Raw genomic sequence first — 57,671 nt, forward strand, 5'->3', positions numbered from 1 at the left:
CGTGGCCGCCCCATCGCCGTGAAACTTCTCGTCCTCCTGTTCGTCCCGCTGCTGTCCCTCGTGGGCCTGTGGGCGTTCGCCGCGGGCCTGACCGGCGGCGATGGCATGCGCCTGCTGTCGATCAAGGACTTGGCGACCAACCTGGCCGACCCGTCCGAGCGCGTCAACATCGAGTTGCAGGACGAGCGGCTGGTCTCCGTGGAGTTCCTGGTCAGCGGGCAGGGCGCCGCCAAGATGGCCAAGCAGCGCGGCGAGACGGACCAGGCCGTGACCTCGTTCCGTACGCTCGCCAAGAACCAGCGTGACCTGTCACCGGAGATGACCGCGCAGCTCGTCACGCTCAACACCAAGCTCGACCAGCTCGCGGAGGTCCGCCGCGAGGTGGACGGCACGACCGTGGCGCCGCTCGACGTGATCGACGGCTACAGCCAGATCGTGGACGCGTCCTTCCGCATGTACGACGCCATGGTGCTGGTGCCCGACATGGCCCTCTACAAGCAGGCCAGGGCGGTGACCATGCTGGGCGAGGCCAAGGACGTGCTGTCCAGGGAGCGGGCCATGGTCGCGATCGTGCTGGCCAGGGGCCGGGTCGAGCCCGCGGAGCACGAGGCGTTCACGGGGATGGTGGCCACCAGGCGGCTGCTGTTCTCGCAGGCGCTCTCGCACCTCGACCGCGACCTGCGCGGCCCGTACGCGCGGCTGGCCGAGTCACCGGTCTACAAGGAGTTCCTGGACGCCGAGGACGCCATCCGGGGCCAGGCGGCCACGAACGGCCTGCCCGTCACGGCCGCCACCTGGCCCGTCGACGGCCAGAACCTGTGGGCGGCGGTCGAGCGCAACCAGGCCCAGGCCGTCAAGAGCCTCGTGAGCCGGGTGACCCCGGCGGCCATCGGCATGCTGATCAAGATCGGGGTCGCGGGCGGCCTCGGCCTGATCGCCGTCATCGCGTCGATCATGCTCTCGCTGCGCTTCCGCAAGCGGCTGGTGCGCGAGCTGGCCGGGCTCCGCGACGCCGCCACGGAGCTGGCCGAGGTGCGGCTGTCCGGCCTGGTCAAGCGGCTGCGCACGAACACCGCCCCGCCCACCGCCGACGAGGTCGCCCCGATCGAGGTCAAGTCCCGCACCTCCGAGGTACGCGACATCGTCCAGGCGTTCAACGACGTGCAGTCCACGGCCGTCGCGGCCGCGATGAGCCAGGCCCGGCTCCGGCACGGCGTCAGCCAGGTCTTCGTGAACCTGGCCAGGCGCAACCAGTCGCTGCTGCACCGGCAGCTGCTCCAGCTCGACAGCATGGAGCGGGCGACGGAGGAGCCCGAGGCCCTGGCGGACCTGTTCAAGCTCGACCACCTCACCACGCGCATGCGCAGGCACGCCGAGAGCCTCATCATCCTGTCGGACCAGGCCCCCGGGCGCGGCTGGCGCAACCCGGTGCCGATCCTCGACGTGCTGCGCGCGGCCGTCGCGGAGGTCGAGGAGTACGAGCGGGTCGAGATCCTCCAGCCGCCGCCGGTCGCGCTGCACGGCGCGGTGGTCACGGACGTGGCCCACCTGATGGCCGAGCTGATCGAGAACGCCACCCTCTTCTCGCCGCCCCAGACCAGGGTGGACCTGCGGACCTCGACCACCCCGCACGGTCTGATGATCGAGGTCGAGGACCGCGGTCTCGGCCTGGTCAGGGCCGAGCTGGACGAGCTCAACGAGCGGCTGGCGAAGATGCCGGAGTTCGACCTGGCGCAGAGTGACCGGCTCGGCCTGTTCGTGGTGAGCAGGCTCGCGGCCAGACACGGCATCAAGGTCACTCTCGCGCCCTCCCCGTACGGCGGCCTGACCGCGATGGCCTCCCTGCCCTCGTCGCTCCTGGCCGATCAGCCGGTCATGAGCGGGCGGTAGCCCCTACGACACGACCTGGAGCAGCGCCTGGTTCTTGGCCTTGGCCGGCTCGGCCAGCCGCTGGATCTCGTTGCCCGCGCTGTCGAACACGACCAGCGTGTTGTGGGCGTGGCCGGCCGCGTGGCCGGCCGCGTGGCCGGCCGCGTGGCCGGCCGCGTGGCCGGCCGCGTGGGCGGCCGTGTGGCCGCCCGCGTGCCCCGGCTGCGCGGGCGCGGCGGCCATCCGCATCACGAGACGGCCGTCCGGCAGGTAGTACGCGCCGATCGCGTTGCCCTTGGCCGGCAGCTTCAGCCTCTTGCCCGTCGGGACCTCGACGATGACCGGCTTGAACGTGGTGGGCCAGGTCCTGGTGCCGGACGCCTGCGCGCCCTCCGGGAACGCCACGACCGCCTTGCTGCCGTCGGGCGACAGGCTCTGCACGTGGTTGATGGACTTGACGTTCTTGACCATGGCGGTCTTGCCCGTCTTGGTGTCGAGCCGGTAGAGGGCGTCGCCGGTGCTGGTGTAGCCGGCGAGATAGCGCCCGTTCCCCGCCCAGGCGAGGTGGCAGACGCCCTTGGACACGCCCAGCTTGTGCGGGGCGTTGCTGCCGTCGGCCCGGACGGCGTTGATCGTGCCGTTCGCGCTCGGGTAGGCCACCTTGGTCGAGTCGGCGGACCAGACCGGGGTGAGGCACGGCGTACTGCCCTGGAGACCGCTGACGATCGTGCTGGTCTTGCCGCGCTGCCTGATGTTGAGGTTGCCGCTCTCAGTGATCCAGGCGGCCTTCGTGCCGTCGGGCGACGCGGCGAACTGCGTTGCTCCGAAGCTGGCGAGCTGGTGCCACTCGCCGGCGGCCGTGTATCGGCTGAGCTGGTTGCCTGCCGCCGCGTAGACGGCGGCCCCGGACAGATCAGGCGTGGGCGCCGCCCATGCCGCCGACGGGACGACCAGAGCGGCGCCGAGTGCGGCACCAGTCACAATGCGTATCTTCATGATTACACATCGTGCCTGGAAAACGTCACAAACGCAGGAACGGCTCGCCGAAGTGAGCGGTCGCGAGAATCGCGCGCTCGGCCCTGAGCGCCGCGAGCACCTCCGTCCGCGTGCGCGCGGCCGTCTCCTGATCGTCGTCGTAGGCGTACCGGACGGCCGGGTCGTCGAGCTGCACCGGGTGGAGCACGAGGTCGCCGGTCATGGCCACGTCGCCGACCCTGGCGATCTGGTGGCCCGGCGTGTGCCCGGGCGCGTGATGCACGTGGACGCCCGGTGAGACCTCGGCGTGGCCCTCTACGACGTGCAACTGCCCCTTGATCGGGGTGAGGAGCCGGTCGAGCACGAGGCCCTGCGCGGCGTCCACCTCGGCCTGCTGGAGGACATACCGGGCATTCTCGAACGCGGGCCTGCCGTCGGTCACCACGCCGCTGGCGTGGTCGCTGTGCAGGTGCGTCAGGACGACGGTGCCGATCTCGGCGGGCGAGACGCCCGCGGCGGCCAGCTCGCCGGCCAGGGTACCGGGAACGGGGGCCCAGCTCGCGGCCGGTGAGTCTTCGTCACCGATGCCGGTGTCGACGAGGGTCAGCCGACCGGCCGCGTCGCGGATCAGATAGCAGTGGAAGTGCAGGACCCAAGGCTCGTCCTGGAGCCCGGAATCGGGGAACATCTCGGCGAGCGGGCGGCGGATCGCCGCTCCCATGGGACCTACGGCGTCGCAGAGCGGCGTCACCTCGACGCCGGACACTGTTATAGATGTATGCGGCACTCGCCCAGATTAGGCGGCTACGGCTACCTGCTGCTGACGCGGAACGAACTCGTTCTCGATGTCGGCCGCGTAGACGGCGCGGCAGCAGTGCGCGCACCTGTACACGATCGGGCCCTCGTCGAGCTCGTGGTGGCACCGCGGGCAGTGGTTGACGGTCTTCATGGTGCTCCCCCAAGGAGTTTTCTGTTGGTCCTATGGAACCCTCACCGAGTTGCAGGGGTCCTGCATGTCACTTGACACGATGGCGCTGCTTCGACGGGGGCCCTATGCCCTCCGGCACACCGGGTGCGGTAATTTTCCTCGCAGTACGGTGCCGAGAAGAACATTGTCATGCCCCCCTGCCCGCGTCCGTGGGAGAAACTCCGAGAACGGTCCGGGAATAGCCCAAGAGGGCTAGGCGTTGACTGGACCAGATGGTGTGGTATCTTGCCACCAGGCGTCGAGCTTCGGCTCCGCTGATCTTCATCTGAGTCTCGCCCCGGTTCTCTCGAGGGGCCCGGCTTCCTTTCTTTTCGCACCGCGCCCGACCGCTTTCGGGCTGGTCCGGCGCATTCCCCCAAAGGGGTTTCACCATGTCTGTACACATTCCTGAGCAGCGTGCGGACGTGCCCGTCCGCCAGGTCGAGGGCCTCCTGGACGTACGCGAGAAATCCGCGTTCCTCCGGGCCGGGCACCTCCCCGGACCCGGCGACGTGCGCCTCACGCCCGACAAGGTACGGCAGTTCGAACTGCGGCCCGGCGACCACGTCGTCGCGTCGTTCGCCGGCAACAAACTCGTCGGCGTCACCTCGGTCAACGGCGCCGCGCAGTGGCGCGACCGGCCCGGGTTCGCCGAGCTGACACCCGTACATCCGACCGAGCGGCTCCGCATCGAGACCGAGTCGCTCAGCACGCGCGTCATCGACCTCTTCGCGCCCATCGGCAAGGGGCAGCGCGGCCTCATCGTCGCCCCGCCCAAGGCCGGCAAGACCATGGTCCTGCAGGCGCTGGCCGCCGCGATCACCCGCAACCACCCCGAGGTGCACCTCATGGTCCTCCTCGTGGGCGAGCGGCCCGAGGAGGTCACCGAGATGCGCGCCACGATCTCCGGCGAGATCTTCTACTCCACCTTCGACCACCCCGACCGCGACCACACCGCCGTCGCCGAGCTGGCCATCGAACGCGCCAAGCGGCTCGTCGAGTCCGGCCGGGACGTCGTGCTGCTGCTCGACTCGCTGACGCGGCTGGGGCGGGCGTACAACAACCTGGCGCCCGGCGGCGGACGGGTCCTCACCGGCGGCATCGACGCCGGGGCCCTGTACCCGCCCAAGCGCTTCTTCGGCGCCGCCCGCAACGTCGAGGGCGGCGGCTCCCTCACCATCCTCGCCACCGCCCTGGTGGACACGGGGTCGCGGATGGACAACAACCTGTACGAGGAGTTCAAGGGGACGGGGAACATGGAGCTGCACCTCGTCCGCGAGCTCGCGGAGCGGCGGCTCTTCCCGGCCGTGGACCTGGACGCCTCGGGGACCCGGCGGGAGGAGATCCTGCTGCACACGGAGGAGCGGCAGGTGGTGTGGCGGCTGCGGCGCATGCTCACCTCCCTGGAGAAGCGGCAGGGGCTCGAGATCCTCGTCGACAAGCTCCGCGCCACCCCCTCCAACGCCGCCTTCCTCCTCGAAGCCACCACCGCCGCCTGACCCCCACCCCGGCGCGCTCCGCTCGGCGGCGCTATGTCCCGCCCTACGCCTCAAAAGACGCACGCCACCGCTCAACGCCCCCTCCACGCGCCGCGTCGGCGAGCAGGGGGACGGCGGAGACCGGCGCAACGCGCACGGCGCCCGGCCACCCGCACGCGCGAGCGCAACCCCTTGGCGCGCCACCCCAAAGAACGCACACCCCCACCCAACGCGCGCTCCGATCGGCGGCGTGGTGAGGCGCACATCAGGAGCCAGGCCCCGCCCCGTGGGGAGGGTCCCGGGGTGGTGGACGAGAATGGGCGGCATGCTGGCCGATATCGTCGAATACCTAGCGTGCCCCGTCTGCCGAGCCACCCTCCGGCTCGACGCCGGCGCGCTGCGGTGCGCCCAAGGGCACGCCTTCGACATCGCCAAGCAGGGCTACGTAAGCCTCCTGGTCGGCAACAAACCCCCGGGAACGGCCGACAGCTCCGAGATGGTGGCCGCGCGGGCGCAATTTCTCGACGCGGGCCACTACGCACCGCTGCACGACGCAGTAGCAGAAACTGTACGAAAGTACGCGTGCAGCAAGAACGTTCCAGCAAAACGTGAGTACTCCACCGAAACGAATGACGGCACGGGGCTGAGGGCGTACCGTGGGGCGGGAGTGGAGGCCGGTTACGGCGCTGGATCAACGGATCCCGCGTACGAGCCGGAAATCGACGGTGAGCGTCGCGCGGAGGGCAGGGCCGCGCCGTTGATCGTCGACGCAGGCGCGGGCACCGGGCACTACCTGGCGGCCGTGTTGGACGCGGTGAACGATGGCATCGGGATGGCGTTCGATGTGTCGAAGCACGCTGTACGCCGGGCGGCGCGGGTGCATCCCAGGGCAGGGGCATTCGTGGCCGACGTGTGGCGTCCGCTCCCCATCAGGGATGGGGTGGCCGATGTGGTGATGGACGTGTTCGCGCCCAGGAACGGGCCCGAGTTCGGCAGGATCCTGAGGCCCGGCGGCGTCGCGGTGGTCGTGACCCCGGCGGCGCGGCATCTGAGCCCGCTGGTCGAGGAGCTCGGGCTGCTCTCCGTGGACGACGAGAAGGACCGCAGGCTGGCGCGGAGCCTGGAGGGCTTCACCGAGGTGGAGCGACGTTCGGTCGAGTTCGAGATGGAGCTGGGGCATGACGGCATCGCCCAGGTGGTCGGGATGGGCCCGAGTGCGTGGCATACCGACCCGGCCGAGCTCGACAGGCGAATAGCGGGATTTATCTCCCGAAATGCCATGAACAGACAGCAAAAAGTAGTAACGCACGCAGCGTTTCACCTGTCTATCTTCGAGCCCGTACCCCGATCAAGACCCGTTCCTTGACGGGCATGTGGGACTGGTGTTACTGATGGGGCATTTAGTCCGAAATTCCCCCACATTCCCTGAGTTTTTCCCCGGAACACGCGCAATACTGGACGGCATCCCGCGCCCGGAGGCACGGGACATCAATGGGAGGGGGCGCACCGGATGAAGGCGGAGGAACGCTGGCAGGCCAGGTTCCGCGCGTCGCGCATGACGCTGCCGTCCTGGGCACGCCAGGCCCCCAACCGCTCCATCTACCGCTCCAACGCCACCGGCACCTGGGAGGTCTACGCCTGGGACCGCGTGAGCGGCGCCGTCCGCCAGGTCACCGACCGCCCGAAGGGCACCGCGTACGCCGCCATCGACCCCACCGGCCAGTGGATCTACTGGTTCGCCGACACCGCCGGCGACGAGTTCGGCGTGTGGTGGCGCCAGCCGTTCGCGGGCGGCCCCAACGAGCCGGTCGCCCCCGACCTGCCGCCGGGCCAGCCCGGCGGCCTCGCCCTGTCCACGACGGGCGTCGCGGCGATCAGCATGGCCAGCGAGGGCACGTTCAGGATCCATGTCGTACGCGTCGGCGGCCCGGCGAGTCTCCTGTACGAGCACAGCGAGGCCGCCTGGGTGGCCGACATGTCCCTCGACGGCTCGCTCATCGCGATCAACCACGGCGAGTACGGCGACTTCCGCCACCCCGCGCTCCGCGTCGTCCGCCCGAGCGGCGAGACGGTGGCCGAGCTGTACGACGGGCCTACCAAGGGCGTCACCGGCCTGCACTTCGCCCCCGTCGTCGGCGACCGCCGCCTGCTGGCCCTGCACGAGCGCCGCCAGCGCCACGAGCCCCTGGTCTGGGACCCGGTGAGCGGCGAGCAGCGCGAGATCTGGCTGAGGGACCCCGGCGACCTGAACGCCGAGTGGTACGACGACGGCCGCGGCCTGCTCATCCTGCGCGACCACCGCGCCCGCACGTACCTGCACCGCTACGACCTCGCGGGCGGCGGCCTGACGCTCATCGACACGCCGCACGGCGTGATCGAGGAGGCGTCTCCCCGGCCCGGCGGCCACGTCGAGTACTCCTGGTCCAGCGCCTCGCGCCCGCCGGTCATCCGCTCCAGCAGCGGCCAGGTCGTGGTCAATCCCGGCGGCCCGCCCGCCCCGCCGAGCGTCCCCGTCGAGGACATCGACGTCGACGGCGAGGGCGGCCGCATCCACGCGCTGGTCTCCAAGCCCGAGACGGGCGTCGCCCCGTACCCGGCCGTCTTCCTGCTGCACGGCGGCCCGACGGCGCACGACCGCGACGCGTTCTCGCCGGAGGTCGCGGCCTGGGTGGACGCGGGGTTCGCGGTGGTGCGGGTCAACTACCGGGGCTCGACCGGGTACGGCTCCGCCTGGCGCGACGCGCTGCACGGCGACGTCGGGCACATCGAGCTGGCCGACGTGGCCGCCGTACGCCAGGTCGTGGTCGATCGCGGCATCGCCGACCCGAACCGCATCGTGCTGGCCGGCGCGGCCTGGGGCGGCTATCTCACGCTGCTCGGCCTCGGCACCCAGCCGGAGCTGTGGGCGGCCGGCATCGCGGCGGTGCCGATCGCCTGCCACCAGACCTCGTACGAGGACGAGGCGGAGAGCCTGCGCGCCTACCACCGCGCGCTGCTCGGCGGCTCACCCGACGAGCAGCCGGAGCAGTACGCGGCCAGCTCCCCCATCACCTACGTCGACCAGGTCAAGAGCCCGCTGCTGATCCTCGCGGGCGAGAACGACACGCGCTGCCCGCTGCGCCAGATCGAGAAGTACGTGGCCAAGCTGGCCGAGCACGGGCGCGAGCACGAGGTCTACATGTACGACGCCATCGGCGGCTCGCTCGTGGTGGCGGAGCGGATCGCGCAGACCGCCCTCCAGCTCGAATTCGCCAGGAAGCACCTGGATCACAGTGACATTTGACACACTGTAAGAAGTTTTCCGACTGATCGACTTGACCGTCAGACTCTCCCGGTGACAGCATGTGCCGACGCTGTCACAGGGAGGCGTTATTGAGCGTGTTAGCGGGCGCGCAGCACCACGATGGCCAGGTCGTCATGGCTCGGCTCGGAGGCGAACTCGGCCGCGCCCCTGCGGATGCGCTCGGCCACCGCCCTGGCCGACAGCCCGGCGCATTCGGCCAGCAGCTTGGCCAGCCCGCCGTCGTCGTCGAGCAGCCGTCCGCCCGAGCGCCGCTCCGTCACCCCGTCGGTCACCGCCAGCAGCACGTCGCCGTGCTCAAGATGCACGGTGTCGGCCTCGAACATGACCTCGTGGAAGACCCCCAGCAGCGACTGCGGCGTGGTCACGGCCTCCACCTTGCCGCTCGGCTTGAGCCGCAGCGCCTCGGGGTGCCCGGCCGACACCAGGCGCACCTCCAGCCCGGTCGCCACGGGCGTGATGTCGCCGTGCAGCAGCGTGAGAAACCTGGCGCGCTCGCCCTCCTCCAGGATCGCCTGGTTGAGCCGCCCGAGCACCGCTGCCACGCCGTACCCCTCGCGGGCCAGCAGCCGCAGCGTGTGTCGGGCGAGCCCGGTCACGGCGGCGGCCTCGGGGCCCGTGCCGCACACGTCGCCGATCGCGAACCGCCACGAGTCGTCGCCCGCCTTGAACAGGTCGTAGAAGTCGCCGCCCACCTCGTTGGTCTCGCCGGCGGGCTCGTAGATGACGCCGTAGTCGAGCCCGGGGACCTCGGGCTCGTTGGGCGGCAGCAGGCTGCGCTGGAGCGCCCGGTTGGCGGCGGCCTGCTGTGCGTAGAGCCGGGCGTTGTCCATGGCCAGCGCGGCACGCCTGCCGATGTCCTCGGCGAACTGGATGACGTCGTCGGGGAAGCGGTCGGGGCGGCCCAGGCACATCATGCCGAGCCCCCGCCCGCGCGCCGTGAGCGGCACCGCGAGCACCTGCGAGTCGGCCAGGTGGACGGTCGAGGTGACCCTGGTGTCGGCGGCGGCCACGTCTATATCGGCGAGCTGCTCGCGCAGCCCGTCGATCCTGGCCTCGTCGGCGTGCCAGAGGTAGACCAGCCGCATCGGCCCGACGGAGTTGTCGGAGGTGTAGACGGCGCACCAGCTGGACAATCGCGGGACTACGACCTGAGCGACGAGGGCAGGTACCATGTCTGGGTCGAGCGTGCCCGCGAGCAGGTCACTCGCATCAGCGAGAAACCCGAGCCAGTGCGGACCTCGGGCGCTCTCCTCCAGCCATTCGGCGGCAACCCTGTCCGGGGAGCCAGGTAGCGTGAGCCTAGCCCAATGGACACGGGAATCGCCCGTGAAGGTGACGCCCCACTCTTCGACGTTCGCGGAAGGAGCTTTCGGATCACCCTGTGAGAGGCTTCGCTGCCTCAGTTCGACCTGTACGGCATCCCCGAGATGCTTCCAGATCACCTCAAACGGCTCGTCAGCGACCTGTTCGGCCAAATCTCCCGCGACTTGTTCGGCGGTATGGAGCACGCCGCCGGTGGCCCACGCGGTCATCACCTCGCGCGTGAACCTCATCGCAGCCGTCACAGCGGTCTCGCCCGGCGCGAAGGTCGCAGCGAGCACGGCGTGGGGAGAAGCAGTCATCCCACCGTGCCTACCACACTTCCAGCTGACTTGGGGTAAATCCAAGGGCAGGACTCAGAGCTACTCATCGTGACAGACTTGTATCACTCGCCGGAGCCCGCCGCGAGTGAAGGAGGCCCCATGACCACGGCCAAGGCCGCGCCAACCCCGGAGGAGAGGACCTACACCGAGTCGGATCTCATTCCCATCCTTGAGACCCTTTTCTCTTGGCGTGATGGTGATTTCCGGCGTCGTGTCCCCCACGCGCCTCCCGGGATCCTCAGCGAGGTCCGGCTGCTGCTCAACGAAGTGGCCGACCGCCGCGAACACCTGGCGAACGAGCTGGTGCGCGTTCGCAAAGAGGTCGTCAAGGAAGGACGGTTCGGCGAGCGGCTGACGCCCGGGCCGGGCGTCGGCGCGTGGGCGGAGAGCGTCGAGTCGGTCAACCAGCTGATCGACGCCCTGGTGAGCCCCGTGAGCGGCGCGGCCGACGTGATCGACGCGGTCGCCAAGGGCGACCTGTCGCGCCGGATCGACCTCGACCGGTCCGCCAGGGGCGAGGTGCGGCGACTCGGCAAGGCCATCAACGGCATGGTCGACCAGCTCGCGCTGTTCAACAGCGAGGTGACCAGGGTGGCGCGCGAGGCCGGCACCGAGGGCCGGCTGGGCGGCAGCGCCAACCTGCGTGGCATGTCGGGAAGCTGGCGCGACCTCACCGAAGCCGTCAACACGATGTCGTCCCGCGTGGCCGCGCAGGTGCGCGACATCGCGGTCGTGACCACCGCGGTGGCCAAGGGCGACCTGAGCCGCAAGGTGACGGTCGACGCCGTGGGCGAGATGTTCGAGCTGAAGAACACCGTCAACACGATGGTCGACCAGCTCTCCGGCTTCGCCGAGGAGGTCACCCGAGTCGCCCGCGAGGTGGGCACCGAGGGCCAGCTCGGCGGCCAGGCCCAGGTGACCGGCGTCTCGGGCGTCTGGAAGGACCTCACCGACAACGTCAACTTCATGGCCAACAACCTGACCTCCCAGGTGCGCAGCATCGCGACCGTGGCGACGGCGGTGGCCCAGGGCAACCTGTCGAAGAAGATCACCGTCGATGCGCAGGGCGAGATCCTGCAGCTCAAGGACACCCTCAACACGATGGTGGACCAGCTGTCCTCCTTCGCCGACGAGGTCACCCGAGTCGCCCGCGAGGTGGGCACCGAGGGCAAGCTGGGCGGCCGGGCCGAGGTGAAGGGCGTGTCCGGGGTCTGGAAGGACCTGACGGACAACGTCAACTCGATGGCCAACAACCTGACGTACCAGGTGCGCAACATCGCCCAGGTGACCACGGCCGTGGCCAACGGCGACCTCACCCGCAAGATCGACGTGGACGCCCAGGGCGAGATCCTCGAGCTCAAGTCGACCATGAACACGATGGTCGAGCAGCTGTCGTCGTTCGCCTCCGAGGTGACCCGAGTCGCCCGGGAGGTGGGCACGGAGGGCCAGCTGGGCGGCCAGGCGCAGGTGCGCGGCGTGTCCGGGGTCTGGAAGGACCTCACCGACAACGTCAACTTCATGGCCAACAACCTGACCTCCCAGGTGCGCCAGATCGCGGCCGTGTCGTCGGCGGTGGCCCAGGGTGACCTGTCGAAGAAGATCACCGTTGACGCGCAGGGCGAGATCCTGCAGCTCAAGGACACCCTCAACACGATGGTGGACCAGCTGTCGTCGTTCGCCGACGAGGTCACCCGAGTGGCGCGCGAGGTGGGCACGCAGGGCCAGCTGGGCGGCCAGGCCCGGGTAACCGGCGTCTCGGGCGTCTGGAAGGACCTCACCGACAACGTCAACTTCATGGCCAACAACCTGACCTCGCAGGTGCGTAACATCGCCGAGGTCACCACGGCCGTGGCCAACGGCGACCTCACCCGCAAGATCGACGTGGATGCCCAGGGCGAGATCCTGGCCCTGAAGACCACCATCAACCGCATGGTGGACCAGCTGTCGTCGTTCTCCTCCGAGGTGACCCGAGTCGCCCGGGAGGTGGGCTCCGAGGGGCAGCTGGGCGGCCAGGCCCGGGTCGAGGGCGTCGAGGGCACGTGGAAGCGGCTCACCGAGAGCACCAATGTGCTGGCCGGCAACCTCACCACGCAGGTGCGCGCCATCGCCACCGTCACCAGCGCCGTGGCTCGCGGCGACCTGACCCGCTCGATCGCCGTCGATGCGCAGGGCGAGCTGGCGGAGCTGAAGGACAACATCAACTCGATGGTGGCCAACCTCCGCGAGACCACGCAGGCCAACCAGGAGCAGGACTGGCTCAAGTCCAACCTGGCCCGCATCTCCAGGCTCATGCAGGGCCACCGCGACCTGCTCGAGGTGGCCAAGCTGACGATGAGCGAGCTGACGCCGCTGGTCTCGGCCCGCTACGGCGCCTTCTACGGCATCGACCCCGAGGGCGCCCACGAGCTGATACTGATCGGCGGGTACGGCGTGCGTCCCGACCGGGGGCCGCGCCAGCGGTTCGCGATCGGCGAGGGCATCGTCGGCCAGGCGGCCGCCGAAGGCCGGCACATCATGCTCGACGACGTGCCGCCGCAGTTCATCACCATCGACAGCGGGCTCAGCCAGTCCACGCCCGCGCAGATCGTGGTGCTGCCGATCCTGTTCGAGAGCCGGGTGCTCGGCGTGCTCGAGCTGGCCTCGTTCACGCCGTTCGGCGAGGTGCACCTCGACTTCCTGCGCCAGCTCGTCGAGACCATCGGTGTCACGATGAACACGATCATCGCCAACTCCCGCACCGAAGACCTGCTCACCGAGTCGCAGCGGCTCACCAGGGAGCTCCAGGAGCGCTCCGACGAGCTGCAGCGCCAGCAGGAGGAGCTGCGCAGATCCAACGCCGAGCTGGAGGACAAGGCGGCGCTGCTGGCCAAGCAGAACCGCGCGATCGAGATCCAGAACTTCCAGATCGAGCAGGCCCGCCGCACGCTGGAGGAGCGCGCCGAGCAGCTGGCGGTCTCCTCGCGCTACAAGTCCGAGTTCCTCGCGAACATGTCCCACGAGCTGCGCACGCCGCTCAACAGCCTGCTGGTGCTGGCCAAGCTGCTGACCGAGAACGCCGAGGGCAACCTGACCTCGCAGCAGGTGGAGTTCGCCCGCACGATCCACAGCGCGGGCTCGTCGCTGCTCCAGCTCATCAACGACATGCTCGACCTTTCCAAGGTCGAGGCGGGCCGGATGGACATCCACCCGATCCAGGTGTCGCTGCCGAAGATGGTGGACCTGCTGGAGGCGGCGTTCACGCCGCTGGCGCAGGACAAGGGGCTGTCGTTCAGCGTCGACGTCGAGAACGACGTGCCGAAGGAGCTGCGCGCCGACGAGCAGCGCCTGCAGCAGGTGCTGCGCAACCTGCTCTCCAACGCGGTGAAGTTCACGCCGCGGGGCGAGGTGAAGCTGCGCGTCTCGATGGCGCCGCCCGGGGTCGACTTCGACGACGACACCCTGCACGGCGCCGACGATCTGCTCGCCTTCCAGGTGATCGACACCGGCATCGGCATCGCGCCCGACAAGCGGGACGTCATCTTCGAGGCGTTCAGACAGGCCGACGGCACGACGAGCCGCAAGTACGGCGGCACGGGCCTGGGTCTCGCGATCTGCCGGGACATCGCCAGGCTGCTCGGCGGCGAGATCCACGTGGACAGCGAGCTGGGCAAGGGCAGCTCGTTCACGCTCTACCTGCCGGCCTCCTACACCGGCCCGCTGGCCGCCACCGACGGCGGCGTGGCCCGCCGCCAGCTGATGACGGCGCCGGCGGAGGAGTCGGCCGCCGCGGTCGCGCCCGAGCCGCCGCTGCCGCTCGACCTGCCGATGCACGAACTGGTCGAGCCGGTGGAGACCCCGGCCCAGTGGCAGGGCGACGACCCGCTCAGCGGCGCCAAGATCCTCATCGTGGACGACGACATCCGTAACGTGTTCGCGCTGACCAGCGTCCTGGAACGACACGGTTCCACGGTCGTCTACGCTGAAAACGGTCGGGAGGGGATCGAGCAGCTCGAACGAAACGAGGACGTCGCGCTCGTGCTGATGGACATCATGATGCCGGAGATGGACGGCTGGGCCACCACCTCCGCCATCCGGCGCATGCCTCAGTTCGCCGACCTGCCGATCATCGCGCTGACCGCCAAGGTCATGCGGGGCGATCGCGAGAAGAGCATCGCCTCCGGCGCGTCCGACTACGTCCCCAAGCCGGTGGACGTGGACCGCCTGCTCGAACGCCTGCGCGGCTGGCTGAGCCGCGGGCGCGGGTCCATGTCCGACTCGTCAGCCTCAGCAGCCGAAGGGTCGTGATCGATGCCAGATCGCGCCAAGATTCTCCTCGTCGACGATCGCGAGGAGAACCTGATCGCCCTCGAAGCCATCCTCAGCTCCCTCGACCTGGTGCCGGTGCGCGCCAGGTCGGGCGAGGAGGCTCTCAAGGCGCTGCTCAACACCGAGTTCGCCTTGATCCTGCTGGACGTGCGCATGCCCGGCATGGACGGCTTCGAGACGGCCGCCCACATCAAGCGGCGGGAGCGGACCAGGAACATCCCGATCATCTTCCTGACCGTGGTGGACAGCGCGCCCGACTACGCCTTCCGCGGCTACGCGGCCGGGGCGGTCGACTACCTGACCAAGCCGTTCGACCCCTGGGTCCTGCGGGCGAAGGTGTCGGTGTTCACGGAGCTGTACAACATGAACAAGCGGCTGGCCGAGCAGGCGTCCCTGCTCCGCGACCGCGTGAGCGGCGAACTCCCGCCGGGGGCCGGCGACCAAGCCTCGGTGCTGCCCGAGCTGTCGCGACGGCTGACGGCGGTGGAGGACGAGCTGGCCCGGGTTCGGGAGCTGGCCCGCAAGGCCCAGGACCCGGCCCTCACCGTCCCCCTGTCCGACCTCACGGACCGCCTCAACCACCTCCGCGCCGGCTTCGACGCCCTCTCCTGACCCCGCCCCCGCCGGGCATGACGGCGGGGCAGGCACCACCACGCAACCGCCGCCTCCCAAGCGCCGCGCCGGCGAGGCGTCGGTGGGTGGGAGCGGCCGCGAAAGGGCTCGGCCAGGAGTCCGGCGGGGGCGCGTAACGGGAAGCGCCGTAATCGGGATTCCTGTAGTGAGGGCTGGGGTGGCCGGGGAGCTCCTGGCCGGTGAGTCCCGTGGGGAACGAGGCGACAAGGCTGGAGCGACGGGGCCGGCCGACGAGGTGGGGAAGTGACCGGCGGGACGGGATCGGCTGGGGGGTGAGTCAGTGACGGGCGCGTTCCAAGGCGTCCCAGAAGCCGCGTCTCAGCGCGTGCCGTACCTCGTCGTGCAGCAGGAAGTCGATCGGCAGGGAAGACCCCTGCAGCAACCGCGCCTCCAGGTCCGAAGGCATTCGCGGCTTGCGCGCCAGCACCGCCTCCAGCCACAGCGCGGGCGCGTCGCGCGCCACGGACTCGCCGAAGTCGTGCCCCTCCCGGTGGGCGGACTTGACCGCGTCCGCCAGCGTGGTGGCGCCGGCGGTGGCCGCGGACGGCGGGGTGACGGGCGCGGGCTGCGGCCCCGTGTACGGCCCCAGCTGGGCCGGCTGGTAGGTGCCGCTGGACGACGGGCTGGCGAACTGTCCGGTGCTGGGCGACTGCGACTGGATGGGCCCGGTCGCCGGAGCGGCCGGCGGGGGTGTGACCGGCGGCTGCTCGGGCTGGTAGCTGGCGTACGTCGGCAGCACGGGCGGCGTGGACGACTGCCCGCGCCCGGAGGAGGACCCGTTGGACGAGGACGGCGTCGAGGAGCCGGCGGCGTGGCTGCCGCTGGACGGCGGCAGCGGGGGCAGCGACGGGGGCAGGGCCGGCTGGGCGGGCGGCAGCGAATGGGCGGCCTGCCCGTTGCTGATCGGCTGGTGCCCGTTGGACGACTCCGCGATGCCCGCGACGAGGCTGACGTAAGGGCGCAGGTGGACGGCGCCCAGCTCGACCAGGTCGTCGCATTCCTGGCGCAGCGACCGCGACACGGCCCAGCCGCCGTCGGCTGCGATGTGGATCACGCTGACCCTGATGCCGAGGTCCTGCGCGTCGCACACGACCTGGGCCAGGTCCTCGTCCCCGCTCACGACCACCGCGTCGCAGATGGCGTTGTTGCGGGCGAGCGTCATGAGGTCGCGGTGGACCTGGGCGTCGACGCCTTCGCGCCGGCCCGGCCGGATGCGCGACAGCCTGAGCTTGAGGCCCGGTATGTCGGCCAGCGCGTCGTGCTCCGGCGTGCGACGGCCTTCGACCGTCGCCTCGTACCAGTAGCACCTCAGCAGCGGCAGGCCGGTGCGCTCGCGCGACAGGCTGGTCATCAGCTGGAGCAGCCCCGGGTAGTCCCAGGCAACCGCTTCACGATGACGCGTGCCGTGCACGGCCATCGCGCCATCGGCCAGCAGATAGCCGGCGTCCACGAACAGCGCACAGCGATCCACTTAGCACCGCCCCTTTCCTGGTGGTCCGTCCTGGCTGGCTCTGCACCGTCAGAGACCGGACTCGGCGGCCCTCTCTCAGGGTAATGAAAGCTGGTGATCGCGCGAGGGTTAATCCCGACGATTCGGCATCGACCCGCTGCCACCCCGGAGCATTCAGGCAGACCGTACCAGTTTGTCCCGTTCACAGTCATGATCGCGCTCGGACGCTCAACGCGGCCACCCCGAACAGCACGACATCCTTGTCCGTCGCGATCGTCAGCCCCGGATCCACCCCGAGTTCGGCCCCGACCGTGTCGACGTCGACGCCGAACGTCATCTCCGCCGCGCCGGTCGAGGACTCGTCGAAGACGTTCGACGCGTCCCGATCGCCGCCCTCGGGGGCGAGCGCGCCGGACCCGAGCGAGACCTTGTCACCCTTGAGATCGGCGTCGCCCTCCCACGTCACCAGCTCGACCCTGGCGGGCGAGGCGGCCGGGCTCAGCCCGCCGAGCGGTATGCGCACCCGTCCCGCCGACCCGCCGACCACGGTGGCCGCGTCGAGCACCATGGCCTGGCTGTACGGCTCCGCGGGATCCGTGACGATCAGCACCAGGCTCCATCCGGCATGCCGGGACACCCCTTCTTCCATGGGCATGTCGGCCGCCCACCACGTGCCGTTGCGGTCGGAGGCGGAGACCAGCTCGCTGACGTCGGCGTACGCCTGGTAGACGGCCCCTGACGGCAGCTCGCGGAGCGCCACGTCGTCGGGTTTGACCAGCGTGTACTGGCGCCGCCCCGGCGGTCTGACCTTGATGGGCCCGGCCGTCGTCGCGCTCGCGGACCAGTAGAGGCCGGCCCACACGACCTTGCTCCCCTTGGGCAGGCTCAGCGCGGCCCCGCTGGACGCGCCGGTGCCGGAGCTGCCGTCCTGGTCGAGCGCGGTCATCGGCCAGAGGTCGTTGTCGCGCTGGCCGCGCCGGCGCTTCCGGGCCTCCGCGCAGCCGTCCGCCGTCTCGGGGCAGGTCAGCAGCGAGTTGCCGATCGCCCTGACGGCCACCTTCCCGTCGGTGGCGAACCTGGCGGGCGCCCCGGTCGTCCGTACGCCGTCCTCCGCCTGCGCCGTGACGTGCAGCGGGCCCGAGTCGATCCGGACGGCCGGGCCCGCACCCTCCGGCGCCTCCGCCGCCACCCGTACCCGCAGGAACAGCGCCGTGCCCTGCCCCGCCGCCAGCGGCGCCCTGGCGCACCGCGCGTCGTGCCCGGAGGGGCGGCACGCCCACCCGTCCACGGTGCCCACGGTGTCGCGGTCGTCGCGCCGCGCGGGCGGGACGAGCGTCACGCCGGAGGGCAGGTCCACGAACGCCGTCAACTCCTCGCTGGGCGCCTCGCCATAGTTGCGCAGGCGCAGGCCGACGATGCCGGGCCGGGCGCGTACGAGCGAGCCCAGCGCCTCGACGGTGGCACGCAGCCGCGCCTTGCCCGGCTCCCCGCTCGTGACAGGGCTCTTGACCGGACTCCTGGCCGGCGGCCGCACCCGCGTGGGCTCCTCGCTCTGCAACGGCACGGGCACCGGCATGGGCTCGCCGGCGAACGGCGGCGGCCCCGCGACCGGCACGGCGGCGGTGGGCCTCGCGATCGGCTTCTCGTCGGTGACCAGCAGCAGCCCGGCCGCCACGGCCACGGTGACGGCCATGCTGCCGGCCATCGCGGCCAGCTGCTGCCTGGGCCCCCGCCACAGCCGGGGGAACGCCCGCAGCAGCCCGCCCGCGCCGCCGCCCGCGGCCGACTTCGCCAGCGTCGTCGCGTACCCGCCGAAGATCGGCCCCGCGACCAGCGGGCCGACCATGACGCGAAGCCCGCGGTTGACGTCGGTCAGCTCCAGCAGGACCCCGTTGCACTCCTCGCAGGCGGCCACATGCTCGTCGACCACCTTGGCGTCGCGCCTGGTCAACCCGTCGCGGACGTACGCGCCCATCTTGCCCAGGACGGGCCGGCAGTCGTGCTTCGGCGGCGAGCCCAGGTGCATCTGCAGGTACGCCTGCCGCAGCCCCTCCCTCGCCCGGTACGCGAGCGCCGCCACGCCGTTGGGCGACAGGCCCAGCAGCGGCGCCACCTGGGCCGGTTTGCACCGTTCGACCTCGATGTGCCAGAGCACCGCCCGCCACCGCTCGGGCAGCGACAGGAACGCCTTGGCGATCAGCGACTTCTCCAGCTCCACGAGCGCCGGATCGACGAACGGCACCCCCGGGTCGTACTCCTCGATCTCGCCCGTGGCCACCTGACGGCTCTCGATCCTGGAGCGGTCGTAGACCGTGCGCCGCACCACCGTCAGCAGATAGGTGCGGAAGCCGGACTCGGGCCCGCCGCCCCTGCCGACCAGGTCGAGGATCTTCGTGAACGACTCCGCGACCACGTCCTCGACCTCAGAGCGCCGGACGAGCTGCCTGGCCAGCGCGCGGGCGGCGGCAGCGTGGCGCTCGTAGAGCTGCCCGTAGGCGGCGGCGTTGCCCTCTCTGACCGCCTGGAGAAGCTCTGCGTCGCTTTGCGGAGTTACGCCACCCATAGTGACCTCACGATTACACGGGGTTGCCTCGCGCATTCATTCCGCACTCCCCGCCGGGACTAAACCGCACCCGCGCCTTTACCTTCGAGAGGTTTCGAGGGCGCCGCGACGGGCCCTCCGGCCGGAGCCATAAGCTTGGGCGCATGACGGATCGCGACAACCTGCTGGCCGAGATCAAGAGCAAGGCCGTCGTCCACGGCAAGGTCATCCTCTCCTCCGGCATGGAGGCCGACTTCTACCTCGACCTGCGCCGCATCACCCTCGACGGGGTGGCCGCGCCGCTCGTCGGCCGGGTGATGCTCGACCTGACGGCCGACCTGGAGTTCGACGCGGTGGGCGGGCTCACGCTGGGGGCCGACCCGGTCGCGGGCGCGATGCTGCACGCGGCGGCGGCGCGCGGGCGCACGCTCGACGCGTTCGTGGTGCGCAAGGCGCAGAAGCAGCACGGCATGCAGCGCCGGATCGAGGGGCCCGAGGTGAAGGGACGGCGCGTGCTGGCCGTCGAGGACACCTCCACGACGGGCTCCTCGCCGCTGACGGCCGTGGAGGCGCTGCGCGAGGCGGGGGCCGAGGTGGTGGCCGTGGCCACGATCGTCGACCGGGGCGCGCGCGAGCGCATCACCGGTGAGGGACTGGAGTACCGCTCGGTCTTCACCCTCGGCGACCTCGGGCTCTGAAACTCCGGAGCCGCCGAGCGTCAGCCGCCGGACGACTTGACGGTGAACGCCTCCCGGGCGCCGGCCTTCCCCTGCTCGCGCGGCTTGCCGTTCTCGGTGACGCGGACGGTGCCCGCGTCGCTGAGCACGACGTCGAGCTCCGGCTCGTAGTAGCTGACCTCCTCGCCCCTGCTCATCTCGCGATACTGCAGCACGTCGCCGCCCGGCACGCGTACGGTGACGACGGGGCAGGCATCGGCCAGGCACTCGATGTGCACGGTCGGCACCCGCGCGGTGGTCTCCGCGGCGGGGCCGGGCGTGACGGCCGACGCGCGCTCGCGTTCGGGCGGCGTCGCGCCGAACGAGCCGAACAGCGCGCGGCCGCCGATGACCAGCAGCGTCACCACGGCGCCCGCGGCGAGGACGGCGAGCGCCATACGGGCGACGCCCATCGGATCTGACCTGTGGCGTCCCACAGGGGGCAGCGTACCCCGGGTAACCCCCGGTTTTCGGCTCAGAACTGGGTGTCGGTCGGCACGCGGTGGTGTTTGCCGTTGGGCTCAGGAAGGCTCTTGTGCTCCCTGCGCTTCTTGATCACCTCGACGAGGATCGGGATCAGCGAGATGAACACGATGACGAAGACGCCCGGCAGGATGTACTTGTCGATCTGCTTGGGGTCGACCTTGCTGCCGAGGAAGTGGCCGAGCAGGAGCAGGCCCTCGACCCAGACGACGCCGCCGACGACGTTCCACAGGAAGAAACGCTTGGCCGGCATCTCCAGCACGCCCGCGACGGGATTCATGAACGTGCGCACGATCGGCACGAACCTGGCCAGAATCACCGCCCTGGCCGGACCGAACTTCTGGAAGAACTCCTCGGCCCTGACGACGTGCTCCCTCTTGAACAAGCGCGAATCAGGTTTCTCGAAGAGCCTGCGGCCGAACCTGGCCCCCAGGAAATGCCCGAGTTGGGCGCCCGCAATGGCGCACAGAGGCGTGCCGATCAAGAGGACGGGAAAGGAGAGCGGCTCGATGCCCATTCCCTGCGCCACCGAGGCCGAGCTGAAAATCCCCGCGGCCACCAGCAGCGAGTCGCCGGGGAGGAAGAACCCGAGCAGCAAGCCCGTTTCGGCGAAGATGATGGCGAGAACGCCGATCGTCGCGAAAGCCCCCAACACGGTCAGCCACCACGTCGGGTCGAGGAGATTCCAGAGCCAGTCCACGCCGAGAGCCTACCTGTAGAGGCGACAAACGCGTTGTGTCTACCACACGGGGTAGTGAGTCGGGATACTGGGCCTGCGCGAAGCCGTTACTTCTCAGGGAGATGAATCATGCCTATTGCGACTCCAGAGGTCTACGCTGAGATGCTCGACCGGGCGAAGGCCGGCGGATTCGCCTACCCGGCGATCAACGTGACCTCATCGCAGACGCTGAACGCCGCTCTGCGGGGCTTCGCCGAGGCCGAGAGCGACGGCATCGTCCAGGTCTCCACGGGCGGCGCCGAGTTCCTGTCCGGCGCGACCGTCAAGGACATGGTCACGGGGGCCACGGCGCTGGCCGAGTACGCGCGGGTGGTGGCCGCCAAATATCCCGTGACGGTGGCGCTGCACACCGACCACTGCCCGAAGGACAAGCTCGACGGCTTCATGAGGCCGCTGCTCGACATCTCCCTGGAGCGGGTCGCCAAGGGCCTCGACCCGCTCTTCCAGTCCCACATGTGGGACGGCTCCGCCGTGCCGCTGGAGGAGAACCTGGAGATCGCCAAGGAGCTCCTGGAGAAGTGCGCCAGGGCGCGGATCATCATGGAGATGGAGATCGGCGTCGTCGGCGGTGAGGAGGACGGCGTCGTCGGCGAGATCAACGAGAAGCTCTACACGACCCCCGAGGACGCCCTGGCCACGGCCGAGGCCGTCGGGATCGGCGAGAAGGGCCGCTACCTGCTGGCCGCCACGTTCGGCAACGTCCACGGCGTCTACAAGCCCGGTCACGTCAAGCTGCGTCCGGGCGTGCTGAAGGACATCCAGGAGGCGGTCGCGGCCAAGTACGGCAAGGACAAGCCGTTCGACCTGGTCTTCCACGGCGGCTCCGGCTCGTCGCTGGAGGAGATCCACGAGGCGATCTCGTACGGCGTCGTCAAGATGAACATCGACACCGACACCCAGTACGCCTTCACCAGGCCGATCGCGGACCACATGTTCCGCAACTACGACGGCGTGCTCAAGGTGGACGGCGACGTGGGCAACAAGAAGACGTACGACCCCCGTTCCTACGGCAAGAGCGCCGAGGCCGGCATGGCCAAGCGCGTCGTGGAGGCGTGCGAGAACCTCAAGAGCGCTGGGACGAAGATCTCCTAGCCAGTTTCATGGCCCGGCGGGTATGACTTGTCCTATGGATAACCTTCTCGCCGGGCCGCCCCCGACTCAACTGCCGGATCTGCCCGAGGCCAGGGAGGCGCTCGACTCCGGAGCCAAGGCCGCGGACGTGGCCGCCCGTTTCCCCGCCTACCCGGCGGCCTGGGCAACGCTCGCGGAAGAGTACTTCGCACAGGGGCACGCCGTCACTTCCTACGCCTTCGCCCGCACGGGCTACCACCGCGGGCTCGACGCGCTCCGCCGCAGCGGCTGGAAGGGACACGGGCCCATCCCCTGGGAGCACGAGCCCAACCGGGGCTTCCTGCGCTGCCTGTACGCCCTGTCCAGGGCCGCCCAGGCGATCGGCGAGAAGGACGAGGCCGAGCGATGCGTACAGTTCCTCAGGGACAGCACCGAGACGGGCTACGAGGCGCTCGCCAAGGGTTAGTCCTCGTTGTCTTGGGACGAATAGGCACGTTCGGGTAGTCTCTCTACGCAAGAGCCCCTGTCGCGCTTGCGCCAGGGGTTTTCGTTTTGTGCACGGGAGACTGAACCATGCCGGCTGCCGTTCTCGTAGGCGCCCAGTGGGGCGATGAGGGCAAGGGCAAGGCCACCGACCTGCTCGGTGGCGACGTCGACTACGTCGTCCGCTATCAGGGTGGCAACAACGCGGGACACACCGTGGTCATCGGGGACCAGAAATACGCGCTGCACCTTCTACCGACGGGAATCCTGTCGCCCGACGTGGTCCCCGTGATCGGCAACGGCGTGGTCATCGACCCCGGCGTGCTGTTGAGCGAGATCGACGGGCTCGCCGCGCGCGGCATCTCCGCCGAGCGCCTGCTGATCTCCTCGAACGCGCACCTGATCATGCCGCACCACAAGGCCCTCGACAAGGTCACCGAGCGATACCTCGGCAAGGCCAGGATCGGCACCACGGGCCGCGGCATCGGGCCTGCGTACGGCGACAAGATCGCCCGTATGGGCGTGCGCGTCCAGGACCTGCTCGACCCCGGCATCCTGGCCAAGAAGATCGAGGTCGCCCTGGGCGAGAAGAACCAGGTGCTCACCAAGGTCTACAACCGCCGCGGCATCGACCCCACGGCGGTCCTGGACGAGTACCTCGCCTACGCCGAGCGCCTCAAGCCGCACATCGCCGACACCTCGCTGGTGCTCTCCAAGGCGCTGGACGAGGGCAAGTTCGTGCTGCTGGAGGGCGGTCAGGGCACGCTGCTGGACATCGACCACGGCACCTACCCCTTCGTCACGTCCTCCTCGCCGACCTCCGGGGGCGCCTGCGCCGGGGCCGGGATCCCGCCGAACCGCCTCACCAAGATCATCGGCATCCTCAAGGCGTACACGACCCGGGTCGGCTCCGGCCCCTTCCCGACCGAGCTCACCGACGAGGTCGGCGAGTGGCTGCGCCAGACGGGCGGGGAGTACGGCGTCACCACGGGCCGTAACCGCCGCTGCGGCTGGTTCGACGCGGTCATCGCCCGCTACGCGACCCGGATCAACGGCATCACCGACTACTTCCTCACCAAGCTGGACGTGCTGTCGGGGCTGGAGCGGATCCCGGTGTGCGTGGCGTACGACGTGGACGGGGTGCGGCACGACGAGATCCCGATGACGCAGACGGACTTCCACCACGCCGTGCCGATCTACGAAGAGCTGCCGGGGTGGCAGGAGGACATCACGAGCGCGAAGGACTTCGACGATCTGCCGCCGAACGCGCAGGCGTACGTGCGGGCGCTGGAGGAGATGAGCGGCGCCCCGGTCTCTGCCATCGGCGTGGGCCCCGGCCGCGACCAGACCGTGGTGGTGCGCTCGCTCGTCTGAGAGCAGGCGCCGGGGTCCGGCGAGACCGGACCCCGGCACACCGCGAGGCCAGGTGGTGCCTCGGCCTGCCTGGCCTCATATGGTTGGGGTATGCCTCGTTTCCGCCACATCCTGGACACCATGGCCGCCTACAAGCCGGGCAAGGTCGTAGCGACCCCCGACGGCCGGTCGTTCAAGCTGTCCTCCAACGAATCCCCGTACGACCCGCTGCCGTCCGTGGTCGAGGCGATCGCCGAGGGGGCGCGGCAGATCAACCGCTACCCCGACCCCGGCGCCGTCGGGCTGACGGAGGCCATCGCGGAGCGGTTCGGGGTGCCGGCCGACAACATCGCGCTCGGCGCGGGGTCCGTCACGGTGGCGCAGCAGCTGTTCGAGTCGATCGGGGAGCCCGGGGTCGAGGTCGTCTACGCGTGGCGGTCGTTCGAGGCGTACCCGCTGCTGGCCGACCTCGCCGGGGTGAAGTCGGTCATGGTGCCGCTGGCCGGGGAGGACCACGACCTGGACGCCATGGCGGAGGCGATCAACGAGCGCACGCGCATGGTGTTCGTGTGCAACCCGAACAACCCGACCGGCACCTCGATCCGCCGGAGCGCGCTGGAGGCGTTCCTGGACCGGGTGCCCGAGCACGTGCTGGTGGTGCTGGACGAGGCCTACCGGGAGTACGTGCGCGACGAGGACGTCCCCGACGGCCTCACCGTCTACCGCGACCGGCCGAACGTCTGCGTGCTGCGCACGTTCTCCAAGGCGTACGGGCTGGCGGGCCTGCGGGTCGGCTACCTGGTCGCGCACGAGCCCGTGGCGACGGCGATCCGCAAGACGATCATCCCGTTCGCGGTCAACCACCTCGCCCAGGTGGCGGCCATCGCCTCGCTCAAGGCCGAGGACGAGCTGCTGGAGCGGGTCGAGCACGTGGTCAAGGAGCGTACGAGGGTCCGCGAGGCGCTCATCGCCCAGGGCTGGACGGTGCCGCCCACCGAGGCCAACTTCGTCTGGCTCAGGCTCGGTGAGCGCACCCTCGACTTCGCGGCCGCCTGCGCCGTGGAGGGCGTGGCGGTGCGGCCGTTCGCCGGGGAGGGCGCGCGGGTGTCCATCGGTTCCCCCGAGGCGAACGACGCGTTCCTCACCGCCGCCGCGGCCTTCCGCGGCTGATCAGCGGCTGATCAGCGGCTGATCAGCGGCGGGGCTGCCAGTTGAGGTAGGCGACCGACAGCAGCGTGGAGCCGTACTGCGACTGGACGGCGTGGTCGGCGTAGACCGCCAGCGCGTGCGTGAACAGGGCCGGGTCCCACTGGGCCACCGGCATGTAGCGCGGCGCCTGCAGGTACTGCCCGGCGGCGGCCAGGCCGCCGGTGCCGTCCACCCGCAGGAACGTCGTCGCCACGCCGTTGTCGGTGGTGGCCATGTTCTTGGTGTAGCTGCGGGCGAAGCGACCCATGTCGGCGTCGGTGAAGGCGAGGCCGAACCGGTGCGCGGCGGCGGCGAACTCGACGTCGATGCCGCCGTGGCTGAGGTCCTCGATCTGCTGCCCGCCCTTGGGCGGGGTGCCGTAGGACGGGGTCCACTCGGAGACGCCGTCCGCCTTGGTGTAGCCGCTGTAGAGCTTGCCGAAGCTGGGCCAGTACGGCCAGTAGTAGGCGTCCTTGTCGTTGGTCTTGAGGTCGCGGGCGAACGTGGCGGCGAGCCGGCGGGTGCGGTCGCGGAAGAACGGGTCGCGGGTCGCCGCCGCCAGCTCCGCGTACGTCTGGCCGAGGGCGACGCTCTGGTTGATCGGCTGTTCGACGCCGTCGTAGGGGACGGGCATGCCCTTGGGCCAGATGTAGTAGCCGTCCGCCACCCATTCGGGGTCGTGCGCGGCAGCGGCGTCCCGGCACGCCTTCAGGTATTCGGCGGCCTTGGCCCGGTAGCGGGCGTTGCGCAAGAGGCGCGGGTCCCGGCGGACGATCCGGACGAACGACGCGAGCGGGTAGGTGATCATGCCGGTGTGCACCGAGAAGATCACCGGCGCGGCGGCCAGCTTGAACGTCCCGAGCGCCGGCATCGCCGCCCCCGCCGGCGAGGGACGCAGGTCCTTGGCCGTCACCATGGTCGGCGAAGGGTAGGCGTCGAGGATCCGCTTCACCGCGTAGTCGGGGCTGGCGGGGTCCATACTCAGGTCGGTGAAGGTGGACACCTTGCTCTTGACGGGGTTGTTCACCTCCAGGGTGAACCGCCCGTCCGAGGTGCCCGCCCGTACGGTCGCCACCGCGTCGTTGACGTTGACGAGCGCGCTGCGCACCTCCAGGAGCGGCTGCCCCGACGCGTCGAGCAGGCTCACGCCGCCCGCGCTGTAGACGAGGCTGCGCCAGGCGGGCAGGGACAGGCCGCGGTAGTCGGTGACGCCGCGCTCGGAGTCGCGGTTGCCCAGCACGAGGTCGGCGTTGTGGATGAGCCGGTCCAGGTAGGTGGTGTCGTGGTAGGCCTCGTACATCCTGATGTAGGCGGCCATCACGTAGGAGGCGCCCCAGCCGAGACCGCCCGCCTCGTTGGTGTCGGTGGGCTGGCCGGCGTTGCCGCTCTCGTGGAACACCTTGTCGAACAGGTCGAACGTCTCGCGTGCGGTGTAGTCGTAGCCTGCCGCGGCGCGGGCCGTGCCGGGCAGTGCTGCCAGGGCGCCGAGGGAGAGCGCGCCCACGCCGAATTGGCGGCGAGTAAGCATGGATGACCCTTTCACAACGGGCGGCGTCAGCTCTTGACCGCGCCGCGCATGCCTTCGAGGACGTGTCGTTGCATGATCATGAAGAAGACGACCACGGGCAGGATCGAGATGATCGTGCCCGCCGCCAGGCTGCGGATGTCGGTGCCGGTGATTCCGGCCAGGTAGGCGATCCCCAGCGAGATGGGATACAGGGAGGAGTCCTTCAGCACGACCATCGGCCAGATGAAGCTGTTCCAGACCGAGATGAAGCCGAAGACGCCGAGGATCGCCAGGGTGGGGCGGGCGGCCGGCAGCATGACGTGCCAGAAGATGCGCAGTTCGTGGCAGCCGTCGGTCCTGGCGGCGTCCACCACCTCGCGTGGCACCCCGGCGAAGGTCTGCCGGAGCAGGAAGATCCCGAACGCCGACAGCAGGCCGGGCAGGATCACGCCCAGGTAGCCGTCGGCCATCCCGATCTGGGAGACCACCAGGAACCTCGGCAGCAGCATCACCTCGCCGGGCAGGAACATGGTGGCGAGGATCGCGAAGAAGATCAGGCTCCGGCCGCGGAAGGCCATCTGCGCCAGCGGGTACGCGCACAGAGCCGACACCAGGATGTAGAGCGGCACCATCACGGCCACCAGGAACGCGGAGTTGAGCAGGTAGCGCGGGAACGGGATGGCCGTCCACGCCTCCTTGGCCCAGGTGAGCACCGGGGGCCGGGGGATGATGTCCGGCGGGAAGGAGAAGACGGCCTGGCCGGCCGGTTTCAACGCCGCCGACAGCAGGATGAGAAAGGGGCCGACGAACGCCAGGGCGATCGCGGTGAGCAGCACGTACATGCCCGCGCGGCGCACCCACCAGCCGAGCCTCCGAGTCACCGCTCGTCCTTCCTTCCGCTGGTGAGCCGATAGTTGAGCAGGGCCATCACGATCAGCAGGACCCACAGGACGAGGCCGACGGCGCTGGCGTAGCCCATGTCGTACTTCTCGAACGCCTCGGCCCAGATGTAGTAGCCGAGCATCAGGGTGGCGTCCTGCGGGCCGCCCTTGGTCATCACGAAGACGGTCGTGAACGCCTGCATCGCGTCGAGCATGGCCATCGTGACGGTGACCGCGATGTAGGGGACCATCAGCGGGACGGTGATGCGCCGCATCCGGTGCCAGCCGTTGGCGCCGTCTATCTTGGCGGCCTCGTAGAGCTCCGACGGGATCGTCTGGAGGCCCGCGAGGTAGACCATCATGTAGACGCCCATGTTCTTCCAGCCCTCGACCAGGATCAGCGCGGGCAGCGCCCAGACGGGGTCGAGGAGGTACTGGATGGGCTCGTCCAGGATGCCCAGGCCGGTGAGCAGCCAGTTGACCACGCCCTGCTGGTGGAAGACGTAGTTCCAGGCCACCGCGACCGCGACCATCGAGGTCACGACCGGCAGGTAGTAGAGCATCCGGAACGTCCTGATGCCGGGCAGCTTCTGGTTCACCAGCACGGCCAGCGGCAGCGGGAGCACGACGAGCAGCGGGAACAGGCCCACGAGGAACACGAGCGAGTTGCGCAGGGCGGTCCAGAACCTGGCGTCCCCGAGGATCTTGACGAAGTTGTCCAGTCCGGTGAAGACGGGCGGGCTGACGCCGTCGTAGTCGGTGAAGGAGAGCTGGACGGCGGTGACGGCCGGCCAGGCGAAGAACACCCCGAACAGCACCAGGGCCGGTAAGGGGAAGAGGTACGGCGTGTACCAGCGCTGCCCTGGGATCCGGCTGGCGGCCACCGGCCTCACATCCTTCGGTCTTTAATAGTGACGCCCAAAGCCTCGATAAGAGTTGGCCAGAATTTGGACGCAGACTATAGATGGCCGATCTCGACCGTCAAGAGCCGATCTGAGCAGGGACCCTTGACGACTCGGCACCGGAGTGTCATTGTGCCGAAAGAATTATTAAGGACGGCCATAATTCTCAGGAGGTCCCCCGATGTCGAGGAGAAGAGCGTTGGGGGCAGGCGCGCTCGCGCTGGCTCTCATGTCGTCCGGCTGCGTGGCCGGAACGTCGGGCAGCACGTCGGGGGGACAGGCGGACGACCAGCCGTTCGAGGGGGAGGTCGAGTTCTGGACGATCAACCTGAAGAAGAACTTCGGCTCCTACATCGACGGGCTGATCGCCCAGTACCAGAAGGAGCACCCCAAGGTCACCGTCAAGTGGGTCGACGTGCCCGGGCAGGACATCGCGACCAAGCTGCTCGCCGCGGTCGCCAGCGGCGACGTCCCCGACGCGGTCAACATCGCCTCCTCCGACCTCGGCCGGTTCACCCCGTCGCTGGCCCCTCTCGACGAGTTGCTCAAGCCCGCCGACCTCGCCGACTTCCAGCCGAACCTGGTCGACTCGCTGCGCGTGGCGGGCAAGCTGTACGCCGTGCCCTGGTACAACGGCGGCACGCCCGTGGGCATCTACCGCAAGTCCGTCGTCGGCAAGGCGGGCTTCGACGAGAAGGCCCCGCCCAAGTCCTACGCCGAGGCCCTCGCCCTGGCCGACAAGGTCTACGCCGAGACCAAGGTCTACGGCAGCAACGACATCCCCGGCGTCAACGCCGCCTCAGTGCTGCGCTACTACGGCATCGAACTGCTGAGCGCCGACAAGAAGAAGGCGACGTTCAACACGCCCGAGGTCGCCAAGCTGCTGGACACGTTCAAGGCGAGCTACGACAAGCACGGCATCGCGCCGGGATCGATCTCCAAGGACGTCCGGAACTACCCGCAGACCCTGGAGAACGGCCAGATCGCGATGGCGGCGAGCGCGTCCGCGGCGACGCTGGTCAACGTCGAGAAGAACGCCCCCGACGTCTACAAGGACCTGCTCGTCACCGAGCCCGTCCAGACCGGGACCGGCGGGTACCTGCTGCTCGCCCAGCAGACCGTGGCCATCCCCAAGGCGTCGAAGCACCAGCGGGCGGCGGCCGAGTTCGTCAAGTTCTTCACCAACGGCGCCAACCAGCTCGCGTTCTGCAAGCTGGTGCCGATCTACCCCTCGACGATCTCCTCCACCAAGGACGTCTTCTTCTCGGACATCACCGGCGACTCCCCGATGGACGTCGCCCGCCGGGTGATCGTCAAGGGCCTGCCGAAGCTGGAGTACGTCCCGCTGGGCACGGCCAAGGACGCCGAGCTCGGAGAGTCGCTGTCCGAGGAGATCAGGGCCTTCCTCCAGGGATCCAAGAGCGCCAAGGAGGCGCTCGACGCCGCAGAGAAGCAATGGAATGACGCACTTGCCTAAGCTCAGAGTCGGGATCGTCGGTGCCGGGATCATGGGCCGCGGCCACGCCGAAGTCCTGTCCGCCCACCCGGACGCCGAGGTCACCGCCGTCGCGCGCCGTCCTCTCGACGCCGCCCCGCAGGCGGCCGTCTATCCGGGCTACCGGGAGCTGATCGACTCCGGCACCGTCGACGCCGTGTCGATCACCACCCCCGACCACCTGCACGCGGACGTGATGGTGGCGGCCGCGGAGGCAGGGCTGCACATCCTGGTCGAGAAGCCGTTCACGACCACGGTCGAGGACGCCGACCGCTCCGTGGCCGCGATCCGGCAGGCGGGCGTCACCGCGATGTGCCTGTTCAACCACCGCTGGGTGCCCGCGTACGCGCAGGCCAAGCAGCAGATGGAGCTGATCGGCGAGCCGGTCGTGGGCTACGCCCGCAAGGACGACACGATCCACGTGCCCACCGAGATGATCGGCTGGGCCGATCGGACGACCTGCGCCTGGTTCCTGTCGAGCCACGACATCGACCTGGTCACCTGGCTCTACGACGACCACGTCGTGGAGGTCTTCGCCACCGCCCGCCACGGCAAGCTGCGCGGGATGGGCATCGACACCCCCGACGCGATGCAGATCCAGGCCCGCTTCAGCCGGGGCGCCGTGGCCACGTTCGAGTCGGCCTGGATCTACCCGAACACCTTCCCGACCATGGTCGACAGCTACATCACCGTGGCCGGCGAGTCGGGCGTCATCCAGCTCGACCGGCAGAAGGAGAACATCCAGCTCGCCACCGAGAAGTCCTACTCCTACCCGCGCAACATGCTCCAGCGGGTCGTGCACGGCATCCCGGCGGGCGCCTACCGCGACGCGATCCACCACTTCGTGGACTGCGCCCGTACCGGCGCCGAGCCGCTGGTCAGCGTGGAGAGTTCGCGGCACGTGACCGCCGTGCTCGCCGCCGCGCACGAGTCCGCCCGCACCGGCCGGCCGGTGACATGTTCGTAGAGAAACCGCCGCACGTGCATCCCACGCGCATGCGGCACATCACCGACGAGGCGCTGCTGGAAACGCTCGGGGCGGGCGGCGTCGCCGAGGCCAGGGCCTGGCGCCGGCGGCGGCCGGTCCCGGCGGCCCTCGGCGCGGAGGGCGCGGACGCCCTGCTCGGGATCGAGGTCGACTTCCTGGACAAGGGCCACGGCCGCTCGCTGCTGTACGGCTTCCACTACCTGCGCTGGATGTCCCCGCTGATCACGGCCTACGCCGGGACCGGGGACCCCCGCTACGCGGCCGAGTGGGACCGCCTGTTCCGCCAGTGGTACGACGACCGCGACCGGGTCGAGGGCGACTGGCCGGGGCTCGACGTGGTCTGGTACTCGCTCGGCGTCCGCGCCCGCGCCATGTACGTCACCGAGGCGCTGGCCGTCTTCGCGGACGAGCCCGCGCTGAGCGACGAGTGCTGGCTGCGGATGATGAAGACGGTCGTCGGCGGCGCCAGGTGGTCGGCCGAGGAGCACGACGAGTTCCGCCACGGCAACTGGCAGTTCGTCAACGCGTGCGAGCTGCTGCACACGGCCAGGGTGTTCGCGGACCTGCCCGAGGCGGAGCAGTGGGCCGAGGTCGCCATGGCCCGCATCCTGGAGCACCTCGAACAGGACGTGCGCGCCGACGGCGGCCACCACGAGCGCTCGCCCAGCTACCACCTCATGTGCCTGGACAACCTCGAACGGGCCGTGGCCGTCGAGCCCGCGCTCGCGCGGCACCCCCGCCGCCAGGCCATGTACCGCTGGCTGAGCGTCCTGACGACGTCCGGCGGCTGGGTGCCCCATCTGCAGGACAGCGGCCTGATCTGGCCGCAGGACGTCGGGCCGGCCGAGGGCTCGCACAACCTGGAGGCCAGCGGCTACGCCACCTTCCGCCACGGGGACTTCCACACCGTCGTCAACTACGGCCCCTATGTCGGGCACGAGCTCGAACCGCACAGCCACCACGCGGCGCTCGACTTCGTGCTGTCGGGCTGGGGCGTGCCGCTGGCCTGGGAAGGGGGCGGCCCGCCGTCCTACGACGACCCCGGCTACTACGACTGGTACCAGGCGACCAGGGCGCACAACACGCTGCTCGTCCCGGGCGAGGGCTACACCGAGGACCGCCGCGCCGCCTGTGACCTGTTCTCCGTCTCCGCGCGGGCCGACGTCTTCGCGGGGCACCACCACGGCTACAGCGCGCGGCACGACCGGGAGATCGTCTTCGTCAAGGGCGACAACCCGTACTGGATCGTCACCGACCGGATCGACGCGGAGGCGATCTGGCAGATCCACGGCCTGTCGCCGTGGGTCGAGCGCGACGGCGGGTTCGCGGGCACCCGTGGCCCGGGGATCCTGGTGGTGCCGCTGGAACCGCCCGACGAGGTGGTGTACGGGACGGGCCCGGCCAGGATCCCGGACCCCGCCACCAGGACCGCCGAGTACGGCGAGATCCACTCGCTCGGCCTGCGGCGCGCCGACGGCAGGTTCACCGTCGGCATCTTCCCCTACCGCGACCAACCCCCCTGTGTCCCCGAAGATTGGACGGTTCATGCTGATCGACGCTGACGCGATGCTCGGCCGCTATCCCCGCAGGGACGTGGGCACGGGCTCGATCACGGAGGCGCTGGACAGGATGGACCGCTTCGGCATCGCGGAGGCCGTGGTCAGCCACACCCTGTCGTGGCTGCACGACCCCGCGACGGGCAACAGGGAGCTGCTGGGCCTGGTCGCCGACCATTCCAGGCTGCGCCCCTGCTGGGTGATGCTGCCCGGCACCTGCGGCGAGACCGGCACGCCGGACGAGTTCGTGACCGGGGCGCTGGAGGGCGGGGTGTGCGCCGTCCGCGCCTACCCCGCCGACCACGGCTACGACCTCGCCGGCCGCGACTGCGCGGCCATGCTCGCCGCCGTCGCCGAGGCCGGGCTGCCGCTGCTCGTGGACGCGGCCCAGACCGGCTGGGCCGCAGTCGAGTCCGTCGCCGCCGCGCACCCGAAGCTGCGGGTCGTGGTCGGCGCGATCGGCTACCGCCAGCTCAGGCAGGCGGCCGGGGTGCTCTCCCGCACCGGCAACGTCTACCTGGGGCTGGCCAACCTGTCCTCGCACTGCGGCCTCGAATGGCTCGTCGAGCGGTACGGCGAGCGCCGCCTCGTCTTCGGCACGGGGGCGCCGCTCAGGGACCCCGCCGAGGCGGTCACCCGGCTGCTGTGGGCGGAGCTCGACGACGCGGCCGTGGCCGCCATCGGCGCCGGCACCCTGCTGGAACTGCTGCCCGTGGGGGCGATGTGAACGCGATCACCTCGGCGCTGTGGCAGCGCCGCCCGCAGACCAGCGTCCGGATCGTCGACGCGCACGCGCACTCCGGCCCCTACAGCCTGTTCTTCATCCCCGAGGCGTCCCCCGACGCGATGGTCCGGGTGATGGACAGGTGCGGCGTGGCGCACGCCGTCATCTCCAGCCACCTGGCGATCCAGCTCGACGCGGCGGCGGGGAACGCCGCGACCGCCGAGGCGGTGGAGCGCGCGCCGGACCGCTTCACCGGATACCTGACGATCAACCCCTGGCAGGACCCCGACGGCGAGCTGGCCAGGTGGAGCGCGGATCCGCGCTTCGGCGGCATCAAGCTCCACCCCGACCTGCACGACTACCCGCTCACCGGCAGGCGCTACGCCGGCGTGTGGGAGTTCGCGCAGCGTACCGGCTGCCCGGTGCTCACCCACACCTACGACGGCTCCCCCTACAACGACCTGGCCGCGGTGGACGCGGTCGCGTCGGAGCACCCCGACGTGGTGATCATCGCGGGGCACGCGGGCGCGACCCCGCTGGGCATCGAGCGGGCCATCGAGGTGGCGCACCGGCGCCCAGGGGTCATCCTGGAGGTGTGCGGGTCCTTCAACACCGGGCCCGACATCGCCAGGATGGTGCGGGAGCTCGGTGCCGGCCGGGTCGTCTACGGGTCCGACTTCCCCTTCATCGATCTTCGGATCTCGCTGGGGAGGGTAATCTTCAGTGGCCTCGCAGAGGGGGACCAGGCCGCGGTGCTCGGTGCGACGATGACCCGCTTGCTGCAGTGGAGATCCGGACTGGGGTGATCAAGATCATGGACCGGCTGCGTTCGGAGTCGCGGCCCAGGGTGACGATCGGAGTCGTGGGACCGCACGATCTCGTCGAACAGATCATGATGATCGGCGCCGGCCTGCCGGCCGCGGCCGACTGGCGGCTGCTCGGCGCGCCTCATGCCGAGGAGCACGAGACCTACGACAAGTTCTCGCGGATCGCCGACAGCATCGACGTGGTGCTGTTCACCGGGCCCCTCCAGCACGACCTGGCCAGGCAGGCGGGCGAGCTGACCGTCCCCGCCACGTTCGTGCCCATGAGCGGGGCCAGCCTGTACGCCAGCCTGCTGCGCGGGGTGCTCACCCACGGGATCGACCCGGCCAGGGTGAGCATCGACTCGCTGCCCGCCGCCGACGTGGACGAGGCGTACGGCGAGATCGGGGTGAGCACGGCCGGCGTGCACCTTTCCGAGTACGACCGGCCGGAGTCGGCGCGCGGCTTCGGCGCCTTCCACGAGGAGCTCTACCGCCAGGGCGAGACCACCGCGGCGCTCACCACGATAAGGAGCGTCGCCAACAAGCTGAGCGCCGCCGGCGTGCCCGTGCTGCGCCTGCTGCCGACCTCCCACACGTTGCGCCTCGCGCTCAACACCGCCGCCCTGCTCGGCACCGGCAGCAGGCTGGAGGACGCGCAGATCGCCATCGTGGTCGTCGAGCTCGCCGCCTCCGCCAAGCCCAGCTACTCCGGGCCGGGCAACTACTGGCAGCAGGAGCTGAAGCTGTCGCTGCACCGCTCGCTGCTCGCCGACGCGCGGCTGATGGGCGCCACCGTGGCTCCCCGCGACGAGAACGGCTACGTCGTCACCGCCACCGTGGGCGCGCTCGGCCAGGCCACCGAGGGGTTCAGGATGGCGCCGTTCATGGACCGGATCCGTTCCGACGTGGGGGTCGACGTCGAGGTCGGCGTCGGGCTCGGCAGCACGGCCCGCGACGCCGACGCCAACGCGATGGCGGCCGTCGAGAAGGCCCGCAACGCGGGGGCGACCGCCGCGTACCTGGTCGGGGGCGACGGCACCGTGCTGTCCCTGCCGGTACGCCGGCGCAAGCGGCAGGACACCGAGCCGATCGTCGCCACCAAGGCGGCCAAGCTGCTCGAACGCCTGGTGGAGGGCCTGCACGACGGCGACTCGATGGTGGTCGACGCCGAGATCGTCGCGGAGGTGCTGTCGATCTCCCCGCGCAGCGCCCGTCGGGTGCTGCAGAGCCTCGCGGAGGAGGGCCTGGCCTGGCCCATGCCTCCGGTCAAGGGCACCCAGGCGGGCCGGCCCCGCCAGCCGTACCGGCTCGTGCGGAGTTAGGCGTCGCCGAGGCGCACGCGCGGGCCGTACCTGTCCAGCAGCAGGGCGTTGTGCGCGTCGCCGCCCGGGGTGTTGGCCGACTTGAAGACGGGCGGCGGCTCGCCGGCCGCGAGGAAGCGGCCGACGACCTCGGCGACCAGGAGCTGCGCGACCAGCACGCCGGTGAGGGTCGAGACGCCGCAGGCGCTGCCGCCGCCCGGCAGCGGCAGCGTGGCGTCGCCGTACGGCGCCCCGTTGTCGATGACCACCTGGGCCAGGTCGGCCAGCCGCTCCTCGACGGCCACCGCGGCGGTGTGCGCGCGAGAGGTGATCGCGATCACGGGGTGCCCGTGCCGGACCGCGAGCCGGGCCATCTCGACGATCGCCGCGTTGCCGCCGGAGTTCGAGATGATCACGAAGACGTCGTCGGGCCGGATGTCGGCCAGCTCCCAGACGCGTGCGGCGAGGCCGGGCTCACGCTCGATCTTCGGGTCGAGGAGGTCGCGCGGCGAGGCGTCACCGTAGTAGGCGAGGTCGCGGATGCCGAGCTGGTTGACCGGCACCAGGCCGCCCGCCCGGCCGGTGAGCTCCAGCGCGACGGACCTCGAATGGCCGGTGCCGAACGCCTGGAGCACTCCGCCCGCGCGCAACGAGGCGTAGACCAGCGCGCCTGCTTGTCGGATCGCGTCGCGTTCGGCGGTGAGCAGCCGGTCCACGGCCGATCCGGCGATCAGCGCGTACGAGCTCTGGTCCATCACAGATCCTCCAGCAGGTTTCGTGCGGTCTCGGCGATGAGTTCGGCGCTGCCCGGGGCCACCTGGCTGGCCAGGACCTCGTACTCGGCACGCCGGTAGGCGGCGGCCGTCGGCAGGTATCCGGGGTAGCCGTTGACGTAGCCCAGGACCACGGTCGGCTCACCCGGCCGGTCGGCGACGCGCTCGGCGACGGCGAGGAACGGCTCGCCGGGCAGCCCGGCGAGGGAGAGCCCGCCGAGGCGGGCGACGTTCACGTCCACGCCGGTCCGGACGGGGGGTGCGGTGCGCGCCCGCAGCCCTTCGAGCCTGCTGCGGGCCAGGCGGGTGGCGACCGGGTCACCCGACGCCGCGGCCTGCTCGTACCCGGCGAGGAGGGCCGCCTCGTCGGCCGTCGTGGCGGCGGGTTCGAGCGTCAGCCGTCGCGTGGCCCAGGAGACGCCGGTGGGTCCGGCCCGCCAGAGCGGGGTGCCCGGACCCGCCAGCAGCTCGGCGCAGCGGTCCGCGACGAGCTCGCCCAGGCGTCGCAGCTCCGCCGCGTCCTGGCCGCGCCGGGTGTGGCGGGTGCTGATGTCGCCGGCCGCGCCGGTGGCGACCGCCACCCAGACGTCCTCGCCGAGCCGCCGCCGCAGGCTCGCGCGTACGGCTCCGACCAGGTCGGCGCTGACCAGGCGGTTGGCCGCGGGCAGCACGGTGGGGTGCACGGGAAGCACCGCCAGCACCCCGGCGAGGCCGCCGTCGCGCACGGCGATCAGGTCGAGCGGCACCACGGCCGGCGCCCCCGGCCTGCTCCGGTCGGCGCCGACCCCGTGCAGCTCGCCGCGGTACGCCATGCCCTCGCACGGCCGCTCCGCCTCGATCGCCCGCCGCACGGCCGTGCGGACCGCCTCGGTGAGCCGGCCGAGCCATGGCTCGGGCGTCGGCCCGCCGCCCGGTACGCAGCCGGTCTCGGGCCCCGCGTGGGTGTGGCTCGCCGCCAGCCACAGCTCGCACCCGGCCGCCTGCCTGGCCCGCGCGGCGAGGTCCTCGTTGACGCAGATGACGTCGGCGATCGCCAGCGCGAACCGTCTCCCGCCGTCCGACCAGGTCACCGCGCTGACCGACAGCGGGTCCGCCAGGCCCGTGGACGGCCCCGGCCGGTCGATATAACCGCCCATCGGCGTGCCGTCCGGCACGGGCAGCTCGGCGGTGCCGTGTCCCACTCTCATCGTTCCGCCGTTCTGATCATCGTCTCGTAGCGGCTCGGCCCCGTGGAGCCGGCCAGCAGGGCGGCGCCCGCGAGGCTGTCGCCCGCGGGAGGCCGGAGGGTCGCTTGAGGGAGCAGCCGGGCCAGCTCCGCCTCGAAGCCGGCGCGGAGTCCGGGGTCGCGCAGCAGGCGGCCGGTCCACGCGACGGGCACCGCCGCCTCCTTCGCGAGGCAGCGGGCCGCTGCCACCACCGTGCCCGCCAGCTCGCGGGCCGCCTCCTCGGCGATGGCGCGGGCCGTGGGATCTGGGCGGCTCCGGTCTTCCGCCGGCTCCAGGACGCGGCCCGAGTCTCCCGCCGGCTCCAGGACGCGGCCCGAGTCTCCTGCCAGCTCCAGGACGTGGACGGCGAAGCGCGCGATCCGCGCCACCGCGTCGGGAGCCAGGTAGAGGCGCTCGGGCAGGCCGGCCAGGTCGCCGAACACGGCCTGGGCGCGCTCGGTGAGCGGGCCGGGCTCCGCGCGCCCGTCGAAGCCCCGGAAGGCGGCGTCGAGGCCGCGGCGGCCGATCCAGAAGCCGCTGCCCGCGTCGCCGTAGAGGTAGCCCCAGCCGTCCACCTGCCGGATGCCGTCACCCACGCCCAGTGCGATCGCTCCGGTGCCCGCGGCCAGCACGACGCCGTCGCCGCCCGCGAACGCCCCCGCGTGCGAGGTGACCACGTCGGTCGTGATCAGCACGCGGCGGGCCATGGAGAGCAGCCGGGCGGCCAGCTTGCCGGGGTCGTCCAGGATCGTGGTCAGCCCGAGGCAGACGGTGCCGAGTGGCCCCCATCCCGTCCCGATCCGCTCCAGCACGGCCTCGGCCGGGGAGCCTTCCGCGTACGACAGGCCGGGCAGCTCGCGGATCTCCCGGATCCGCCCCGACTCGGCCAGGCCGATCCGCAGGCCCGTCTGCCCGCCGTCGATCGCCAGGTCCATGCGCGTCCTCCTGGTCACGATTCGGGCCGGAGCCCGGCCCTGCGGTATTCCGTGGGGGAGCAGCCGACGTACCGCCGGAACGCGCTGCGCAGGGCCTTCGCGGTCGGGTAGCCGGTGTGCGCGGCGACCACGTCCACCGGCAGCGCCGAGGTGGCCAGCAACCGGCGGGCGTGCCGCAGCCGCAGCCCGGTCAGGTGCCGCAGGAACGTCGTCCGCCGCTCCTCCGCGAACAGGTGCGAGATGTAGTACGGGCTCGCGCTCACGGCCTCCGCCACGGTCGCCAGGCGCAGCCCGGCATCGGTGTAGTGCTCCGCCAGGTACGCCTCGGCCAGCGCGAGCACGTCACGGCGGGGCGCGGCCGGCATGAGACGGCCCAGCGTCTCCCGCAGCCAGAAGTGCAGGTAGGAGCGTTCGTGGATGTCTCCGACCATGACGATGTCCTCGATCGGCAGCCGGGCGCAGGCCTCCACCCAGTCCGTCGACCCGTCGGCCAGCCTGCTCCGGTTGGCCACGTCCACCACGAACAGCAGCTGGCCGATGAGCCAGTTGCGCAGCGTGCGCGGGTCGACCCCGGGCTCCCTGGCGCACCTGTCCACCCACCCGGCCAGCAGCCCCGCCGCGCCGTTGCGGTCACCGGCGCGGACCCGCCTGGTCAGCTCCTGCTCGATGCGCACCGGAGGCGCCGGCGCGGCGCTCTCGTGCGCGGGTGGCGCGATCACCCGGTCGCCGCCGAGCACGAGCTTGTAGTCGTTGACCCGCCTGGCGTCCCGCTCCGCCGCGAGGTGTTCGAGGCTGGGCGCGCCCAGGCTGACCGTGGCCGTCCACGCCGTCTCGCGGACGATCCTGGCCCGCAGCTCCTCGGCCAGCTCCTCCGCGTCGGACATCAGCGCGCCCGGGTCGGCGCCCGACAACACGATCAGCCACTCCTCCGGGGGCCGGGGGTGGCAGGTCGCGTCGCGGCGGGCGCTCGCGGCGGAGCGCACCGCGTGGTCGGCGCGCTGGAGCTGGCGCAGCGCCCACGGCCGGCCACGGGTCTTCTCGGAAACCATGAAGTCGTCGATGTCCACCAGGGCAGCCACGGCGTAGGTCATGCCTCTACTTTAGGCGGACCGAAATTTGACCGTATTCACCAGCGTCCCGATTCCCTCCACCGTGGCCCGCATGGTGTCGCCGTCCTTGAGCGGGGCGATCCCGGCGATGGTGCCGGTCGCGACGATGTCCCCGGGCATCAGCGTCATCCCGTCGGACAGGTCGGCGATGAGCCGGGGCAGCCCGAAGACCATCTGCCGGGTGTTGGCCCGCTGCCTGACCTCGCCGTCCACCTCCAAGGTCAGCTCCAGCTCCTGCGGATCGGGCACCTCGTCCACCGTCGCCAGGTACGGGCCCACGGGCGCGAAGGTGTCGAACCCCTTCGACTGGTCCCACGGCACGTTGCGGGCGATGTTGGCCAGCTGGAGGTCGCGGGCCGTCATGTCGTTGATCACGGTGTATCCGGCGACGGCCTCACGCCACCGCTCGGCCGGCAGGTCCCTGGTCACCTTGCCGATGACCACGGCCAGCTCCACCTCGTGCTCCAGGTGGCGGGTGCGGGCGGGGGCGACGACCGGGTGGCCGTGGCCCACGAGCGCGGACGGCGGCTTGAAGAACAGCACCGGCTCCGGCGGCACCTCCAGGCCGCTCTCGTCCGCGTGCTCCTGGTAGTTCAGCGCGAGGCAGCAGATCTTCGTGCAGGTGGCGACGGGCGGCTCGAAGATCACCGCGCTCTCGTCCAAGGCGGGGCCGTCGTGGCCGGCCACCAGCTCGGTCAGGCGGTCGAGCCCGTACGAGTCCAGGGCCGCCACCGGGTCGGACCCGAGGTCGGCCAGGCTCACGAGCTCGCCGGGCGCGCGCCGGGCCACCAGCTCGACGGGACCGGAAGGGGTGCGCCGAATGCGTCCAAGAAACATGTCCGTAAGCCCATCAAGGCCCTGTGACCTCCACAAGCACCGAAATTTGCGCTTAGACCCGCTTCTTGCTCTCTTTCTTGTGGCCGGGCGAGGTGCCCCCGTTTGATGGTCGGCATGACCCGCACTCTGGACGTCAGCCGCGACCTCTACACCAATGCCCAGCGCTACATCGCGGGCGGCGTCTCCAGCGACGCCCGCCGCACCGCGGGCGTGCCGCTCTACGTGGACAGGGCATCGGGAGCCAGGCTCTGGGACGTCGACGGCAACGTCTACACCGACTACGTGCTCGGCCAGGGCCCGGCGCTGCTCGGCCACTGCCCGCCCGCCGTGGTGGAGGCCGTGGCCGCGCAGGTGGCCCGCGGCATCGTCTACTCCGCCCAGCACGCGGCGGAGGCCCGCGTCGCCGAGCGGCTGTGCGCGATGGTGCCCTCGGCGGAGCGCGTCCGCTTCAACACCGTCGGCTCCGAGGCCGCGCACGCCGCCTGGCGCCTGGCACGCGGCTTCACCGGACGGCCCAAGATCCTCAAGTTCGAGGGCCACTACCACGGCTGGCTCGACCCGGTCCTCTACAGCGTGCACCCGTCCCTGGACGACGCGGGACCGCAGGACCACCCGCGCCCCGTCCCCGGCACCGCGGGCCAGCCGCCCGCCGCCGACCTGGTGATCTGCCCCTGGAACGACCTGGACGCGCTCGCCCGCCTCATGGACGAGCACGCGGGACAGATCGCCGCCGTCGTCACGGAGCCGGTGCTCTGCAACACCGGCGCCATCGAGCCGGACCCCGGCTACCTCCAGGGGGTGCGCGCGCTGTGCGACCGCCACGGCAGCCTGCTGATCTTCGACGAGATCATCACCGGTTTCCGGCTCGCCCCCGGCGGCGCCCAGGAGTACCTCGGCGTCAGCCCCGACCTGTCGGTCTTCGGCAAGGCGATGGCGGGCGGCATGCAGGTGTCCGCGCTGGCGGGGCGGGCGGCCGTGATGGACGCCATCTCCTCGGGCAAGGTCGCGCACGCCGGGACGTTCAACTCCCAGCCCGTCGGCATCGCCGCCGCCGAGGCCACCCTGCGCATCCTGGACGAGGAGCGCGAGGAGGTCTACGGCACCCTCTACGCGCGGGGGCGGCAGCTCATGACCGGCCTGCGCGAGGCCGCGGCCAAGGTGGGCGTCCCGATGCTGGTGGACGGGCCGGGGCCGGTCTTCCAGACGTACTTCACCGACGCGCCCGCCGTACGCGACTACCGCGACTTCGCCGGGACCGACCGCGCCATGATGACCCGCCTACACGCCGCGCTGCTCGACCGCGGGGTCAACATGGTGCCGCGCGGGCTGTGGTTCCTGTCCACCGCCCACACCGAGGCCGACGTCGCCGCCACCGTCGACGTCTTCGAGGACGCGCTTCGGTCGCTTCCGCTCGGTTGAGATCACCAGCGCCACGCCGGCCAGGATGACCAGGCCGCCGACGACCACCTGGGTCGTGATCGGCTCGTCCAGCATGAGCGCGCCGAGCGCGACGGCCACCGCCGGGTTGACGTAGGCGTAGGTGGACACCAGCGAGATGGGGGCGTTGCCGAGCAGCCAGGAGAACGCGGTGAACCCGATCAGGGACCCCACCAGCACCAGGTAGGCCAGCGCCACCCACGATCTGGTGGTGACGGCCGACACGTCGAGCCGCTCGCCGACCCCGGTCCCGAGCACCAGCAGCCCGGCGCCGCCCACGACCATCTCGACCGCGCTGGTGGCCAGCGCGTTGGCGGGCATCTGGATCCTGCTCGACAGGAACGAGCCCACGGCCCAGGACACCGAGCCGAGCAGGACCACCACGATCCCGACGCCGCTGCCGCCGTCGGCGCCGGTCAGCGACAGCGCCGCGACCCCGCCGAGCCCGACCAGCACGCCCGCGAGCGTGAGCGTCTTGGGACGGTCGCGCACGGCGAACCTGAACACGACCAGCCACAGCGGCACCGAGGCCACCAGGAGCGCCGCCAGGCCCGTGGAGATGTACTGCTCGGCCACCGCCAGCAGCCCGTTGCCGGTGGTCAGCAGCAGCACGCCCACGACGGCCGCGCCCAGGAACTGCCGGCGCGACATCCTGAAGGCCGACGGCCCCGACCGGACCAGCAGGAAACCGGCGAGCAGGGCGGCGGCGGTGATGAACCGCAGGGCCCCGCTGAGCATCGGCGGGATCGACTCGATGGCGACGCCGATCCCGAGGTACGTCGAACCCCAGACCACGTAGACGACCGCCAGGGCGCCCCAGACGAGGACTGTGGGCCGGCTGTCAGTGGTGTCCGTACGCATGGCTCATGACTGTACCGGGCGACCCCGACAGAACTCTCGCAGGTATCAGACATCGCACTCTGGCGGGATATTAGCGATCAGCGGCATTCACGCCACTGTCCTCCTACCTGCGGAAAGTGACACGATCCTTCGCAGTCACCCGCTACGAAGGGAACGATCCCCCGATGTCCGACAACGCCGCCGCGCTCGCCCACTTCGCCGCCCGCCTCGCCTTCGAGACCGACGTCTCGGACGTGGCCGCCGACCTGGCCGCCGGGGCTCCCGGCGTCGTGGTCGTCGACTCGCGCAGCCGGGAGAGCTGGGACCAGGGCCACATCGAGGGCGCCGTGCACCTCCCGACCGCCGAGATCGCCACGAGGGCGCCCGGCCTGGTCCCGGGTGAGGCCATGGTCGTGACGTACTGCTGGGGCCCGGGGTGCAACGGCGCCACCAGAGCGGCCCTGGAGTTCGCGAAGCTGGGCTACCGGGTCAAGGAGATGATCGGCGGCTTCGAGTACTGGGCGAGGGAGGGCTTCCCGGTGGAGACCGCCTCGGGCGTCACCCGGCGCCCCGTGGACGCCCTCACGGCGCCGGTGTCCGGCGCCGCCTGCGCCTGCTGACGGCGCACGGCCCGCAACACCGGACGAATCAGCCCGAAACCGGCCGCTTCCCTACCACGACTTCCGGCCTCCGACCTGCGGAAACGCGCCGAGCCACGTGGTGTTGGACGAAACCGCGACGCCTCGGCCAGAAACACACAGCCAGAACGCGCGCGAGGGCGGAAGATCGACGCCTGAAAGAATTGGCGCCCCCGTCCGAATCCCGTCGATCGGGGGCACTGGAGAACATACCCGGATCTACACGGGTCAACCAATGAGTTCACAAGAGTCAATGCGTGAGTTCGCAAAGATGACATCGATTGTCAATGCCATCCTGTTCCCCAGGTCATACGAAAGCCCACAACAGTCACACACGACTCCGTAATGCACACAGAGGGGCGGCGGCTCCCCGCCGGGCATCAGACCAGCCCCAGGAGCGTTTCCAGCCTCAAGAGACGCCTCAGGCCCGTACGGCGGGCAGCACGAAGTGCCCGCGGGCGCGGACCCCGCCCGTGACGCTCGGTGCCGAGAGGCGGCCCGGCACCGAAACGCTCAGTCCCGGACCCTCATCGGGGCCCGAGCTTCTCCACGATCAGCCGGTACAGCTGGCGCGGACGGCCAGGCTGCGGTGTGCGGTTCGGCGGTAGCGGCCACGCGAGTCCCTCGTCAACCAACGTGCGCAGCAACCGCCGAGCCGTACGCGGCGTCACTCCCAGCATCTTGCCCGCGCCCTCGGCGTCCACCACGGTGTCTCCGCCTTCGAGCTTGGCCGCGAGCCGGGCCAGTACTTCCACCCCCTTCGGTTTGAGTGCGTTGGACCCGGTCGGTGGCATCCGGGGGGCCGGGATGAGTGCCCGCCCCTCGCGATCCACCGCGAATCCCTGTGCCTGTTTGCCCGCCTGCGTGCGGGCCAGTGCCGCCCGGGCGTGCGACTCCGCGTCATGCGTCGTGCGACCCATGCCCACGCCGACCTCGACCGCCAGTCCCAGCTCGTCCCTGATCCTGGCCGCGAACGGCAACACCCTGAACCCGTCCGTCGCCGCCGCGATCGAGCCTCTGGTAGCGGTAACCAGATAGCTGTGATCGTCGATGGGCCAGACGGTGGCGTTGATCCGGTTCGCCTCCTGGACCAGGAGCCGATGCAGTGACAGCCGCAGCTCGTCGCGCCAGTAGCGGGGGGCCGCGCGGCGCACGGGTTCGCGCAGCGTCGGCACCTCCACCAGCACCACGGTGAGCTGTGACTCCTCCAGCCGGTGGTGTGCCCCCAGCAACGCCGCGGTGTGCAGCGCCGTGCGGACCGCCGCCGAGGTCGGCCTGATCCTGATGACCGGTACGCCCGCGGCGTGCAGGCGTTCGGCCACCGCGGGGAGGCACGTCAGTGCTCCCGAGGTGGCCCCCTGCCTGGCCAGACGTTCGTGGTAGGCCGCGATCGTGCCGGTGGCTCCCGGCTCGTCGCGGCTGTGCACGTCCGTCGCGGGGATGCCGAGGTCGGTGTACGCCTCCTCGACATCGGCCCTGCTCACCACGTCGATGCTGACCCGCTGGGGGTCGATGCGAGTGTCGAGCGCGGCCTTGGCCAACGCCGCCACCAGTGCTGCTCCGCCGAGTTGGACGTACGTCGCCGGCATCGTCAGCACACCGGAACGCCTGGCCAGGTCATAAGGGACCGGGCTGGCGAACAAGCATGCGTCGACTCCGGGTCCGAGCCGCGTCACCTTGTCGGGCGCCTCCTGTTCGTCGCGGTATGCGGCCGCGACCAGGCGACACGGCAGCGGAGCCGCGGCATGACCCATCAGCATGACTCGCTCGACCAGGTCGTGGGGTCCGACCACGCCGATGGTGAGGTCCGGTGTCATAGCGCCCGGGCGTGACACTCGGGGAGTTTCTTCGGCCCTCTCGACCAATGTTCGTCCCATCCTGCCGTCCGTTGCAGTGCTCTCTTTTGGAACGATCGCTCGCGGGGGCCGTAATGTCACGCCCGACTTTTCCGGAAAGTCGTTCAGGTTGACCGCCCGACAAGATGTCCTAGCAGCTCAACGAGGTTTTTCTGGCGTTTTTTAGCGCTCTGAAATCTCTCGTGTAATGTCCGCACCGAGAGCGCGCATTCGGGCGGCGAGATGCGCGTGGCCGCGATCGATGAGGTATCCGGAGTCGATGTGGGTCTCCCCCTCGGCGGCGAGGCCGGCGAGCACCAGGGCGATGCCGGAGCGGAGATCGTGGGCCGTCACCTGGGTGCCGATCAGCGGCGTCCGGCCGCGCACGATGGCCCGGCTGCCCTCGACCTCGACGTTCGCGCCCATCTTGTTCAGCTCTCCGGCCAGGGCGAACCTGCCGTCGAAGATGCGCTCGTGGATGTAGCTGGTGCCGTCGGCGAGCGCGGCGACGGTCATCATCGGCGACTGCAGGTCGGTGGCGAAGCCGGGGTAGGTGTCGGTGATGATGTTGATCGGGCGCAGCGGGCCCTCGCACCGCACGTGCAGGACGGCGCCCTGCCGGGCGAACTCGACGCCCATCTGCTCCAGCTTGTAGCGGACGACGCCGAGGTCGAGGCCCGTGCCCACCAGGCTCAGCTCGCCCCCGGTGATCGCCGCGGCCATCGCGAACACGCCCGCGTCGAGCCGGTCGGGCATCACCGTGTGCTCGACGGCGTGCAACTCCTCCACGCCCTCCACGGTGATGAACCCCGTGCCGCCGCCGCTGATCCGCGCGCCCATCTTGGTCAGCATGTCGATGACGTCGAGCACCTCGGGCTCCAGGGCCGCGTTCTCGATCACGGTCGTGCCCTTGGCCAGGGCGGCGGCCATGATGAGGTTCTCGGTGCCGGTGTGCGACGGGGTGTCGAGGTAGAGGGTCGCGCCGGTCAGGCCGGACGCCTTGACGTGGATGACGGTCTCGCCCTCGTCCACGAGCGCGCCCAGCCGCTTGTAGCCGAGGTAGTGGAAGTCGAGGTTGCGGCTGCCGAGGTTGCAGCCGCCGATCCCCTCGATGATGGCCTCGCCCAGCCGGTGGAGCAGGGCGGGGGTGAACAGCACGGAACCGCGGAAGCGCCTGGCGATCTCTGCCGGCAGAACGGCGCTGGTCAGCCTGGAGGCGTCGATGACCAGCGTGCGCTCCGACTCGTGCAGCTCGACGTACGCGCCGACCGCCTCGGCCAGCTCGACCGCGCGGCGGACGTCCTCGATGATCGGCACGTTGCGTAGAACGGTGCGGCCCTTGGCGGCGAGCAGAGCCGCACCGATCATGGGGAGCACGGCGTTCTTCGCGCCCTGGATGAACGCGGTTCCACGCAGTGCGTTGCCACCGCGCACGCGGTAACGGACCATTCGTGCGGCTCCTTGAAATCAACGGTGAGGCTCGATCGGGCCAACAGTAGTCGGTAACACCAACTGGCCCAGCCGAATCATCCGCTAAAGGAAGCCCCCGTGATGCGCTCATATGCTTCTAGGTATCGCTGCCTCGTGCGCTCCACGATGTGGTCAGGAAGCGCAGGTGGGGGGTTTCCGGAGGATTTGTCCCATCCCGATTCGGGCGATAGCAGCCAATCGCGTACAAATTGCTTGTCGAAAGAGGGCTGTGAGCGGCCCGGCTTCCACTCGTCGGCCGGCCAGAACCGCGACGAGTCGGGGGTCAGCACCTCGTCGCCCAGGGTCAGCACCCCGTCGGCGTCCCAGCCGAGCTCGATCTTGGTGTCGGCCACGATGATGCCGCGCTCCGCGGCGATCTCCGCGCCGCGCGTGTAGACGGCCAGGGTGATCCGCCGCAGCTCCTCGGCGGTCTCCTTGCCGACCTCCTGGACGACCTGCTCGTACGAGATCGGCTCGTCGTGCTGCCCCATGGGCGCCTTGGTGGACGGCGTGAAGATCGGCTCGGGCAGCCGGGAGCCGTCCTCCAGCCCTTCCGGCAGCCGGACCCCGGAGACCGTGCCGTCGGCGCGGTACTCGTTGAGCCCGCCGCCGGTGAGGTAGCCCCGCGCCACGCACTCGACCTGCACCATCGTCAGCGGCTTGCACAGCACGCTGCGGGAGTCGTCGCCCTCGCCCAGGACGTGGTTGGGCACGACGTCCTTGAGCTGGTCGAACCACCACAACGACATCTGCGTGAGAATGGCCCCCTTGTCGGGGATATCGGGCTCCAGCACGTAGTCGAAGGCCGACAGGCGGTCGGAGGCGACCATCAGCAGCTTGCCGTCGTCGGTCTGATAGAGGTCGCGTACCTTGCCGGAGTGCACGTGCTTCATCGGGCGATGTCCGTCCTGTGGTGGGAGCCGCGCAGCTCGATCCGGCCGACGAGGTCATAGGCCGCCCGGCGCGCGCTCTCCTGGTCGGGCCCGTGGCCGACCACGGCGAGCACCCGCCCGCCGGCGGAGACCACCTCGTCACCCTGCCGCGCGGTCCCGGCGTGCAGGACGTACGCGTCGCCGCTCTCCTGCGGCCCCCTGATCACGTCGCCCTTGACCGGCGCCTCGGGGTAGCCCTCGGAAGCGATCACCACGGTCACGGCCGAGCCGTCCTTGAACACCGGGTCGAGCCCCAGCTCGCCCGTCGCGCACGCCATCAGCAGCCCGCCCAGCGGCGTCTCCAGCCGGTCGAGCAGCACCTCCGTCTCCGGGTCGCCGAAGCGCGCGTTGAACTCCACGACCTTCGGCCCCTTGGAGGTCAGTGCCAGCCCCACGAAGAGCACGCCCTGGAAGGGCAGCCCGCGCCGGGTCAGCTCGCCGATCGTCGGGTGCACGATCTCCCGCATGACCTGCTCGGTCAGCCCGTCGGGCGCCCACGGCAGCGGCGTGTAGGCGCCCATGCCGCCGGTGTTGGGGCCCTCGTCGCCGTCGTAGGCCCGCTTGAAGTCCTGCGCGAGCTGCAGCGGCACCGCCGTGCTGCCGTCGCACAGCGCGAACAGCGACACCTCCGGCCCGTCGAGGAACTCCTCGATCACCACGCGCTCGCACGCGCGCGCGTGCGCGAGGGCCTTGTCCCTGTCGTCGGTGACGACCACGCCCTTGCCGGCCGCGAGCCCGTCGTCCTTGACCACGTAAGGAGCCCCGAACTCGTCGAGCGCGGCGGCCGCCTCCTCCTCGGTGACGCACGTCCTGGCCCGCGCGGTCGGCACGTCGGCCGCCTTCATGACCTCCTTGGCGAAGGTCTTGGAGCCCTCGATCATGGCGGCGTCCTTCGACGGCCCGAAGCACGCGATGCCCGCGTCGCGCACGGCGTCGGACACCCCCGCGACGAGCGGCGCCTCGGGCCCCACGACCACGAGATCGACCCGCAGCCGCACGGCCAGCTCGGCCACCTGCCCGGGGTCGAGCGGATCGACGGGATGAAGGGCCGCCACCTGCTCTATGCCCGGGTTGCCCGGGGCGCAGTGGAGCTCGCTGACCTGGGGATCGAGGCTGAGGGAACGGCACAGGGCGTGCTCACGCCCTCCGGAACCAATGACTAGAACGCGCACGAGGTCCATTGTCGCAGGCCCGCAGCCTGGCACAGGCTAGGGCCTCGGCTACACCAATCGCCGGAATAGGGCCATAACTTTGTGGAGTTCTACCTGAGTCGAGACGGTCCTGGCGAGTATCGTCAAAGAAGTTCACCCGGCTGTGGTAAGTTAAGGCGGCTTCGCGGCGTCCCCATGTGATTGGAGGTGGTCCGGGATGAATCCTGGTGATCCCAGCAGTACGTGCTCGCCCACGTACACCTCGTATACCCCCGACCACTCCAATCCGGCAGCCTGATCGTGCCTCCACGCATTCTGTGAGGTGAAGTTTCATCGCGCGTGGAGCGTGCCAGGTCGGGCGGAAAGGGACTGCCATGCGCTCGTCCACGCTTTTCCGTCGCATCAACCGTCACCCTCTTCAGACGCGCACCGCGCTCCAGCTCGCAGAGCCGGTGCGTGACATGTGCGTGCCCCCCGTCGACTCCATCGTCGAGTACGGCGCCTACGTCCAGGGCAAGAAGGTCGCCACCACCGGCATCGTCGAGGCGCTCAACCTCGTCCGCGAGCGCAACAAGGAGTCCGACGGCGCCAACGCGTTCGTCTGGGTGGGGCTCCACGAGCCCGACGCCCCCGAGGTCGAGTGGCTGTCCGAGGTGTTCGACCTCCACCCGCTCGCCGTCGAGGACGCCGTCAAGGCCCATCAGCGCCCCAAGGTCGAGCGGTACGGCGAGTCGCTGTTCATGGTGCTCAAGACCATCGCCTACCTCGACCACGACGAGCTGACCGCCACCAGCGAGATCATCGCCACCGGCGAGATCATGGTGTTCATCGGCCCGGACTTCGTGGTGACGGTGCGGCACGGCGATCACTGCCCGCTCAGCGCGGTCCGCGAGCGCCTCGAGGACAAGCCCAAGCTGATGAACCGCGGCCCCGCCGGCGTCCTGCACGCCATCTCCGACCACGTCGTCGACCAGTACCTCCAGGTCGCCGACCTCATGCAGCTGGAGCTGGAAGAGGTCGAGGCGACGGTGTTCGCCGACGTCAGCTCCCGCGACATCAACCGGATCTACCAGCTCAAGCGGGAGATGCTGGAGATGAAGCGGGCCATAATGCCGCTGCAGTCCCCCATGGCCGCGCTGCCGCAGCGTCGCGTCATCCCCTCGGAGATGCGCGAATACTTCCGCGACGTCGGCGACCACCTCTCCCGGGTCTGCGAGCAGGTGGAGTCCTCCAACGAGCTGTGCAGCTCGATCCTCCAGGCCGCCCTGGCCCGCTCGAACGCCCTGGCCAACGAGGACATGCGCAAGATCTCCTCCTGGGTGGCCATCCTGGCCGTGCCCACCATGATCGCCGGGATCTACGGCATGAACTTCGACTCCATGCCGGAGCTCCACTCGGCCTGGGGCTACCCCGCGGTGCTGGCCGTCATGGTCACCGCCTGCGTGTTCCTGCATCGGGGCTTCCGCAGGAACGGCTGGCTCTAGACCCCCACCGGCTTCAGCGGGCCCACGGGCTCGGGCGGCTCCATCCCCCGCTCCCGCCAGAGCTCCCGCATCCGATCGGGGTAGTCGGTGACGATCCCGGCCACCCCCAGGTCCAGCATCCGCGCCGCCAGGCCGGCCTCGTTGACGGTCCAGACCGCCACGTCGAGGCCGGCGGCCCGGGCCTGGGCCATCAGCGCCTCGTCCACCATGGCGTGCTCGGGCGAGAGCGTGGTCGCCCCGGCGGCGTGGGCGGCGGCGGGGATGTCGTCGCCCAGGTCGTCGTGCCAGTGGAGGGTGTCCAGCTCGATCAGCGCGAACCGCCGCGCGCCCGGGGCGAGCCTGGCCGCATGGGTGATGATCCGCCAGTCGAAGCTGAGCACGGCCACGTTGTCCAGCCTGCCGTGCCGGTCGAGCTCTTCGACGACCAGCTCGGTGAACATCTCGGGGTCGGCCGTCAGGTGGGGCCTGGTGGGGTCGGACTTCAGCTCGACGTGCAGCCGTACGCCCTCCGCCTCGTAGGCGTTCACCAGCCCCAGCACCGCGCCGAGCGTCGGCATCCTGGTCTCGGGCATGGCGACCTGCGTCAGCGCGAACGGGTCGTCGGGGTGGCGCGGCAGCCGCACGCCCACGTCGAGCATGCGCAGCTGCGCCAGCGTGAGGGCGTTGATCGGCTTGCCGACGTAGGGGTAGAGCGGATCGTCGGCCCTGAGCGGCCGCCGGTCGGCACTGGTCACGGCGGAGACCGTGAGGTCGTGCGTGAGCACGAGCCGCCGATCGGCGGTGAGGGCGACGTCGAGCTCGAGCGCGTGGACGCCGAGCTCCATCGTGCGGCTCATCCCCGGCAGGGTGTTCTCCGGCCAGAGGCCACGAGCTCCCCTGTGACCATGTATCTCAACGCGCACACCGGGGACCCTACCTGGCCCGGGTCACGACTCGGCGGTGCCACGCCGTGTCCTTTTTATCCTGCTACGCCCCGGTCAGTGGTAGAGGCCAGACCATAAGCTGGACATCATGACGGAGGTTCTCAAAACTGCCCATACCGCAACAGTTCGGGCCTGGGTGGACGGCTGGGTGATCTCCCGCAACGCCCCCCGACCCGTACCGGTGCCGTGGGGCCTGCGGGTGGACGTGGGCCTGCCCGGCCACGTGTCCCGCCACATCGTCGCCGCCCCGACGCCGGAGGCCCTCCACCGCCTGACCGCCACCCTCATGACGCCCGGGACCTGGCTGAAGCTGTGCGCCTCCGCCGCGGACGTCGGCCCCCTCCTGCCGGAGCGGTGGGCGGTCCAGGAACCGGAGTTCATGATGACGGCGCCCCTGACCCGCGGGACCTTCCAGGCTCCCCCCGGCTACACGCTGGCCGTCACGACCCGCGCCGGGGTCACGGCCGCCCGCCTGCTGACGGCCGCGGGCGAGGTCGCCGCCAGGGGCCAGTTCGCCCTGGCGGGCCGCACGGCCGTGGTGGACCAGGTGGAGACGGCCGGCAACCACCGCCGCCGCGGGCTCGGCAGCGTGATCATGCGTACGCTGACGAGCACGGCGGCGTCGCGGGGGGCTCATACGGGCGTCCTGGTGGCCACGGCGGAAGGCCAGGCCCTCTACGAAACCCTCGGCTGGACCCTGCACACCCCCATGACCGCCGCCGTGCTGAGGAGCCCTACTCCTTGAGGCTGCGCAGCATCGGCGGGTGAAGGAGCTCGGCGGGGCCGCGGCGGTAGAGCTTGGCCGGGCGGCCCCCGTCCCTGGTCGTCGTGGCGCCCGTCTCCACCAGGAAGCCCTCGGCCTTGGTGACCTTCCGGTGGAAGTTGCGCGGGTCGAGAAGGCGGCCCCAGACGATCTCGTACACGCGGCGCAGGTCCGCCACCGTGAACTCCGGCGGGCAGAAGGCCGCCCCCAGCGGCGTGTACTCCAGCTTGGCCCGCGCCCGCTCGATCCCGTCCTGCATGATGCGGCGGTGGTCGAAGGCCATGACCGTGAGCGAGTCGACCGGCTGCCAGCTCATGTGGGCCTTCTCCGAGGCCGGCAGGTCGGGGGCCAGGCCCAGGTAGGCGACGCTCAGGACGCGCTGGCGGGGGTCTCGGTCGGGGTAGCCGTACGTCTGGAGCTGCTCCAGGTGGACCGGCGCGCCCGGGAGACCGGCCCGTTCGGCGAGAATGCGGTGGGCGGCGGCCGGAAGGTCCTCGTCGAGCTGGATGAAACCGCCGGACAGGGACCAGCGCCGGAGGAACGGGGGGTTGTCCCGGCGCCACACCAGGGCGCTCAGGGCGTGGTTTCGCACGGTGAGCACGACCAGGTCGACGCTGACCGGGATGCTCGGGACCATGCAGGCACGCTACACGTTGTCAGTAGTCGGCAGGTAACCGTGCCTACGTGACAATCCGAACGTGCAAGGGCTCCGTGGTGGCCTGGCCCGACGGGCCCTTGACGGTGACCTGCACCCAGTCGCCGGCCGGCACCTGCGTCCAGTCGAACGGCACCCACGCCGTGACCATGCCCTCGGCCAGCCCTTCCTGCCGGGTCTCGTCCAGCCAGCCGACGGCCGGCACCGACAGGTCCTTCGTCCCGCCGGACCACGTGATCGTGACGGTGCTGTCCTTGAAGTTGTAGCCGCGTACCTCCACCCCGTCCTGGACGTCGCGGGCCTTCCTGATCGCGTCCACCGCGATCGGCCGCCGCCAGTCGGTGGTGATCTCCTTCTCGAGCGACGGCGTGCCGCACGTCATGAAGTCGCTCCACATGTAGGAGACGACCTTCTGTACGTAACGCCCGGCCATCGTCACGGCCTGGTCCAGGCGCTTCTTGTCCGTCTTGCCGCGGGTGCCCTGCGGGGCGCACGGCTCCTTGCCGGAGGGCTCGAACGCCTCGACGTTCGCCCACAGGTCCACCTGGAAGCCGGCCGCGACCATCTCCGCGCGGGCCGCCGCCATCTCCCGGTAGTAGTCCCGCGTGGAGCCGTAGTAGGCCGTCCCGTACGTCGACTCCCCCACCACCGGGCGCAGCCGCTCGTCCACCTCGTCGTCGCGCTGGTCCGGCCAGAACAGCCCCACCTTGCCGGTCCCCCGGCTGTCCTGCGGCGCGATGATGCCGACCCCGGTCTTCGCCAGCGCCTTGAACGCCTCGGCCACCTGCTTGGGCGACTGCCCGAAGGGCACCCTCCTGCGCGCGTCCATGTAGGGGCTGATCAGGATGGGCTTGCCGAGCTCCTGCTCCACGATCGTGTGCTGGTCGGCGTACACCTCCAGCGTCGGGTTCGTGGCCAGGGTGTCCGCCATCTGGACCTCGAACGGCTGGTAGACGCCACCGAGCGAGTCGCGGTTGGCGAACCGCACGCCGTAGTCCTGCAGGATGCGCCGCGTCAGCGTGGTCAGCGTGCCGAGATGCTTCTTGTACGCCCTGGTGGGCGTCTTGGGGTCGCGCGGCGCCAGCGGCAACGCCGGGAAGATCCGCATGCCGAACTGGTCGCCCAGGTCGAGGAGCTTGGCCAGGCTGTCCTCCTCCGACCCGGCCACCAGGATCATGTCGTACGAGGTGGCCTTGCCGGAGAAGTCGCACGTGGCGTCGTCCGAGCCGTCCGGCTGGGTGAGGAGCCGGTAGTAGATCCGCTTGCCCGCCTTGACGGGGTGCTCCATCTGCGGGCAGCGGAACAGGTTGGTGCCGAACGACTCGTCCGTGCGGTAGACGTACGTGCGGCCGATCCGGTTACCGGGGTTGGCCTCGCGCAGATCCCGCTCGGCCGCGTCGTGACAGGTGAGCCCGTCCTCCTCGCACGCCTTGTAGAGCGAGTCGAGCTCCCCGTCCCTCGTCAGGATCTCGCCCGAGTCGGAGACGGTGCGGAACTGCAGGCCGTACCCGATCCGGATGATCGTGTCGCCGCCCACGCTGTGGATCTCCTCCAGCTGGCTGCGCCAGGTGCAGGGGTTCGACCTGGGGGTGATCCAGTAGCCGGTGACGGCGTACGGGGCCCGCTCTCTGGTCTCGAACGTTCCACAGGGGTCGGTGAACTTCGACACCTTCGGCGTGGGGTCGGACGGCGACGGCTTGGGCGTCGAGGACGAGGCCGTGGGCGCCGGCTCGTCGGACGGCGGCATGACGATGACCACGGCGGCGACCACTGCCAGGATCGCTGCGCCCACGACGAGTAAGAGCCAGCGCACGGTCAGGAACCTACCCCCGCTTGACCCCGGCCCAGGACTCAAGCTGGGTCACGAAGCGCTTGGCCGAGTTGGGCCAGTGATGGTTCGCCCGGGCCGCCGCGTAGCCGCGCGCGCCCTGCGCCCGCCGCTCCCGTACGTCGTCCCGCAGCGTCAGGACGGCCTGCGCCACGGCCTTGGGGTCCTCCCAGGGCACCACGACGCCGCTGTCATAGCGCTCCACCAGCTCGACGGCGCGCGGCGACGGGGTCGTGATGACGGGGATGCCGTGCGCCATGTACTCCACGATCTTCGTGGGCATCGAGTGGCGGTAGTTCGGCTCGTCGTGCAGCAGCGACAGCCCCGCCAGCGCCCCGTCGAGCCGCTTGAGCGCCTCGTCGTTGGGCATGAAGTCGCGCCACTCCAGCAGGCCCTCGGTGACGGCCTGGTTGAGCATCGGGCGGCTCTGCGGGTCGGCGTACCCGATCAGCTCCACGGCCACCCGGTACGGCTGCAGCAGCTTCGCCACCTCGACGGCCTCGAACACGCCCCTGGCCCTGGACAGCCAGCCGAGGTAGACCACCCGGTCGTCGCCGGGAGGCGTCACGGAGTCGGGCACCCAGGTCTCGTTCGGGACGATCAGGTGGGCGTGCTTGAACCTGCCCGCGTACGCCGTCTCGGCCAGCAGCAGGTGCATGTGGCGCTCGGCGGTGCCTTCCAGCATGCGGGCGAAGAACCGCACGGGAGGCCGCAGCGGCGCCGGCAGCCACGGCTTGAGCGAGAGCGTGGCAGGGGTGTCCTCGTGCACGTCCCACACCACGGGCGGCCGGTTGCGCACGCCCCAGATGGCGAACAGCAGCTCGGGGTCGTGGATGAGGACGAGATCGACCTTGTCGCGCATGCGTTTGAACAGCCGCCGGGCGGCCCACACGGCCGACATCCGCTTGCGTTGGGCGGCACGGGGGAGGTCGACGCCGGTCACCCAGGGTCGCGGGACGACCCCGTGGGCGGTGAACGAGGCGGCGTACGTGACCTCATGACCGGCATCCACAAGGGCACGAATCTGCCTGTGCAGAATTCGAGCATCCTCGGGGTTATGCACCACCGTCATGACGAGCACGTGCACTGCGCGCAGCCCTCCGTCGCTACAGCCGCTCGACGCGTTCACCCTCGGTGAGCACACCGCGGGTGTCGAGCACGAGCCGGGCGTTCTCCTCGACCATGTCGAGGTCGAAAGCGGCGTGCTGCTGCAGCAGCAGCGTCACGTCCGCGTCGATCACGGCCTTGGCCAGATCCTCCTCACGCGGCACCGGGGTGCCGTCAACCGCCCACTCCTTGACATAGGGGTCCGCGAACGAGAGCTCGGCGCCCAGCTCCAGCAGCGCACGCGCCACCGGGAGGGCCGGAGTTTCGCGTTCGTCGGCGATGTCCGGTTTGTAGGTGACGCCGAGCATAACGACCCGGGCGCCGTTCACGGCCTTCTTATGCCGGTTCAGCAGTCGCTGGACGCGGGCCACCACGTACGACGGCATCCGCTCGTTGATCTCCTGCGCCAGCTCCACGAACCTGAACGGGTAGCCGAGCTTGCGCACGGTGTACGACAGGTACGACGGGTCGACGGGGATGCAGTGCCCACCGACGCCCGGACCGGGCAGGAACTTCTGGAAGCCGAACGGCTTGGTCGCCGCGGCCTCGATCGACTCCCACAGGTTGATGCCGAGCTCGTCGCAGAAGATCGCCATCTCGTTGACGAGGGCGATGTTGACGTGCCGGTAGGTGTTCTCCAGCAGCTTGGCCATCTCGGCCTCGCGGGTGCCGCTGACCGGCACCACCTGCTCGATGAACTGCCCGTAGAACGCCGTGGCGCGGTCGCGGCAGGGCGGCGTGTAGCCGCCCACGACCTTGGGGGTGTTCCGCAGGCCGAACTTGGGGTTGCCGGGGTCGATGCGCTCGGGCGAGAAGGCGAGGTGGAAATCCTCGCCCGCGACGAGCCCCGAGCTCTCCAGCAGCGGCCTGGCCACCTCGTCGGTGGTGCCCGGCCAGGTGGTGGACTCGAGCACGACGAGCGTGCCCTTGCTCAGGTTGCGGCCGACGGCCTTGGTGGCGCCCTCCACGGCGGACAGGTCCGGTCGGTGGTCCTCGTCCAGCGGGGTGGGCACGCAGATCACGATCGTGTTGCTTCTGGCCAGCACGGTCTCGTCGAGCGTGGCGCTGAACCCGTTGGCCAGCATGTGCTCGAGATCGGCGTCGGCCAGGTCATCGATGTACGACTGCCCGGCGTTGAGCGCGTCGACCTTGGCGGGGTCGACGTCGAGGCCGACGACCCGCAGGCCGGCGGCGACCGCCTCCTTGGCCAGCGGCATGCCGACATAGCCCAGGCCGATGACAGCCAAGTCGATTTCTGTCACAGCAGCGCCTTAGAGAGCCGGAAACAACACTTCATGGTCGCAAAGGTTATCTCAAGTCCACCTAGCTCACGCCTAATGCGACCGAACACGTCAGAAGTGACAGCCAACGCGAAGGTCAACATTAGGCAAGCGACCGGTATAGGGCTTGATAAGTCTCGGCAACGCGGCTCCAAGTCCGCTTCGCCGCCACTTCCGCCCGTCCCGCCTCACCCATCTCAGCGCGCCGGGCCGGGTCCTCCCGGAGCCCCGCGATGGCCTTGGCGAGCGCGGCCGGGTCGCCCGGAGGGACGAGCATCCCGGCGCCGTCCGAGCCCACGAGCTCGGACAGAGCAGGCAGATCGCTGAGTACGACGGGCTTTCCGAGCGCCATCGCCTCGACGGGTTTCAATGGCGTAACAAGTCGGCATACCCGCAGGTCCTCTCGCGGGCAGGCGAAGATGTCGATGGCGTCCTGCGCCTGCAACGCCTCGTCGGGGCCGACCCGGCCCGGCAGGATGGCGTCGCCGAGGCCCAGCTCGTCGACCAGCGCCAGGAGGTTCTCGCGCTCGGTGCCGTCGCCCACGATGAGGACCTTTACGGGGGTGCCGTCGTCACGCAGCAGCGCGGCGGCCCGCAGCAGGGTGGCGAAGCCCTCGTAGGCCACGATGCTGGACACCGAGCCGACGACGATCTCACCGGGGGCGATGCCGTACGCGTTCCTGAACGAGGCGCCGTCGTAGTGGGCGGTCAGCAGCGAGTCGTCCACGGCGTTGGGCGCCAGGTGGATCTTCTCCCGCGGCACACCACGCTCGACGATCTCCGTGGCCATGGTCTCGGCCAGCGTGACCACGGCGTCGGCCTCGCGCATGAGGAACGCCTCGCGCTCGCGCTGGAGCACCTGCCGCTCGCTGCCCACCCGGATCGGGTCGCGCGAGGCCCAGGTCTCCTCCAGGAAGCCGCGTACCTCGTAGACGAACGGCGTGCCCGTCCTGTCGCGCACCGCGTGGGCCATGGAGCCGTTGCGGTGGTCGGTGGCGGCGTGCAGGACCTGCGGCTTGAGCTCGGTGACGAGCTTGGTGACCGCGTCGGCGCCCCTGATGATGCGCCCGCGCGTCTCGAACGGCATCTCGCCGTGGCCGTCGGGCAGCA

At 70.5% G+C, this 57,671-nt stretch carries 47 protein-coding genes and 1 pseudogene (2 of these 48 cut by a window edge); 21 read left to right on the forward strand and 27 right to left on the reverse strand.

Annotated elements, in window-relative coordinates; translation table 11 throughout:
• A protein-coding gene (locus AB0J87_RS45000; RefSeq protein WP_363977071.1) for a nitrate- and nitrite sensing domain-containing protein crosses the window boundary here: on the forward strand, positions 1–1,890 show its 3' portion. Its footprint begins 12 nt before the window's first position; the window shows 1,890 of its 1,902 coding nt (coding positions 13–1,902); the start codon falls outside the window, past its left edge; it ends in the stop codon at positions 1,888–1,890.
• Between the two features lie 3 nt (positions 1,891–1,893).
• Here the strand turns inward: AB0J87_RS45000 and AB0J87_RS45005 are convergent, their stop codons facing one another.
• From AB0J87_RS45005 to AB0J87_RS45015, 3 genes are read right to left on the reverse strand one after another with little or no spacing between them, the layout of a single operon-like run.
• Positions 1,894–2,865 carry a hypothetical protein gene (locus tag AB0J87_RS45005; protein WP_363977074.1) on the reverse strand — a complete coding sequence of 324 codons (972 nt, stop codon included), beginning with the start codon at positions 2,863–2,865 and terminating at the stop codon, positions 1,894–1,896.
• Between the two features lie 25 nt (positions 2,866–2,890).
• A complete protein-coding gene (locus AB0J87_RS45010; RefSeq protein WP_363977077.1) occupies positions 2,891–3,610 on the reverse strand; it encodes an MBL fold metallo-hydrolase in 720 nt (239 codons plus the stop codon).
• Between the two features lie 30 nt (positions 3,611–3,640).
• Entirely contained in the window at positions 3,641–3,793 is a 153-nt protein-coding gene (locus tag AB0J87_RS45015) for a hypothetical protein (protein WP_363977080.1), read from the reverse strand.
• Between the two features lie 410 nt (positions 3,794–4,203).
• Between AB0J87_RS45015 and rho the strand changes: the two genes are divergently transcribed.
• The 3 genes from rho (at position 4,204) to AB0J87_RS45030 (ending at position 8,572) form a co-directional block, all read left to right on the forward strand.
• Positions 4,204–5,310, forward strand: coding sequence for a transcription termination factor Rho (rho, locus tag AB0J87_RS45020; RefSeq protein ID WP_363977083.1), 1,107 nt, complete (start codon positions 4,204–4,206; stop codon positions 5,308–5,310).
• A gap of 295 nt (positions 5,311–5,605) precedes the next feature.
• Positions 5,606–6,655, forward strand: coding sequence for a putative RNA methyltransferase (locus tag AB0J87_RS45025; RefSeq protein ID WP_363977086.1), 1,050 nt, complete (start codon positions 5,606–5,608; stop codon positions 6,653–6,655).
• Between the two features lie 144 nt (positions 6,656–6,799).
• A complete protein-coding gene (locus AB0J87_RS45030; RefSeq protein ID WP_363977088.1) occupies positions 6,800–8,572 on the forward strand; it encodes a prolyl oligopeptidase family serine peptidase in 1,773 nt (590 codons plus the stop codon).
• Between the two features lie 98 nt (positions 8,573–8,670).
• Here the strand turns inward: AB0J87_RS45030 and AB0J87_RS45035 are convergent, their stop codons facing one another.
• Positions 8,671–9,726, reverse strand: coding sequence for a GAF domain-containing SpoIIE family protein phosphatase (locus AB0J87_RS45035; protein ID WP_363977091.1), 1,056 nt, complete (start codon positions 9,724–9,726; stop codon positions 8,671–8,673).
• Positions 9,727–10,335: 609 nt separating this feature from the next.
• Between AB0J87_RS45035 and AB0J87_RS45040 the strand changes: the two genes are divergently transcribed.
• Entirely contained in the window at positions 10,336–14,520 is a 4,185-nt protein-coding gene (locus AB0J87_RS45040) for a HAMP domain-containing protein (protein ID WP_363977094.1), read from the forward strand.
• A 3-nt stretch (positions 14,521–14,523) separates the two neighbouring features.
• Positions 14,524–15,153: a response regulator gene (locus AB0J87_RS45045; RefSeq protein ID WP_363977097.1), complete on the forward strand. Its 630-nt coding sequence runs from the start codon at positions 14,524–14,526 to the stop codon at positions 15,151–15,153.
• Positions 15,154–15,451: 298 nt separating this feature from the next.
• On the opposite strand, the gene AB0J87_RS45050 is transcribed toward AB0J87_RS45045, so the two are convergent.
• Positions 15,452–16,645, reverse strand: coding sequence for an NYN domain-containing protein (locus AB0J87_RS45050; RefSeq protein WP_363977100.1), 1,194 nt, complete (start codon positions 16,643–16,645; stop codon positions 15,452–15,454).
• A 187-nt stretch (positions 16,646–16,832) separates the two neighbouring features.
• The gene (locus AB0J87_RS45055) at positions 16,833–19,187 is read right to left on the reverse strand and encodes a sigma-70 family RNA polymerase sigma factor (RefSeq protein ID WP_363977103.1); all 2,355 of its coding nucleotides are present in this window, start codon (positions 19,185–19,187) and stop codon (positions 16,833–16,835) included.
• A 143-nt stretch (positions 19,188–19,330) separates the two neighbouring features.
• On the opposite strand from AB0J87_RS45055, the gene pyrE reads away from it, so the two are divergent.
• Positions 19,331–19,864 (forward strand): orotate phosphoribosyltransferase, encoded by a 534-nt coding sequence (pyrE, locus tag AB0J87_RS45060; protein WP_350732624.1) that lies wholly within the window; start codon positions 19,331–19,333, stop codon positions 19,862–19,864.
• A 20-nt stretch (positions 19,865–19,884) separates the two neighbouring features.
• Here pyrE and AB0J87_RS45065 read toward each other — a convergent pair whose 3' ends face one another.
• Together AB0J87_RS45065 and AB0J87_RS45070 are read right to left on the reverse strand one after the other, a co-directional pair.
• Positions 19,885–20,295 (reverse strand): hypothetical protein, encoded by a 411-nt coding sequence (locus AB0J87_RS45065; RefSeq protein WP_363977107.1) that lies wholly within the window; start codon positions 20,293–20,295, stop codon positions 19,885–19,887.
• A gap of 62 nt (positions 20,296–20,357) precedes the next feature.
• Positions 20,358–21,065, reverse strand: coding sequence for a DedA family protein (locus AB0J87_RS45070; protein WP_363977110.1), 708 nt, complete (start codon positions 21,063–21,065; stop codon positions 20,358–20,360).
• A 108-nt stretch (positions 21,066–21,173) separates the two neighbouring features.
• Between AB0J87_RS45070 and fbaA the strand changes: the two genes are divergently transcribed.
• The 4 genes from fbaA (at position 21,174) to hisC (ending at position 25,181) form a co-directional block, all read left to right on the forward strand.
• A complete protein-coding gene (gene fbaA, locus AB0J87_RS45075) occupies positions 21,174–22,196 on the forward strand; it encodes a class II fructose-bisphosphate aldolase (protein ID WP_363977113.1) in 1,023 nt (340 codons plus the stop codon).
• A 34-nt stretch (positions 22,197–22,230) separates the two neighbouring features.
• Positions 22,231–22,641, forward strand: coding sequence for a DUF3151 domain-containing protein (locus AB0J87_RS45080; protein ID WP_350732618.1), 411 nt, complete (start codon positions 22,231–22,233; stop codon positions 22,639–22,641).
• Positions 22,642–22,748: 107 nt separating this feature from the next.
• On the forward strand, positions 22,749–24,032 hold the full coding sequence (locus tag AB0J87_RS45085; RefSeq protein WP_355202845.1) for an adenylosuccinate synthase: 1,284 nt from the start codon (positions 22,749–22,751) through the stop codon (positions 24,030–24,032).
• A gap of 90 nt (positions 24,033–24,122) precedes the next feature.
• On the forward strand, positions 24,123–25,181 hold the full coding sequence (gene hisC / locus AB0J87_RS45090) for a histidinol-phosphate transaminase (RefSeq protein ID WP_363977117.1): 1,059 nt from the start codon (positions 24,123–24,125) through the stop codon (positions 25,179–25,181).
• A gap of 22 nt (positions 25,182–25,203) precedes the next feature.
• Here hisC and AB0J87_RS45095 read toward each other — a convergent pair whose 3' ends face one another.
• From AB0J87_RS45095 to AB0J87_RS45105, 3 genes are read right to left on the reverse strand one after another with little or no spacing between them, the layout of a single operon-like run.
• On the reverse strand, positions 25,204–26,727 hold the full coding sequence (locus tag AB0J87_RS45095; RefSeq protein ID WP_363977120.1) for a hypothetical protein: 1,524 nt from the start codon (positions 26,725–26,727) through the stop codon (positions 25,204–25,206).
• Between the two features lie 26 nt (positions 26,728–26,753).
• The gene (locus AB0J87_RS45100) at positions 26,754–27,587 is read right to left on the reverse strand and encodes a carbohydrate ABC transporter permease (RefSeq protein WP_350732611.1); all 834 of its coding nucleotides are present in this window, start codon (positions 27,585–27,587) and stop codon (positions 26,754–26,756) included.
• Positions 27,584–28,471 carry a sugar ABC transporter permease gene (locus tag AB0J87_RS45105; RefSeq protein ID WP_350732609.1) on the reverse strand — a complete coding sequence of 296 codons (888 nt, stop codon included), beginning with the start codon at positions 28,469–28,471 and terminating at the stop codon, positions 27,584–27,586. The genes AB0J87_RS45100 and AB0J87_RS45105 overlap by 4 nt, the downstream gene beginning before the upstream one ends.
• Positions 28,472–28,670: 199 nt before the next feature.
• Here AB0J87_RS45105 and AB0J87_RS45110 point away from each other — a divergent pair, with 199 nt between their 5' ends.
• Genes AB0J87_RS45110 through AB0J87_RS45135 form a run of 6 tightly spaced genes read left to right on the forward strand, consistent with a single transcriptional unit; the run spans position 28,671 to position 35,380 of the window.
• Positions 28,671–29,966 carry an extracellular solute-binding protein gene (locus AB0J87_RS45110; protein WP_363977125.1) on the forward strand — a complete coding sequence of 432 codons (1,296 nt, stop codon included), beginning with the start codon at positions 28,671–28,673 and terminating at the stop codon, positions 29,964–29,966.
• Positions 29,950–30,951, forward strand: a complete 1,002-nt coding sequence (locus tag AB0J87_RS45115) for a Gfo/Idh/MocA family oxidoreductase (RefSeq protein WP_363977128.1) — start codon at positions 29,950–29,952, stop codon at positions 30,949–30,951. Before AB0J87_RS45110 ends, AB0J87_RS45115 begins: the two co-directional genes overlap by 17 nt.
• 29 nt (positions 30,952–30,980) lie before the next feature.
• Positions 30,981–32,534, forward strand: coding sequence for a heparinase II/III family protein (locus tag AB0J87_RS45120; RefSeq protein WP_363977131.1), 1,554 nt, complete (start codon positions 30,981–30,983; stop codon positions 32,532–32,534).
• Positions 32,518–33,255, forward strand: a complete 738-nt coding sequence (locus tag AB0J87_RS45125; RefSeq protein WP_363977134.1) for an amidohydrolase family protein — start codon at positions 32,518–32,520, stop codon at positions 33,253–33,255. Before AB0J87_RS45120 ends, AB0J87_RS45125 begins: the two co-directional genes overlap by 17 nt.
• On the forward strand, positions 33,252–34,058 hold the full coding sequence (locus tag AB0J87_RS45130; protein WP_363977137.1) for an amidohydrolase family protein: 807 nt from the start codon (positions 33,252–33,254) through the stop codon (positions 34,056–34,058). The genes AB0J87_RS45125 and AB0J87_RS45130 overlap by 4 nt, the downstream gene beginning before the upstream one ends.
• Positions 34,037–35,380: a GTP cyclohydrolase IIa gene (locus tag AB0J87_RS45135; RefSeq protein WP_363977140.1), complete on the forward strand. Its 1,344-nt coding sequence runs from the start codon at positions 34,037–34,039 to the stop codon at positions 35,378–35,380. The genes AB0J87_RS45130 and AB0J87_RS45135 overlap by 22 nt, the downstream gene beginning before the upstream one ends.
• On the opposite strand, the gene AB0J87_RS45140 is transcribed toward AB0J87_RS45135, so the two are convergent.
• Genes AB0J87_RS45140 through AB0J87_RS45160 form a run of 5 tightly spaced genes read right to left on the reverse strand, consistent with a single transcriptional unit; the run spans position 35,377 to position 40,218 of the window.
• The gene (locus tag AB0J87_RS45140) at positions 35,377–36,114 is read right to left on the reverse strand and encodes an SIS domain-containing protein (protein WP_363977143.1); all 738 of its coding nucleotides are present in this window, start codon (positions 36,112–36,114) and stop codon (positions 35,377–35,379) included. The two genes, AB0J87_RS45135 and AB0J87_RS45140, sit on opposite strands and share 4 nt — an antisense overlap.
• A complete protein-coding gene (locus AB0J87_RS45145; RefSeq protein WP_363977146.1) occupies positions 36,114–37,319 on the reverse strand; it encodes a hypothetical protein in 1,206 nt (401 codons plus the stop codon). Before AB0J87_RS45145 ends, AB0J87_RS45140 begins: the two co-directional genes overlap by 1 nt.
• Positions 37,316–38,272: a BadF/BadG/BcrA/BcrD ATPase family protein gene (locus tag AB0J87_RS45150; protein ID WP_363977149.1), complete on the reverse strand. Its 957-nt coding sequence runs from the start codon at positions 38,270–38,272 to the stop codon at positions 37,316–37,318. The genes AB0J87_RS45145 and AB0J87_RS45150 overlap by 4 nt, the downstream gene beginning before the upstream one ends.
• Before the next feature lie 14 nt (positions 38,273–38,286).
• A complete protein-coding gene (locus AB0J87_RS45155; RefSeq protein WP_363977152.1) occupies positions 38,287–39,363 on the reverse strand; it encodes an AraC family transcriptional regulator in 1,077 nt (358 codons plus the stop codon).
• 9 nt (positions 39,364–39,372) lie between these two features.
• Complete coding sequence (locus AB0J87_RS45160; protein ID WP_363977155.1) at positions 39,373–40,218, reverse strand: fumarylacetoacetate hydrolase family protein; 846 nt, start codon at positions 40,216–40,218, stop codon at positions 39,373–39,375.
• A gap of 114 nt (positions 40,219–40,332) precedes the next feature.
• On the opposite strand from AB0J87_RS45160, the pseudogene AB0J87_RS45165 reads away from it, so the two are divergent.
• Positions 40,333–41,562, forward strand: a pseudogene (locus tag AB0J87_RS45165) (aminotransferase class III-fold pyridoxal phosphate-dependent enzyme); the annotation flags it as partial.
• On the opposite strand, the gene AB0J87_RS45170 reads toward AB0J87_RS45165, so the two are convergent.
• On the reverse strand, positions 41,497–42,516 hold the full coding sequence (locus AB0J87_RS45170; RefSeq protein WP_363977158.1) for an EamA family transporter: 1,020 nt from the start codon (positions 42,514–42,516) through the stop codon (positions 41,497–41,499). The pseudogene AB0J87_RS45165 and the gene AB0J87_RS45170 overlap by 66 nt on opposite strands.
• 164 nt (positions 42,517–42,680) lie before the next feature.
• On the opposite strand from AB0J87_RS45170, the gene AB0J87_RS45175 reads away from it, so the two are divergent.
• Entirely contained in the window at positions 42,681–43,115 is a 435-nt protein-coding gene (locus tag AB0J87_RS45175; protein ID WP_363977160.1) for a rhodanese-like domain-containing protein, read from the forward strand.
• 545 nt (positions 43,116–43,660) lie between these two features.
• Here AB0J87_RS45175 and AB0J87_RS45180 read toward each other — a convergent pair.
• From AB0J87_RS45180 to purD, 4 genes are all read right to left on the reverse strand, one after another.
• Complete coding sequence (locus tag AB0J87_RS45180; protein ID WP_185069825.1) at positions 43,661–44,950, reverse strand: GTP cyclohydrolase IIa; 1,290 nt, start codon at positions 44,948–44,950, stop codon at positions 43,661–43,663.
• Between the two features lie 201 nt (positions 44,951–45,151).
• Positions 45,152–46,417 carry a UDP-N-acetylglucosamine 1-carboxyvinyltransferase gene (gene murA / locus AB0J87_RS45185; RefSeq protein WP_350732587.1) on the reverse strand — a complete coding sequence of 422 codons (1,266 nt, stop codon included), beginning with the start codon at positions 46,415–46,417 and terminating at the stop codon, positions 45,152–45,154.
• 77 nt (positions 46,418–46,494) lie between these two features.
• Entirely contained in the window at positions 46,495–47,331 is an 837-nt protein-coding gene (locus AB0J87_RS45190; protein WP_363977165.1) for a phosphoribosylaminoimidazolesuccinocarboxamide synthase, read from the reverse strand.
• Positions 47,328–48,542, reverse strand: coding sequence for a phosphoribosylamine--glycine ligase (purD, locus tag AB0J87_RS45195; protein WP_363977168.1), 1,215 nt, complete (start codon positions 48,540–48,542; stop codon positions 47,328–47,330). Before purD ends, AB0J87_RS45190 begins: the two co-directional genes overlap by 4 nt.
• Positions 48,543–48,982: 440 nt before the next feature.
• On the opposite strand from purD, the gene corA reads away from it, so the two are divergent.
• Complete coding sequence (gene corA, locus AB0J87_RS45200; protein ID WP_363977171.1) at positions 48,983–50,005, forward strand: magnesium/cobalt transporter CorA; 1,023 nt, start codon at positions 48,983–48,985, stop codon at positions 50,003–50,005.
• Here the strand turns inward: corA and AB0J87_RS45205 are convergent.
• The gene (locus AB0J87_RS45205) at positions 50,002–50,907 is read right to left on the reverse strand and encodes a glycerophosphodiester phosphodiesterase family protein (RefSeq protein WP_363977174.1); all 906 of its coding nucleotides are present in this window, start codon (positions 50,905–50,907) and stop codon (positions 50,002–50,004) included. The two genes, corA and AB0J87_RS45205, sit on opposite strands and share 4 nt — an antisense overlap.
• A gap of 109 nt (positions 50,908–51,016) precedes the next feature.
• Here AB0J87_RS45205 and AB0J87_RS45210 point away from each other — a divergent pair, with 109 nt between their 5' ends.
• Positions 51,017–51,673, forward strand: a complete 657-nt coding sequence (locus AB0J87_RS45210; protein WP_363977177.1) for a GNAT family N-acetyltransferase — start codon at positions 51,017–51,019, stop codon at positions 51,671–51,673.
• Here AB0J87_RS45210 and AB0J87_RS45215 read toward each other — a convergent pair.
• The 5 genes from AB0J87_RS45215 to AB0J87_RS45235 all read right to left on the reverse strand — a co-directional run.
• Positions 51,663–52,328 carry an NUDIX domain-containing protein gene (locus tag AB0J87_RS45215; protein ID WP_350732578.1) on the reverse strand — a complete coding sequence of 222 codons (666 nt, stop codon included), beginning with the start codon at positions 52,326–52,328 and terminating at the stop codon, positions 51,663–51,665. The two genes, AB0J87_RS45210 and AB0J87_RS45215, sit on opposite strands and share 11 nt — an antisense overlap.
• 43 nt (positions 52,329–52,371) lie before the next feature.
• A complete protein-coding gene (locus AB0J87_RS45220; RefSeq protein ID WP_363977180.1) occupies positions 52,372–54,159 on the reverse strand; it encodes a DUF4434 domain-containing protein in 1,788 nt (595 codons plus the stop codon).
• Positions 54,160–54,169: 10 nt separating this feature from the next.
• A complete protein-coding gene (locus AB0J87_RS45225) occupies positions 54,170–55,261 on the reverse strand; it encodes a glycosyltransferase (protein ID WP_350732575.1) in 1,092 nt (363 codons plus the stop codon).
• A gap of 19 nt (positions 55,262–55,280) precedes the next feature.
• A complete protein-coding gene (locus tag AB0J87_RS45230) occupies positions 55,281–56,543 on the reverse strand; it encodes a nucleotide sugar dehydrogenase (RefSeq protein WP_350732574.1) in 1,263 nt (420 codons plus the stop codon).
• Positions 56,544–56,664: 121 nt separating this feature from the next.
• On the reverse strand, positions 56,665–57,671 hold the 3' portion of the coding sequence (locus AB0J87_RS45235) for a glycosyltransferase family 4 protein (RefSeq protein ID WP_363977185.1). It continues 541 nt past the right edge of the window; only the last 1,007 of its 1,548 coding nucleotides appear in the window; its start codon lies beyond the right edge, outside the window — the gene reads right to left on this strand; it ends in the stop codon at positions 56,665–56,667.

Source organism: Nonomuraea sp. NPDC049625, assembly GCF_040675285.1.
In the GTDB taxonomy this organism is placed as follows: Bacteria; Actinomycetota; Actinomycetes; order Streptosporangiales; family Streptosporangiaceae; genus Nonomuraea; species Nonomuraea angiospora_A.

Coding starts and splice junctions, on each gene's coding strand:
- AB0J87_RS45005 (WP_363977074.1), bottom strand. CDS start 2,865: ATGAAGATACGCATTGTGACTGGTGCCGCACTCGGCGCCGCTCTGGTC.
- AB0J87_RS45015 (WP_363977080.1), bottom strand. CDS start 3,793: ATGAAGACCGTCAACCACTGCCCGCGGTGCCACCACGAGCTCGACGAG.
- rho (WP_363977083.1), top strand. CDS start 4,204: ATGTCTGTACACATTCCTGAGCAGCGTGCGGACGTGCCCGTCCGCCAG.
- AB0J87_RS45025 (WP_363977086.1), top strand. CDS start 5,606: ATGGGCGGCATGCTGGCCGATATCGTCGAATACCTAGCGTGCCCCGTC.
- AB0J87_RS45030 (WP_363977088.1), top strand. CDS start 6,800: ATGAAGGCGGAGGAACGCTGGCAGGCCAGGTTCCGCGCGTCGCGCATG.
- AB0J87_RS45040 (WP_363977094.1), top strand. CDS start 10,336: ATGACCACGGCCAAGGCCGCGCCAACCCCGGAGGAGAGGACCTACACC.
- AB0J87_RS45045 (WP_363977097.1), top strand. CDS start 14,524: ATGCCAGATCGCGCCAAGATTCTCCTCGTCGACGATCGCGAGGAGAAC.
- AB0J87_RS45055 (WP_363977103.1), bottom strand. CDS start 19,187: ATGGGTGGCGTAACTCCGCAAAGCGACGCAGAGCTTCTCCAGGCGGTC.
- pyrE (WP_350732624.1), top strand. CDS start 19,331: ATGACGGATCGCGACAACCTGCTGGCCGAGATCAAGAGCAAGGCCGTC.
- AB0J87_RS45065 (WP_363977107.1), bottom strand. CDS start 20,295: ATGGGCGTCGCCCGTATGGCGCTCGCCGTCCTCGCCGCGGGCGCCGTG.
- fbaA (WP_363977113.1), top strand. CDS start 21,174: ATGCCTATTGCGACTCCAGAGGTCTACGCTGAGATGCTCGACCGGGCG.
- AB0J87_RS45080 (WP_350732618.1), top strand. CDS start 22,231: ATGGATAACCTTCTCGCCGGGCCGCCCCCGACTCAACTGCCGGATCTG.
- AB0J87_RS45085 (WP_355202845.1), top strand. CDS start 22,749: ATGCCGGCTGCCGTTCTCGTAGGCGCCCAGTGGGGCGATGAGGGCAAG.
- hisC (WP_363977117.1), top strand. CDS start 24,123: ATGCCTCGTTTCCGCCACATCCTGGACACCATGGCCGCCTACAAGCCG.
- AB0J87_RS45095 (WP_363977120.1), bottom strand. CDS start 26,727: ATGCTTACTCGCCGCCAATTCGGCGTGGGCGCGCTCTCCCTCGGCGCC.
- AB0J87_RS45110 (WP_363977125.1), top strand. CDS start 28,671: ATGTCGAGGAGAAGAGCGTTGGGGGCAGGCGCGCTCGCGCTGGCTCTC.
- AB0J87_RS45115 (WP_363977128.1), top strand. CDS start 29,950: ATGACGCACTTGCCTAAGCTCAGAGTCGGGATCGTCGGTGCCGGGATC.
- AB0J87_RS45120 (WP_363977131.1), top strand. CDS start 30,981: ATGCGGCACATCACCGACGAGGCGCTGCTGGAAACGCTCGGGGCGGGC.
- AB0J87_RS45125 (WP_363977134.1), top strand. CDS start 32,518: ATGCTGATCGACGCTGACGCGATGCTCGGCCGCTATCCCCGCAGGGAC.
- AB0J87_RS45140 (WP_363977143.1), bottom strand. CDS start 36,114: ATGGACCAGAGCTCGTACGCGCTGATCGCCGGATCGGCCGTGGACCGG.
- AB0J87_RS45145 (WP_363977146.1), bottom strand. CDS start 37,319: ATGAGAGTGGGACACGGCACCGCCGAGCTGCCCGTGCCGGACGGCACG.
- AB0J87_RS45150 (WP_363977149.1), bottom strand. CDS start 38,272: ATGGACCTGGCGATCGACGGCGGGCAGACGGGCCTGCGGATCGGCCTG.
- AB0J87_RS45155 (WP_363977152.1), bottom strand. CDS start 39,363: ATGACCTACGCCGTGGCTGCCCTGGTGGACATCGACGACTTCATGGTT.
- AB0J87_RS45160 (WP_363977155.1), bottom strand. CDS start 40,218: ATGTTTCTTGGACGCATTCGGCGCACCCCTTCCGGTCCCGTCGAGCTG.
- AB0J87_RS45170 (WP_363977158.1), bottom strand. CDS start 42,516: ATGCGTACGGACACCACTGACAGCCGGCCCACAGTCCTCGTCTGGGGC.
- AB0J87_RS45175 (WP_363977160.1), top strand. CDS start 42,681: ATGTCCGACAACGCCGCCGCGCTCGCCCACTTCGCCGCCCGCCTCGCC.
- AB0J87_RS45180 (WP_185069825.1), bottom strand. CDS start 44,950: ATGACACCGGACCTCACCATCGGCGTGGTCGGACCCCACGACCTGGTC.
- murA (WP_350732587.1), bottom strand. CDS start 46,417: ATGGTCCGTTACCGCGTGCGCGGTGGCAACGCACTGCGTGGAACCGCG.
- AB0J87_RS45190 (WP_363977165.1), bottom strand. CDS start 47,331: ATGAAGCACGTGCACTCCGGCAAGGTACGCGACCTCTATCAGACCGAC.
- corA (WP_363977171.1), top strand. CDS start 48,983: ATGTGCGTGCCCCCCGTCGACTCCATCGTCGAGTACGGCGCCTACGTC.
- AB0J87_RS45210 (WP_363977177.1), top strand. CDS start 51,017: ATGACGGAGGTTCTCAAAACTGCCCATACCGCAACAGTTCGGGCCTGG.
- AB0J87_RS45215 (WP_350732578.1), bottom strand. CDS start 52,328: ATGGTCCCGAGCATCCCGGTCAGCGTCGACCTGGTCGTGCTCACCGTG.